The organism is Pseudoalteromonas sp. SR41-4 (assembly GCF_014163985.1).
Lineage (GTDB): Bacteria > Pseudomonadota > Gammaproteobacteria > Enterobacterales > Alteromonadaceae > Pseudoalteromonas > Pseudoalteromonas rhizosphaerae.
On the sequence record NZ_JACJEI010000035.1, the window covers coordinates 1 to 48,314 of the forward strand.

The following is a 48,314-nucleotide window of genomic DNA, read 5'->3' on the forward strand; positions in this document are numbered from 1 at the left end:
TGATTGTTCACCATCTGATTGTTCACCATCTGATTGTTCACCATCTGATTGCTCATCGTCTGATTGCTCATCACTTTCTGAATCATCGCTATCATCACCATTTTTAGGTTCTTCTTGCTCCTTTTCATCTGTACTTTTCATAAGCTCAATAACTTTCCAAGCCATATCTGCACAATCACGCGTACTACGAGTGTTTGTAATTCCATGTACTATTTCAGTTAAACTATCTATAAAGTTATTGTCATAGGTTGCTTTTAAATACGCTAAAGCTTGTTCAGCATATTGATCTAGACAAAGGTTGCCTGCACCAAGTACACGGCCTTTATATAAGCAGTATGTTAATACTAGTGATAACGGATTATCAGAACTCACAGGTTCACTAAATAAGCCTTTCTTAATTGCGATTAAAACAAGTTTTTCAAGGTTTAACTTAGCGCCTGGATACTCTGAACCAACTAACTTCTCCATTCGTGCATCTTCAAAGATATTGCATAAATTTAAATGTAACTTACTCTTAAAGTTGATTGAAAAACTGGTGTGTTTTTCATGGCCAATTTCATGATCAATATAACCATGCGTCATAGACACATAATCAGGATCAGTAAAATCGCCAAATGGAATATTAATTTTTCCACCACAACTATAAGCCGTACTACCACTAACAGTGACCTTAATACCTTCTCTGTCACTCATTAACTTTGATAATACTCTAGCTACTTTTATAACTCTGTTTTTTGATTTCATGGGTGGTTACTCTCCATAGGGGGTTTAACGGCTAAGCCGTATAGGGTTTTATTTAAGGGTTTATAGCCGGAGCTATTAAGTTCTATATCACCTGCTTTTCGTTTTACTGCTTAGAAAAACAATAAAATGAAAAATAGAGGACCAAAAAGGACTTCCCTTTTCAGTTCTCTATTTCTATATTTCCATTAGCAATTGATATACATGGCAAGATTTCATCGTTTGACATAAAGCCTAAAGGCTCAGTGACGTAAGTCACTGAACCCGACTTTAATTTGCACTTACAATAGCCACAAATTCCAGTTCTACACTGTGACTTGTGTACAACGGAGCCTTGTTCAAGACTCTGAAGTATTGTGCCTTTGCTTTGTACGCTGTGATGTTGACGCGACGAAGTGATGATTTTAATCATGAATAACAACTCCAGTATCAAGTTGAAATTCAGGCCTAAGAGCTGGTGGAAAACCATCAAAGCCCTTTGACTGATAAACATCATTCCAATCAATTTTATCAACACCTTCTGGACAATTTGGTACAAAGATTTCTGCATTTCTGCCCTCTTTTTCCAAACGTTCCTTCAAGCGATTCGCTGCAGCAAGACCGGCCCCACTAGGTTCAATATCAGCCCAAATTAGGACAAACGTAACGTCATCTGGAAACTTTACAGCTTCCATTAAACGATCCGAAATACCGACCCACATAGGAGTTCCTGTAGCTTCACGAACACTAAGTGCATTTTCAATGCCTTCAGCTATACCTATAACTTTTTCTCCAAAACCTACGTCTCTTGGTTGGTCTAATTGAATAGAACAGCCTCGAACATCAGATATAGGCGCAAAAATCATTTTGCTGCGAATAATATCTGCCTTAACCGGTAGTTTTGTGTCGAGAAAAGTACGGTGCATAGTGACAGGTTTACCGTTCACATCACGTACCATGGCAAGCATTCCGGGGAAGTGCTGCCAATTGGTTTCATCGCTTTCCTTATATGCAAGTTTTGGATGAAAACCCAAATCAGACATATTAGTAAGGTCAGAATTAATACCACGATTGCGAAGGTAATCATGCGCATGAGTGTTCAAAATTGGCTTAGCTTGAGCTTTATTGTTCCTGAGAACTTTTTTAGCTTTTGCTAAGGCCTCTTCTGACGTTTTGTATGCGCTTTGTTGGGTATACTTACGTTGTGCTTTAGCTGCATCTGATTCAGTAACTCGTGATAAGTCACCGCCACAAATACGTATAATTTCATCTAAAGCCTGTGAGACAGAACACCCAACATACCAAGACACAACAGATATACCATCTGGTAAAGGCCCTACATCGTTATGATATGCCCCACCTGTATCTCTGTAGTCTCGAAACCATCTAAACTTAGTACGGCCACCACCGGTTAAAGGACAAGGCTGCTGCCTAATACCTTTTTTAAATGATTGCGCTAACCCGTGGTAGTTTGAAAGAACACTCTCCCAGCCGCCACTTTGGTCTACTAATGCTTTTACATGGTTAATTTTGTCGAAATTGTTGTAGTTCATAATATTACTTCCTCATATATCGAAATCACGATGATCCCAATACATCCGAGTCTCAGGTGCATTGGTGATCACCGTGACCCGGTAAAAAGAAAGCTCGCCACCCAAGCGGGCAAAAGCGAGCTTGGATGGTGGTTATTCAGTAACTAATTCACTATTCTCAATTCTTCGAGAAGAATTGGTAATGACTAGTCGAACACCTACAACAATTTCTTTACCATCGTGTTCAACTGTTTTAAAAACATAATCACCACGGACTATTGTTGTTACAGTTTTACCTTCAAGCATTTTTTTTAAATCGATTTTCATGGTTACTCTCCAAAATATCTAAATTTGGGGTACAACCATGCCCAAGCGGGTAGGTGTACCCGCGTGGGTTTATATTCTTAATTTTTAAAAACACTTTCCAAAAAAAAGTATTTTTAGGAAGTAAGCCACCAGCAAAAGCGCTAGGCTTTTACTGGTGCTAACAATTGATAAAATTAATTACCAACCATCAAAAGCAAAACTATCAATGGCCACATTCTCCTGCTGAACTATGAATTCAGAGTTAAATGGATCACTACTTGATTGTTCTACTGCTTCTCCAAATGGGTTATCACTGAAAGGGTTATCTTCAGTGTTTATACTAGACTCTGCCATTGACGTATTATCCACAACGGCTACTTCTTCAACTTCCTCTATTTCTTCAACTTCGCTTAGCTCATCACCACCTTTTCCATAAGCAATTACTTTTGATCGGTCACTTACAAGTGTCAAAAAATGACAAATTTTGTGATAGTCACCACCCATTAAAGGGTAGGTCAAAGGTAATTCATTAAGCACTTCTGAAAAGCGCACAGCTACACGGGCAACAGTTGAATCCAAGAAAGATAAATTGATCAATTTATCGCGTAGAGCGAAAACTGGCTTCATCTTCTTGATTGTTGCTTTTTCTGCCATAAGAAACGACTTTTGATAGATTTCAGCTGCTTCGCTGGAAATTTCATCAAACAAAGTTTGACTAGCTTCCTCAGCAATAACATCTTCATCACCATCAAAAAGAGGTTGAATCGCCATTGGTGGGTGCACCTTGAATGTGAATCGACTAGCAAATTTGCTGGCTTCATCTGAACATTTTCTAATATAGGCCTCTACAGGCTTGTTATTTAAAATATGGTCTTCAATGGTGTTTTCATACTCACTTCTAAGGTTCTGCACTTCAGCTTTAAACTCAGTATCAATTTCATGTAACTCTGTAATCAAATCATCTAATTGACTGATTGGTACAAGGGTAGCGCCTTTTGCAAAGCTAATACCTCGTTGATTAAGAGCACGACGAGCTTGCGCTGAACACTTACTAACAAATCTAAGCTTTTCTTTCGGGAACCAGCGTAGCTTAGTACCTGAAAGCAACTCAGAGTCGAGCACTTGTCCATCTATTAACGATTTACTATCAGAGATAATACTTTCGCCACATGCTCCTTGAACTTCTACTGAAATTAAACAAGCGCCACTTTTAATATCTAAGTTGGCATTGCTTGCGGCTAGTTTAGAAGCTTCTTTTGCTGAATCGACTGTATATTTTTGGGTTGTCATGGTTACTCTCCGGGGGTTTATAAATTCGGAGCATAACAACCCTGTTCAGGGGTATTATGCCCCTGTAGGGTTTAGGTTTTGAGGTGTTAGCCTCTATTTTAATATTTTAAAATTGATTACAGGCTCGCATATTGACAAGCCTGAGTTATACCATCAATTTTCCATTCGGTATCGCAATTACAACATACTGCAAAAACGACACCTGTAAGTGGTGTTTCTTGAATTTCACCTTTATCAGAAACATTACCATTAAGATTTACATAAAAGTGAATGCATCTTTCCTGCTTCTCTTTTAAAACAATTGGTGAACACTTACATTTAGGACAATATTTATTCATATTTCGAGTCATAAATAGTTCCAATATTATTTAGAATATTCTAAGTTTCTAGTTTTGTGATCGAACACAAAGCTATTAATGGTAGTTAAATACCCATCATCCAGCTTTTCTTGAATACGATCTCTTGAAGAAACTTTACTATCTACTATTTGCGGTATCCAATAATCACCATAACGTTTGTTCTTTTTGTAAAAAACATAAAGAGCATTATTAAAGTGACCAATGGCCCAAAGTTCATCTTTGCTTTTACTTAAAGTAATAACATCGAAAGAGCCTGTTGGGTACGAAGAGGGTCTACATGGTAGAAAGCCTAATTCAACCGCTTCTTGTCCTTTGTATTCAGTGCTGTGTTTAATCGTAAAGTGTGTAACAACATCATCAAGATGCGTACTGTTATCCACCCACTCAATATCACTAACTTTTCTGTATATACTATTAAGACCAGTTAATACTCCAACGCAACTAAATGTAACCGATAATCTCTTTCCATTAGCATTAGTTCCGATAGACATTGCTTTAAATGAACCGTCTGGAAACTCATGAGCTTCAAAAACGGAACAATCTAAACTGTCTGTCATATCGTAAAAACTAGCTACCGGTTTTATGGAGGAGCGTGTTACTTTTTTGCGTGTGAGGCAAAAACTTCTCCACTTGGTTTATCAAGATCTAAACCTAATAATCGCTGCAAAACTGCATCAACTATTTCTTGGCTATCACTATCAACACCGCCTTGCATAGAGAAATCTAAGGCTTCGCGCCATTCCGCATCTTTACCAAATACCATCGTATGAAAAGCCCAATTAACCAATGTTCGTGTACTAAAAATACAACCGATTGGATCATCAATGCCTTTACCATCATCACCAACACGTAATTTTCTTAACTCGTTACCGACTAAGACCATCTTATGTGCGACAGCATATGGGATTGCAGGGAATTGCTTTTGTATTATTTTTAACTCTTGTGCTGGTTGTGGGTAATACGTTCTGTACCAACCGATACGTGAACGTAAGGCATCATCTAACTTCTGTGAAGAAGTGTAGAACTCCGAGCCACCCTCACCAGTCGTGTTACCTGTGGCAACGATACGACACAATGAGTGTTTAGTTAGTGTTTTTCCAATTTGCTCTATAGGCCAAGGTTTACCTTCCAGTAATCCATGAATCGCAGCACCAGTGTTACGATTTACCTTATCAAGTTCATCAAAAATTACTAACCCACCGCTAGCGTAAGCTTTAGCAGCTGGACCAGGATTAAAAGGTGTTTCACCATTCATAAGAACTCGTGAACCCTCTAAATCTTCTGGCATTAAGCTACCGTGACACTTAACCATGTATACAGGTTCATTTAAGTGATCTGCTACAAAAAGTAACATTTCAGTTTTACCTGTACCTGTCTCACCATGCAAACCAAAAGTTTGAAGTTGAACAGGCGCCATCCACCAAGATAATAAGCGTTTAAGCGTCTTTTCTGTCGGAATGTAATACTTGTTAGAGCCTTGACAATCAGGGTGACGATTTTTACGACGAGTAAGAGTTCTTTCACCGGGAGTGAAAAAATCAGGAAATATGCTATGTGCATCGACCTTCTCTAATTCGTTGTAGTTTACTTTTGCTGATTGAATTTCTGTTACGTTTTCTGCCGTGTTTGTGTTTGACATGGTTACTCTCCAAAAGGAATTAAGTTTTTTGGAGATAGATCTTCCCTATCAGGGAAAACTATCCCCGATTAGGGTTTTAAATTTAATCTTTAGAATTAAATTTAGGGTTTAGAACTTTATATACAGTTGTTAAATTATGAAACGTAAATGCTTGAATCAGCCATTTTATCAATTTCATAATTCTCGTTATATGTTTGAACTGCTAAAGCATATGCTTCTATATACTTCCCATTAAAATCAGTTGATAGCTCAGTTAAAGCTTTGTCTATCTCACTAATATATAATTGGGGAACTACATCACCTTGCTCTAAAGCAATCCAAACCAAAATATCAGTATTGTTAATAAATGAATTAAATTTAAGATTTTCAGATGTAACTATCGCAGTGATAATTTCAACTAAGTTATAAGCAAATGATTGCCTAAATAATAAATCTCTCATTGAATATCTCCATCTATTGCAAATACACATGTAAGTACATTGTTTAGAGAATGCTTAGTATTCACTTTTAGGAACATAAGTAACTCCAGAACGAGTATATACAGATGATATTTCTAACATTTCTAATGCAAATCGATTTACGCCGCGAAGTCTAAGTTCATGATAAATTCCTTTACGGAGTTCAACATGATCAAAGCCAAACGCTTTACAAATTAATGCAAAATAGTTAGAACTAACGAACTCAAGCTCAACAATTAAGTCTTCACTATCAACAGCAACATCACGCAGAATTTCTAAAGAACGATCAACCATCCATAAGCATAGCTTTTCGATTTCTTCATCTTGCCATTCAACATGAGATATACAGTTAACTGCATCAAGTTCAGGATCGAACAAAGAGATAATTGAGTCTTCATAAGTGGGATTTCCCCGCTTAATTGCCTGCAATATATCTAAATCCAACGGGTGTTGAATTACATTTTCTTTATTCCAACTTGGTGACCACTGAGCATGTTGCTTAATAAGTTCACCTTTTTCGTGCATCGAAAGCCAACTAATTACTTTTTTATCAGTAACACCAAAACGTTTAGCACAAGCTTTAATAGTAGAGCCGTGGTTTTGTATACGATAAACGCATTCAATTTTGTCTAGGTGGTTAACTTTATTTTTCTTTGCATGGGTTTGCATGGTTACTCTCCGGGATATAAAAAACGGGAGTACATGCACCCCAAAGGAGTGAATAAATACTCCCGTAGGGTTTAGGCTGATGCCTTGGGTTAAATTTAGTTACGATTTAAGTGGTTGGACTTAAAAAGAAAACTTTCAAAATACAAATAAACAAAACCAAACTTAAAGGACTAAACAAAACAAAAGAATAAATATTGTTAGGGTTAGTTAATAAGTGCGTAGCGATAGTGATAGTAATGAAGGGAATAAATAAATATTACAGTCAAAATTAAGATAATCAGTACAGCGAGTGATTTAATAAATATTTGCTATGAAAGTGAGTTAACTAAAATGTGTGGAAAATAAAAGTATTAGCGAAAAAATCCAACGAGGTTGAATCGGTTACTAATCGTGTTTTATTTGCCTTGGGTTTATCTAGTTACGATTTAAGGGATTAAACTTAAAAAGTGACTTTGAAATTGCAGAAATAAATTAAAACCAGAATTAAAAACTAAGCAAAACAAGGGAATTGTTAAGGATAGTTAGTAAGCATGTAGTGTTAATTGAAAAGTATGAAAGGAATAAAAAATTATTACAGTCAAAATCAATATAAGCAATACAACGAGTGGTTCAAATAAATAATTACGGTTTAAAGTACGGTTACTAGGTAGGCATTACGAACAAAAATTTGCAAATTCAACGTGGTTGAATGGGTTGCTAATGGTGTTTTATTTGCCTTGGGTTTATTTAGTTACGATTTAAGGGATTAAACTTAAAAAGAGTCTTTTCTAAATTGAATAATTAAAACGGGAACTGCACTTAAAAGACCAAACGAAACAATAAAGTTACTAAGATTGGTTAATAAGCCTGTTGTGCTTGTCATGGTAGATGAAATAAACATTAAAAATATTACATTCAAAAGCCAGATAAACAAAACTACGAGTCGCCCAAAGAAATTTTCGCTATGAAAAAGTTTTGAAACTAAATAGGTCGGCAGATAAATACATTTATTAACTAATCCAACGAGGTTGAAAAAATTACTAAAGATGTTTTTATTTGCCTTAGGGGTTAGTGCGCTTTTTTTAAGTTTTCGCATGAGTGGTTACTCTCCGTTTTTTTAATTTACAAATAGCAGGACTATTTGGTTGGGTTTGGGGTTGATGCCGTAGCATATGATTCATTGACCTAAAAAGGTTGAACCGTCGCGATACAGGGATGTAAAGCCGCTAAGGGTTATACTCCATGCAAGGAGTCGAAGTTAAAAACTTCAGTTAAAAAAACGGTAAAAATTATTAAGGACATAACTAGGCAGTTATGTTTTCAATAAATTTTAAGCATGAAAAATACCAGATAAGCTAATGCTCACTGGGGGAGGGGGATTGGTATTCTTATTTAAATTCATTTTGTTGGCTTAGCCAAACCGTTCGCAGGTGCGAAAAGAGTTATCGCCTTAGCGAAAGAGGTTTATCGCCGTAGCGATTTATTTTCGCCGTAGCGAAAGGGGGTTTATCGCCGTAGCGATTTATTTTCACCGTAGCGAAAAAGGGTTTGTCGCCGTAGCGAATTTCGAATATATAACGCATTTACTTTTTTTACAATGCTTGTACTGTTTTTTATTTAAAAAATTGAAGCAAGGCCAAATGGTTTTCTGACCTCGCTGAAAAAAGACTACTTCCGTTAAAGAAACGCCTAAGCTGGCTGCATTTCTTCAATAAATTGCGAGTGCTTACCCTGGCGATAGCTTATATGTAATAGTGACTCAGCCCTAGTGATCGCCACGTATAACAAACGCCTTTCTTCCTCTAAAAATGCTAACTTACTGTCCTCATTGTCGCTATCGCCTCTAAATTTTGTTGGCACTCTATTCTTTTCAACATCTATTACCCATACTTTTTCCCACTGGAGTCCTTTAGAGCCATTCATGGTGGCCAGTATCACCTTATCTTTATCACTATGGTCTATTTCGTCTTTCATCTGCATGAGTCGAATCAAGGCTGAAACCCTCATTCTTAGTGAACCGCTATAACCTTGTAGTCGGTCTGAAACTAACCGTAGCTTATTAACCGCGCGTTCGTGATCCTTTGATATTACTGACGCAATATTAAAAACTTTACTGATAAACTCATCTATTCCTTCTTCATCGTCATTACTGGGTATGTTTTTGGCCAAGTCCAAATAAATACTTAGGTTTTTGTTTTCTGGCAATGATAGTGAGCTAACCTTATTTATATCGCCAACTTCTACAACATGCTTATGGGTTTCACTAATAACATTATTCGGTACACCTATAAAGCTAAGTGCATCATCAATAAACACCATGCTTTTCGGGTTCGATAAGCTTCTGTATAAACTAACTAAACCAACAATCAATGGTGACTCCCATATAGATTTACCACCAATCCTCTCAACAGGAATATCTAAGTAAACTAATTCTTCCTGCATCAAATCCAATAACTTATTAGTTCGAGCTAGCACAGCCCAGCCTTTTGGGTTTTGAGCTATTTCTAGTGCTACTACGCCTTGGCATTCAAACGGTACCGAAGTTTTACTCATAATTACTTTATCAGGTTTATTGGCGTACACTTTTTGATTAATGAGGTTAAGATAATTTTCAATTGCTCTGCGGTAATGCCAAGATAATCCACTTGGTACGATTCTATTTGTAACAGTTTCCTTTTTGTATTGGTGGATACGTTCTGGATCAATTTTAAGCGCTTTTTCAATATCTAAACGTGCATAATCTTTGAAAACGACTCTGCCACCCGGATCTTTTGCAGAGTTCATGCTTTTTGGCATTCGCTCTACATTATAGTCAATAAGCTCTGCTGCATACGCCAATATCTCTGGTGCACATCTAAAGCAAATACTTAAAAGAAAAGCTTTGGCTTTAAATTCTTCTTGGAATTTAACCATGTTTTTGTAACCGAAACCGCCACGCCAAGAATAGATGGCTTGGTCATCATCTCCCACGACCGTAAAGGATCTATTCTCTTTTTTGTTCTCTTTTATCCAAGCATATTCTATTGCTGACGTATCTTGAAATTCATCCACCAGCATGTGAGTAAAGTCTAAAGGCTCAATTTTCTTAGCTCTTAGTGCAAAAATAAGCTCTATACTTAATGTTGTTAAATCTACTTTTTTGTACTGCCAAAGTGCTTGAAGATATTTTACTGAAATTTCAGAAAGCTCGCCAATATCCCCATTCGATTCTAAATATTCTACAGGGTATTGAGTATCTATAAATTGTAGATTTTTTTCATCCGTACCTACTGCACGGCGTTTAAATGAATCGTGTGTTGGTCCCATTATTAAACTACGCCCATCTAATAACGGCCGAGCATGGTCAAGTATTAATTTGGCAAACGTTCTTATATCTATTCGCATTAAGTCATTTTCACTGATCAATTTTGAAATACGATGCTCTGTTTCCTTTGTTGATGAACGAGTAAAAGTAACCATTATTAGTTTATTAATTTCATTAGCCTTTATAATCTCACTGGCCAGTTCTATTGATAAATGGGTTTTCCCACTTCCGGGTAAAGCGAGTACAAGTTTGTTTTCGTCTCTGTGTTCAACTACCGCGTTTTGATCGTTTGTTAATGCCATATGTAATCTTACAAGTGCCTAAAACATGCATTCTAATATTTCCTGTTCAGTAGCCTAAATTTTACAATAGGTAAAAATGACCTCTGTAAATTCGAAGTAGGGTAAATGTATATATGAACAAATACAGTCGCATTCTTGGTAGACGTATCAAATCACAAAGAGAGAAGCAGTTACTTTCGCCAGAAACTGTTGCCATAAAATTAGATGTACAAGTAAGCGATTACCTTAATTGGGAAAGTGGCAAGGCAAAACCGCAAGAGCGTCAACTTATTAAATTGTCTTATATATTGCGTAGTCATGTTTCTCGATTTAAGGCAGGTCTTGTATTGGATGGATTACAATCATGATACAAATTCAAACAATCGGCAAAGAGGATTTTCTTTGTTATAGCCGTGACCAGCTTTCACTAGCAATTAACAAAGTAGCTGGTTGCCATGCTTCAGTTAAGTATCGCCAGAGAAGTGGGCTTAGTAGAGTTCTGTATATAACAGTAACCGCTGGTGGCGTAATTAAAGATACCTATACTGAAAAAGTATTTGAAATAGATGAGCTATGGCGATTACATCTCATATAATCTCTAATATTGATTTCAATCGGTAGCCTATTTCTACAAATATGTTTTAATACATGCAATTAAACATTTGGATTAAAAAAATGAACTTCATAAAAAAATCAATCTTAGCACTATCAACGCTTTCACTGGCAGCTTGTATGTCTACTCAGCCACCTGTTATAACAATGGAATCAAATGAAGTTTATCAATTTGACGATGATGCTAGCTTTGCATTGAATGTGGCTAAAATGACACGTAAAACCGCAGGTTTGTCTGATGTAGCGTTACCAGAAGAAGCGCAATTCAAAGCTAATGGTGCATTAGTTGGGGCAGAGTACGCTATGTCTTTCCTAACTGGTGGCTTAATTGATTTAGCTGGGAGCATGGGTGCTCAATCAGAAGCAGACAGAGCCTTTAATTGGAAACCTATGCTTGTTTTTTTAGGTGATTTAGATAACCCTAATGTTGATGCTGATGCAGTAAAAGTTGTAGAAGCTGAATTAACAAAAACTTTTGAAAAAATCGAAAATTCTAATTACATTGGGATTATGAGGCTTAGTGCTGACGGCAGAGATAACAACTTTATGTTTATGTTTGATGGAGCGCTGTGTGATAAGACAGGGCAACCAAAATTAAAGTATGATCTTGCTAATAACTCAGGGCAATTCATTAACGTAAAACGTGAATACGAAGGCTCATGCTCTACGCCAGTAAACGTAGAAGTAACTGGAAAGGTAGACTATCAGGGTGAACAAAAAAGTGTTATTACAGTAACTTTCCATGGTGGGTATGCAGGTTTTACTGATATGGCTATTGCTACTTCAGGTTTTTCGGTAGTACCACAAACATTCGGTCGTTGGGGTAGTGGGGTTAAATACACTGTTCCAGCCCCTTACGTAATCCATAACAATACAATGCATTTATTCACTAAAGAAAATTCTTCTTTTAAATTAAACTAATATATTTCTAAATTAGTTATTCATTTTACTCTAGTTGCCAGCCTATTAAGGCTGGCATTTTTTCACCCTAACGAATATCAGCCGCCTTCCTCACTACCAAGTGTAAACCCGAACTCACAAATTTGTGGACGCGGGTACTTTGAACAATCTAATGGTTCGTTCATTTTTTCCTTAATAGCCTTTGCTCCCTCAGCTGCATTGCTTGTTCTTTGTAGAGTCCTTTCAGTGGGTGTCTCTCTGTATTCAGTGTTTTCATACCTACCACCAGCGCTTAAATCATCTTGATTCGACTCGGGTATTAAATTTGACTCAATCATTACGCCAATCCATTCACTTAGATCTATTTGATTGAAGTCTAGTGCTTGTAATTCCTCATGCGTTAACCCTGAGCACTCAGTCATATCTTTACTCAGCAATACATGAGCTTGTTCCATAACAATTCGACTTAAAATAGAGCCATAACAACAATAATCCTGCCTTTTCATATAACAAACACCCAGGCTTTTTTTAGCACAATATTTATCCTCTACAGCATAACATTGACGCATTTCAAGTTTAAGGGCTGTATCACTATCAGTTTCATCACATGCAGTTAATAGTGAACCAACGAGTTGTGCTAGTTGATACATAGAATACCAAAACATTACCGCACCTAAAAAATTAGCTGCGCTTGCCATCCCATCACTTAAACCAGTTACAACCGCGTCACTTCCCGCCTCAGTAGATGCAGCTGTTGAGAACATAAGTTTACCCAACTCTTCTGGTAAAGCATCATAAATTAGTTGGTATATATATTGTGTCATTGGACCTAAACCTGCTTCAGCTACAGTTGAAGCTGCTGCTCCTGCTGAACCGCTCGCAGCTCCCGGCACAGCCGTTGCAACATTTCCAGTAACGGTTTCAACGGCGCTGGTATAAAATGAACTTACACTTTGCCAAGCGTTTGTAGAAGTTACTGTATCCGATACAGTAGTCCATGCACCATTAATGGCCTCGGTAGCTGGTTCTGAAAATACACCACCCATTTGCTGATTTTCAAACTTCAGCATCATTTGTGTCATATTTAGGTAATCAAGAAAATCGATTCCTTCTGGCGCTTCGCAGCAATCATTACCCCAGTCTGAAGCGGTAGCCCATGAGCAATATTGCCTTTCACCTTCAAAGATTCGACATGTTGATAAATCGCCCGGTATTTCGCACGAAGCCTCACCTGGTATTTGCTCCATAACGTTTGCTATGGCCGCTGCTTTAAGGAAATTTTCATTTTCTTCTTTTTCGCCCCAGCTACATTCACCACCTGAACATGGCAACATGCCTTCACATGATGATTCAGTTGTCTCATATTCAAAGTCAACGTCATGACCGGTGTCACACTCATAGGTTACTGTTTCATTTACGCAGTAATTCCAACCGTCAATGGTAAAACCATCTGTACACTCAGTTTTGATTTCGACGCATTCATCTTTTTCTTCATAAGCTTCACACGTACCGCCTGATGATTTTATTTCATCCCATGTTCTACACTCTTTGACAACTGAACCATCTGATTGCTCTTCATTTGTGCATACCACTTCACCTTTGAATGGATCACAGTTATATCCATCCAAGTTGACTCTCCACGATATATTTTCACTATCTCCATTGTAAAATGGTCCTGCAGCATCTAAGTAATAATCATCCCACCCATCTGATCCACCTTTAATAGTCATGTATTTTTCAAACTTACAATAAGAATTGCTTGGAATTTCACTCGGATTATTGAGTATCTTATTCGGTATTCGGCCGCCAACATCTAATGGGACTTTACTCGGTAATGTTAAGCCTGTTGCGTTGTAACAGCCGCTTGGGTAATCATCAAGCAATTGCCCAAAGCCTTCGCCTGTAGTGTCTTTGAAACGTAATTTTATAGTAGCTAAATATTCACCATTGCCACCTACCAAAATGTTCCACCCTATTTTATATGTCTTCTTTACACCACTTTTAATATGCCGTTTAAATCCAAACGTTTTATCACCAGAGTAATACCACCGTCCTTTATCTATATTACGACCGGTTTCACAATTGCTATAGGTATCATCAGGCAAAGGTCGGGTGTAGGAATCAGCTCCATCAACAAAAGAGAACGCAAGTTTATTATCTACCTCAAACTCAATATGATCATCGACGTAGCCATCAACAGAAATGCTATCTAACTCTATACCATCCGTTAAGTTCATGGTTATGTTTTTAGAGAATTCAAAAACGCCACATGAACCAGGCGGATTTAGATAGTTATTTTTATGTTCACCTATTTCAAATTGAAAGCATCCAACTCCACAACTTGTTAGCTCTTGGCCTTCAACCACAACTGGAACTCTTAACTTCCTTTCAACCTCACAGTGAAATGGATTGTCTTTTTGTAATCTTTGACAAAATTTTTCTTGAATATTTGGGGCGTATAATTGTCCACTTTTAGCGACAGTAGTAGACCCGCAAGAATCAAAAAATCCTGCGCCGCCAGTTTCTAATTCATCTAAGGTTGCATAGCTTTGAGACATAATTGCATCAGGCACAGTTTGTTGTGCGCCCGATTGGGCATTACTAATTACAGTTCGATAAGCAACGGCTTCACCTGTATTATTAGCAGCTGAACTCAGTCTAGCATTAGAATCACGGCCAGCTTGATAAAAGGCATCTTCATCTTCATACGTTCCTTCACCTTCCCATTTTGTTTGTCCGTGATTTAATTCAGAAGAATATATTTCATCTGCTGATACGCTTACAGGTGAAAGTGAAGAGTCTGCCCCTGGTTTAAGCCTTACTTTGATTGCACCACTTGAATCGCGGTACGTTTCAAAAGCTCGGCTTTTGTTTAACTTAACATTTACGTCATTTGTGGTGGGGTCAACACTGGGCATTATTTGGGTAGAGCTAACGGCATTTGCATTCTTCACTGCCGTTGTCATATCCGCATTTGCGCCTGTCGTACCTTTTATATCAAGCGTGTTTGTCCTTGAGTTAGACTTGATGATCATAGTCTCAAGCTGGCTTGTCATATCCCTTGAAGCTCGCGGCGCTAAATCATAGGTTTTGCTTTCTAAATTATGGCGATACGGATTACTAATATCGTACTTATTGTCTAAGTCCTTTAGTATTTTGTCTTCATCTTGAGCGTAACTTGATGTTGAGTATGTACTTAAAAGCATACCTACCGTTAACGCACTAGAATTTACTAGCATCGTAGAAATGATAAGTGAACCATAGACTCCTATATTTTTTAACATTACTCACCACCCTCTGTGCCGCCAGAACCACCACCACCGGGTAAATCTCTTACACAACAATCACGATAGTTCCAAATTAGGTATAAAAACGTTTTATCTTTACCTGGTCGTTTCCTTCCCCCAACGGGGACACACCAACGCGCTGTAGACATTCCCATAGGATGACAACAGTTTTCATACGCCTCTATGCTTTCACCTTCACCAGCTTTTGCTTGAATAGAATCGGGACCAGTGAGTTCATCATCTACTTCAAAATTAGGTACTGGTGTAGTGCTTGACTCAGGTATTGGATACAGCATAGAGAATTTATATTGAGATCTAGGTGTCATTGGTGCCCACGTAGGCTCGCATTGAGCTTCAGGCCCCATAGTCTTTCTAGCTAAACCTTTACGATGCAGTGAAGCAATTGCTCTTTGCGATATTAATGACGTTGCTGCTACTTGGTCGGGTTGAGGATATACAAAGCCTGTTAACGGGTATAAGTTTCCATCACAACCGGCACAAGGAAATGAGGACTCAATCGGTGCATCAGCTGTTGCGCGAACACAATCTAAAGAGCAATAAGCTTGTGCAATTGGATTTGAAAATATAATTGCTTCTGGATTTAACAGAAGAGCAAGTAAATCATTGTGCCACAATGGGTCAATTTCGCTCAGGTACATTAAATCAAAGTCTACATATTCAGAGCTACATGAAGGCATAACAAACATTTGTAGCATCACCATTATTGGGTATGAATAGTAATGATATTGATAAAAGCCACTCGTAGAGCGTGTGCCATCTTTAGGCGCTTCGTTTGAATGACCAAGCCCCTCATAGCTATTTTGCAACCTAATACCTCCCAAACCACCGCTACACCAAGGGATCGTTGTAACTTCAATTACTCGTTGTGGCTGCCAAAATGCAAGCGGCCAACCAATCTGAGGAACACCGGCTCTATCTTCACACGCACAAATGGGAGAGCGGGGCGCTGCACCGTCTGGAGGATTACCAATACCAAGTAATGAAACGTTATCTAAAAAACAATCCCAGCAAATGCCTGTAAATACACTCGTAAATAAGTTTGCATCTTCACAAATCACAGATGAAGCACCTACACCGTCGGTACTTGTAGCAGTGCCACCGCCGCTAGGAATTACATCTTCAGCCTTTGCCGTACAAGCTATAAGTGCTAAAAAGAATAATGCTGTATACATTATTTTTTTGGTCATTCCACTTTTGTAACGGTTTTTAATATTAAAGAATGACATTAAGCCCCCCTTAAATCATTGAGCATTGCGAGCGCCCAGTTAACACCTACAACGATGTAAGAGTATGCTTGCTTGGCAACATCAGGGTATGTGTAAGTTATCCAAATACCGACGGCCACGAAAAATAAAGCGGGTATAATTTTCATTTTTCTTCCTCATTAATATCGAATTGTGTAACGTGTAGCATTGATTTTTGTAAATCAGTTTTAACGACTGCTGGTAAGGCGGATAGTTGGAATCGAGATGCCAGTTCTTTTGGCATTAAAAATATTTTTTGTTTAAACTGATTTTGTAGTGCTTCAATATGTGCCCAACCTTTTTGCTTACTCACTTGTGAGGTGATTAACATCAGTTGGCCAACCGTATTCATTTCATTTAACTTTTTCGACACCCATTCAACTTGCTTAATATCAGTCGCATTAAATATAACTGTCGTAAAGCCAACACCATGGCCTTTAAGTGGGTTCATTACTGAGCCTTGCTTAGCAATCAGTTCGCCACGCGGTGTGCTTATATCTTTTGATGCCGATATTGTTGGATCAATTAACCATTCTTCGGTGCTGGTGGCTCTAGGGAGTGGGGTATAATCTTGTCGTGACCAAAAACTATCTATTGTGCGCTTACGCTGAGCTTTCCAATCATAATTAGCCATGCGCTCTTTCATTTCATCAATAATGCTTTTTTCAATAACTTGGCTAACAGGGCCTGTTACACCGTAATTTACGCTTTCATTTTGATTTTTATATTCCATTTCTAACCAATCAAAGCTAGTCACACCCGAGGCAATGATATATCTATCAAGTTCACGATAAAGAATCGTAGGTACTGAATTTACATCATACTTTTTAAAGGCAGTTGGGTTAAAGCGAACAATAGGGGGCTCTTCGATGCCTTGCACAATTTCGCGCAGTAACATCATCGTTTCATTAACCATTTTATGTTGTGGGTGTAGCCCATTTACATAGACCTCAGCTCCTTCCTTTTTGGCTAAATAGATAATATTTTTTATTGTTTCTCTGTCCATTGAAAAACTAATAAATATAGCTTTTTCATTGGCTTCATTTTGGCGTGATTTTGGTGTGTCAGCACTTGCATTAAAGTGGCTAGCTTGTTCCTTTGTTAGTCCAGCATGCTCATGTAACGCACGCTCAAGAGAGCTGGTGGATTGCTCACTAAGCATATGCGCAGACGCTCGGTATTGTTCAACTTGCTTGTTCACCGTTTCTTTATCAAATGCGTCTAACCAACCCTTTGCCTTCATTTCTTCTGTTCTAGCTTTAACATTATCAACCGCTACTTTCATTTGTTCACGTTGCGCAGGTGTCATCTCTTGCATAGCACTATTACTGCTATCTGGCAGAGCAAAATCACCTTTATTCTGAGCAGCTTGTCTAAATTTTTCCTTCATACTTTCAGGAATTTCAAACGGGGAATTGTTAAGATCAATTGATTTGACTGCATTGGCTGCATCTTGTTTTACCTTTGCTGCATGTTCTTCTGCAGTTTGTGCGTGAGCGCCACATGATAAAACAACGATTAAAGTCATCAATTTAGAAAATCGCATAAGCTGTTCCTTTTATTTGTTCTTTCTTTAGAGGCCCCCAAAAGCGCCCGTCAAAACTGTTAATAGTCTCTCCAATCATGAATACTTCATCATTTTCAAGTTGAATTACTTTTGTATAATCTTCAATTTCGCCAATACTGTTATCAGCTAAATTTAATGCGGTTATGATGTGGCTTAGTGACAAAGGAAACTCTGTTAAATTGTCTACCACAACTTTATTTTCCTCGACTGATACGACGCTGTTAGGCAGTGCAGCAACTTTTTTGATCCAACGTAAACCCGTTGGGTAGAATTGATTTTCAACATTCATTTCAAAATAAGCTAAATCGCCTTGTTCAATGTCTGTATCCCACTTATCTATCAGAAAAAAAGACGCATTAAGGCACGCACTGTGCCCCGGTGGGTAAGCCAGCGTGTACCGAGAAGAAAAATATAAAAAATAAAATATGAATGAAACTGCAACAAGAATTGCTGGAACATGCTTTTTCATTTAGTTCGCCCTTGATATTTTTCACTATTATCAAGCATGAAAATTGAAAGGTTAAAAAATAGAGAGTACAAATATAGGTGCTGTAAATTTACTAAATGAAATTAAGAGGGCTTGAAATGAAAAAACCCCACCTAATATTGCATTAGATGGGGCTATTATTTTTGGCTTAACTACCAGCTAAATGAACCTTTTGTACGTCCACCAGCATCATCAATTGCTTCATAGTTTACTGTCATGCTTGGGTATTCACTCAATCGTAATTGAGTAGATGCAGCACCACGGCCTACGTATTCGCCATTAAACCACCAGTCGTAACCTATTACATAACCATCACTGTCTTTACAGTTAGCAGTAATTCGGATTGTTCCAGAACGAACAAGTTGATCACTGACACACTCAGGTAATGAATTGGCATTAACTGTATAATTTTCGATAACCTCAGTTACTTGGCCGTATTGACTCGTTGTAACTGCTTTTATCTCATAATTGCCCGGATTTTCAATTTCAAAGCGGAACATTGGACTGCGTGATTGTAGTGTTTCTTGTTCAACCCCATTAACAAACCATTTGTAATCTATTATATAGTCCTTTGGATGGCCTCCTGTCATTTGGGCTCTTGTTACAAGGCCTAATGGAGCGCGACTATATCGGTTCGACGGAAAATAGATAAAAGTCCCTTTCGTTTCATCTGGCTCAATTACATCAACAAATTTGCTTAGTATCCGACTCATACCACGGCTGTCAGTCACTTTTGCTTTAAGCTCATGCACACCTGCATCTTTAAGGGTTATCTCACTGTAAATTCTAGTTGGTGTTCTTGCTTCAATGCCATTTCCTTGTATCCATTCATAATCATATGTAATGCCAGGCATAAATTTACGCTGAACCTCGATCATACCCGTGATGGTAGCGGGTGCGACCAAAATATTACTTCTCACAGCTATATTCATTTCAGGAAAAACATATTTCCACGTTTCTAAATTACGCTGTGTTTCTCTAAATGTTTCAGACTTATATCCTTTTATCCATGCCCTTAATTTGAAGTTTAACCGGCCTTGAGCATCTAAGTCGCTCTCTACAGGTGTGTAATCAAATATGACTTCATCACTCGTTTCGCCATTTGGTTTAGTCCATTGATAAACAATTGGTAAATCAACACCCCCATTTAAATTTAAAACTTGCGCTTCTACTTTAATGGGAACGCCCAGCTCAACTAGATGTGTTGCTTTAATTTGAGCCATAACGGTTCTTGGCCCGACAGGCCTCACATAAAAACGAGAAAGCGCCCATGCTTCATCACCCGCGCCAGCTGTAGAAGAATGATATTTAAACCGTCCTAAAATTACTTCTTGCTCGCCGGTTGCTACTAATATTTGTTGTGGTGAGCCATCAACCCACGAAGCACCATTATCACGCGACCATTGAGCTATGCCGTCGTAATCGGTTAACTCTTTTACATAATCAAGCATATTTAATTTCATATCTTGTCCATCATAAACCTGCGTAGGTCCACTGATTACAAGGCTTGCTTTTTCATATCCGCTTATTTTGAGTGATTGCGTTGTCGTAGACTCATTTGTGTTTTTGTTCGTAATTTTTGCTTTAATATAGTAATCACCTGCTTCGGCCATAAAAAACGGTATTGCACTTCTGCCACTATATTCATCCATCGTCTCCCAGTTTTTATTGTCTTTGGATTTAAGCCACACTGCATCATTACCGGCAACCATATCTTCAATTGAATCATAGTCATAGCGAACTAATGTTATAAACGGCACTTTACCACGTACTTGATTACTCGCCAGCTCACCACTTACACCGGTGCCTAGCACAATACGCATAAATATCGGTGTAGACGTTAATTTTTTTGTGTATTCAGGGTGAGGCGACTTAACTTCCGCTACCGCATAAAAACCGCTACTTTTTCTAAATATATCCTCAATACTTAAATTGAAAATAACCTGTCCATTTGCTGCATTGGTTTTTATATCTGAAATACGTTGTTCTTTACCTTTATTGTCTTTGTATGCAAGGTAAACATCCCACTCACCCATCGATGACACATCATAGTCACTTTGCTTTTCTTCCCAGTTCCATGCACCTATATGAGCCGTTACTTTTACATCATCGGTACTTAAAATAACGTCGTTACTTTCCATCGTTAAATTTAAAGCCACTCTGCGTGAAGGTAAAACAATCACTTCACCGTATGTTCCCGCGTTGTGTTGAGGGGATAAGTTGTATGCAGCCTCAACTTTAAATGGGTATCTATCAAATACGTTACGCTTGTTAGCATCATCATCACGTATCACACCTAATAACTCGTATATGGTCTTATGACTACGTTGAGCCATAAATTCACTATTAGAATATTCCCCTCGCGTAACATTTATATTTACTTCACCGGATACATTTTCCAACGTATATCTAGCTAGCACTGGATTTTCAGGAATGATCCCGTAAACGCTATCGTCTAGCTTTATTATTGGTGACATTTCAAACGTCATTGTCTCTGCAGGTTTCATATCGTAAGAAAAGGTTTCATTACTTACTCTAACTTCTTGCCCATCTGGATTAACGACATAGGCGCTGTATTCTATTTCGTTATCAGTTATTTTATTGATAGAGCCAGTTACTTTAAGAGCCCAACCTTGCCAAACTGTACTCATACCATCAGGAAGTGAATCAATTTTAACGTAGCAGCCTTTACGTGCTTCTCGTGAGATCTCTCTTGCCAGCTCCTGTGAAGCGACATAGTTACAAAGGTATCTGCTTTGAGATACATACGCAGTAGCACGCTGAACATATTGGTATAACTCTGCTGTACCTGTACTAGATTTGATATTGAAAAAAGATGGTGCATAGGTCAACTCTTGGTTAAATACCCCTATATTGCCTGCTGTATCCTTAGCTTTAATGATAAGGGGATATAATTCACCGGGAGTTAAAGTGGCTAAGTCTCCAGCAAAAAATTTAACATTAGTTCGTGGATCAGCGGGGTCATCGACTAAGGTTAAGCTTTCGCCGCCAAATGTTGCTTTAATTATCGTATTTTTACTATCCCAGCCCGGATTTGTAACAGCCCCAAAATCTGTAGCAAAGTAAACGCCGTCTACCATTCTCGCCTTATCACGTAAGTAACTTAGCTGAATTTCTGGAGCGGTTCTCTGTAAAATAAAAGTATCATGAGTGTAGTCTTGTCCATTTTGATATTGATCACGTAAATCAATATCAAACGTAAACGCGCCATCTGGTAACGATTTGAAGTTATAGCGATAAACAATGTAATTACCGTAGACATTAATATCATCTGCCAAAATACTATTATCTTCATCTATATTTTTTTTGTCGTGTACAAAGAAGAAATGATTTTGATCTATGAGTACAGATTGTTCAAACGTTATATTTTCGTCAGAATGAACGAGTAAATTTGAATTATTTAGCTTCCACGTTCCATCATCTTTTATCTCTGTGAATGGGCTATACAATATTACTGCAACTTCATCTTCATTTAGTTTTATTTCGGTACCATCAACATCTTCCACTAGCACTGTGCCGTCTCTTTTGTTGTTTATCGCCACCTTAACTAGTTTAGGTGGCGTGTAATCCCAATCTAGCTTATGGTTAAATCTACCTTCATTTCTTGATAAAAAATAAGGGATGTTGGAATCAATAAGCGTATCTATAGAGATCATTCCGAAAATATTGCTTTCTTGATCCCCTAACGGCCCAATATCTATCGCTATTCGGCACTCATTAATTCCAACGGCCACAGAACATGTGAGTCCATTAAGAGTTATTACTTGTACATAGTCTCTTGGCTCTACATCAAATTGAACGCTTTTTACTTTAGCATTGCTATCTCTAAGTAAGTGTTCAACACCTTTGCTTTTTCTGCCATTACTGTAGCTTAGAGTGGTTGCCAACAAAGATGGGCTTTTTGGTATAACAACTTCGCTAACTGCCGTACCTGATGAAATCAAAAAGCTCTGATCACCGTCATGGAATATTGATAATTTCCAAGAGAATTGTTGAATGCCGATTTCTTCAGCATAGCCTTTTGCTGTAACGCTACTACCTACTTTGCTTATCCCTTGTGGTAACTGGGTCCACTCAAGATAACATTTTGTTTCGCCATTATTATCCGTTTTATCAAACGCATAATCCATGGCAATACCTTTATCGCCTGTGATACTACAGCCTTCAAATGTATCAAATTCAGCTGTAACGTCTGCTAATTCAATTTCATGCAATATAGTTGAAACATCTGTATTGAGTGTAGATACTACTAGCTCATCTGGGCTTTTAGGCTTTATTTCATAAGTGTACTCACCTAAAGTGTATTTATAGGGGCCTGAATAAGTTGTGACCCTGACAGTCATCGTTTGATAAGAAAGCGAGGCCATATAAGCACTAAAAGAAACTTTGTTATTTTTCGTGGTTTCAGTTTTGTTCACTGCTTTTATAGCATGTGTCACAAGGCATATCGGTTTTCCGTAAGCGTTACTTTTCTTCGCTGTATTTAAATCATGAGTTAAGGATTTACAAAACTGATCAGTCGAGGGCAAGCTAATATCAGAAGTCATAGACTCAATCACAGCATAAGGCTCAGTTGTCACCGCGCTTTCTATATTGAGATCTTTGAATTCATAACTAAAAACTAGAACAGGCGTATTTGGTGCCGTAGAACCTATCAGCAAACTTCCTGCAGTTTCAACTGAAGAGTCACTTGGGGAAAACCCAAAGTTATATTTACTATCATTTAACGAGAAATCATAACTTTCAGTAATTGTTTTTGTTTCGCCCGGGCTTAACGTTATACCTTGTACTTCTAAACTACCTACTGCATCGCTTCTTAGCGATGCAAATATTGGGTATGTACCAGTAACATTCTTGCCTTTAACTATTAAAGCCTCTGATTGAATTGGGCCGGCCCCGTTATTCCGTAAAATACTTTGTCTAATATTCGGCAATACAATTGAGTCACTACCATCAGTCAATGTGACTCGAGGCGGATCATAAATAAAACTCTTCGTAACAGTGGTTGAGTTACCTTGTAAATCTGTAGCAGTAACTTTTAGTGTATAGCTTCCGCTTTGATTTTCTGATGGGAAAAGAACAGGATATAATAAGCTATATTTATTTGAACCAAGTGAATTGCTAGTTAGATACACGTTTTCATCAGCGGGACCATCTACTAACTGTATGCCTGTTAGTGTTATATCTGATTCATTATCAAAAGCAGTAATCACAACATCATCAAGGCTAAGTATTGTGTTGCTGTCGCCATTAAAGTCAATTTTAACGATCGGCCGAGATTTATCCGATGTAAATTTCAACGCATATTCTTTGGTAACAGGTCCATGATTTTCACTTGCTAGTACATTTATGTCATGAGAACCCTCATTAAGCACTCTTAAATCCCATTCATAAATATAGTTACCTTTATTTTGGCTTACTTTTCTCGCTTCAGCTTGAAGAACTTTGCCATCATTGTCTTCAAGCCAGACTTTACTGAGATATAACCTATTAAAATATGAACCAAATCCCTTTTGAAATATATCTGCGCGCAGAGTTGATGTACTTTCATCGAATGTGGTCGTAATTTCGGGATAATATTCATCGTTCCAGTTTACTTCGCCCCAACTATTTGTGCCATACAATGACTTATCACTCTTATAAATACTCAGTACATCATGTAAATAACCTGTAGTACCGCGTTCAAGTTTCATTAAATTTTCTGGAAATTCCATGATACATGAGCCTGAACCCGCTGGAATAGTACATGTGTAACCAAGATGGTATGCAACCTGTTCATATTTCCTCGGAATTAAGTTCACACGCATTTTAGTGATTGTTAAAGGTAATCGTGAGTTTGGTATTGTATGCGGCTTCCAGGTTGACCAACCTATGTCAGAGTAATAGAATTCACTTACTGACGATCTTCCAGGAGTAGGTGGTGCGTCTGGATGTAACACTAAGTTGTATGCGACTGGTCCCCCGGCCCAGGTACCGAAGTTGACCCAACGAACATCGTTTTGATTAAAATTACCTATTGGTGATTTAAATGAGACATAAGCATAATGTTGATCAGAATGAACTAGTTTGCTGACTGCGTACCTACTGGATAAATTTAGGCCCGCTTCATTAAATTCATGCCAATTGTTTCGATCTAAGCGATAAATGAGTTGGATAGGGTTAGTCTTTACAGCCATGCCAGCAGTGTATGGTACATACCCAGTAGTATTAGGAACTATGCTAGTTGATACATCGGGGTCAAATACTGCATAAGGTTCAGTTGGAGCATTAACATAGTTATCGTAATATAACTGTTGTTCTAAGGTTTTAACATTACCTGCTAAATCATAGATCTTTACTTTGAGTTTTAATAATTCATCTAAATTTGAGCTTGGTAAAATTTGTTCATATTTAAAGTCCACAACTTTGGTGGTGCTGTTATAACCATACGTTTTAGAGTTATGCAAGCGCCCATCTTCCCGATATACTTCAACAACTATATTCTGAACATCAACCTCATCATTTATATTTCTCAAAAACATGTCATCAATGCCCATAGAAGAACGGCCAAGTTTCCAGATTGATGACTGCGTATCATTAGAATAACGACCGTGAGCATTTGATGTTAACTTCTCATCGCTAGTAGGTGGTTTTGTGTCGATTAAAATTTGTTTGTTGAAAGTTTCGACAACATCATCATTCGAAGAAAGTATCTCTTGTATAACGGTATAGCTTCCGTCAGAGGGAATAGTTAAATTTAATGACTTTCCATAGTAATTTTTATTACCAGCACTAAACCTATCTGATGCGGTAATTATTCCAGTCTCTGCGGTTGATATTGAAATTCCGGAATCATTAGTAACCCTTACTCTAATTTTTCTATCTAAACCAGCAGAAGAATATACGGCTAATGTACTCTTAACGCTAAGATACTCAGTAGAACTAGGTGACCCCAAAATGATGTCTGATCTACTCTGCGAATGCTTAAATGAATATTGAACAATATCGGCATTAACTGATGTTGCAGATATTAATGCACATATACCAAATAGAAACCTACATATAAACTTATTTTCTGATTTCATTATATTTCCTAAAATCCCCAAATTTACATCATGATATTTATATTTAACCAACTACAGAAATATTAGAGCACCCCAAAAGGGCATCTCTAAGTTTTGAGTTTTATTCAGTAACAGAGTAAAAAGTACATATTGATGGGTTTAGTCAGTAGCGCGATTTTTCGAATTTGATATAAATACTTACAAGATAACTAATGTATTTAGGAGTAACCAATGCAAGCAGACCCTTTTGAAAATTCACCAAGGCAGAACTCATTTAAAAATAATTATGGTAGACAGCCAAATATTAATAATAACGAACAAGCGCCTGCCGCTGGTTATACTTCTGAGCAACCTAATAACCCCCGACTAAGAACAAGGCCGCATTCGCAAGTGCAAACTCATTTGCATCCTCACAACAATACACAAGGTCAACAAAGTGCAAATATGGAGCAGACGAATAATCAACATTATCAAGAGCAAAATCAAGAAAATGACAGTGGAAACGAAAGAGATTACACAATGTTCCCCGTGTACTCTAAACGTGCGGCATTGCAATTTAAGTTAAGTGAAACTAGAAAAAGCCAAGGTAGAAATTTTAGCTTTGACACAATTATGATTGAAGGGGCTGTTCGTATTAACCCAAATGACCATAATGACAAGCGTTACGACTGGAGTAGAAAGCTTAGTGTTCAGATTATGCTTACAGAATTACCTGTTGTTATAGCTGTTTTCCTAGGTATAACGACTAGTTGCCAGTTTATGAACCACGGTCAAAATAAAGACAAAGGGTTTAATTTCGAGCGTCAAGAAGATGGTTTATTTGCTAGCGTATTCCATAAAGGAGGCTCAATGGCTGTCAAAATGGATTGGCCTACAACCTTAAATATTGGGCATTTTATGCTGGCTCAATATACTTCAAATTTCGCTGGCTTGGGATCGGATATAATTTTGAGAAATATAAATCGTATGTGTCAGGATATGACTGCTTGTAATAAACTCCCTGTTAAAACCCAGCAAAGAAAACAATAATTTCAGTGCCGCAAAAGGAATGACTATTGCGGCTTAATTTTTCTGTAAAAGGCAGATTTCAGTTTGATTCAATTCAATCATGTGTGTTCTCCACAATCACTTATATCAATTTTAAAAAACGGACAGTTCAATATTCATCAAGATTCTATATACGGTGGGATTGGCATTTATGGGTTCATTGAGGGGTATCCTGTATGCCCTAACCAAAGGATTGTAGGGCGAGGGGCGGAGTTAGTAATAGAATGGGAAGGTGATTTTATAGACCTAGGAACAAAGCCACTACCGATAAGTTTAAATCCTAATTCAATTTACAGGCAGGGCGCTTCTCGTTCAATTATCCCTGCTCTACCAAGCTTAACCAGTATTAAAGTAATTGATTTTACCATACATGATTTCGCTCTACGTAAAATTGGTATACGCGACCGAGTAAGATTGCATCGCTTAAGATCAAGATTATCTAAACATCCTATTCTTGTTAACGTTGCTGCATAAACGCTATTTCATATTCCTCTAACGATCTCTCAACCATTGGCATTAACTTTACTATTAATGCCAACTCAGGCTTTCAAGCTAATTCTTGAATTTTAACAGGGCTGGTGGATTGAAGTGTTTTTTCACCCTTAGTGTCGCCCAGCAATAAAAGCAGCTTATTTTCGTGCTCAAATCAAATAATAAAGGGGTGAAACGATCACCCCAAGGTTAGATTCTTTATTGTTCGCACACACTTAGCTTCAAAATATTCAATTGCAGAAGCTAATCTTCCTAAGTCTATACTTATATTTTTAATTAATGAGTCTGTAGAGCCATGTTGTTTTTTACCGCCACTCAATAACTCTCCAGCACCACGTATTTCGAGATCTTTTTCAGAGATATAAAAACCATCACAGCTCTGCGTTAATACATTCAATCTAAATTCAGTGGATTCAGAGGGCTTATTCGGTAAAAATAAGTCAAACTTACCCCAATTACTGCCGCTTTGCGGTTTTGTGCGCGCTAATCGGCCTCGTATTTGGTGTAGAGTAGTAAGGCCAAAGCGTTCTGCACCATAAACTATACAGTGTCGCAAATTAGGAATGGTTAACCCTACTTGTACTTTAGACGTTGAAACCATTATTGGTATATATGTCTTAAACTCATTAAGTACAATTTCGCATTCCTCATCATCAAGCGCTGAGTGATATACACGCACCAAGCCGGGAAAGTGTGAATTGAGACTGCTCGCTAACGACTCAGCATCAATCATTTTATTGCTATTTCCAGCGCTATCGCGCTTTGAGCAAACGATTAAGACTTTACTCCCATAAGATAAAGTTTCATGAATTGAGCGCATAAGGTCAGAGCCTTGCTCTTTATGTACTATTCGAGTGTAAATTTCTTTAGGTAAATGCTGCCGCTTGAGATAAAAAACATTGTCACTGCTGTATTTTGTAAGCGCCAGTGTTCTTGGTATCGGTGTAGCTGACGCTTCAAGATAGTGTGTGGACTTTATTTGGCGTCGCTGCTCTACTGATAATTGCTGTTGCTCATCTATTATGAGGAGTTCAATATCATTAAATTCTTTGAAGAGTAGGGCTGTTGTACCAAATATCAAACGCGCTTGATTAGTGTATGAGTTATTACCAGCGCATATTAATGCACTTTGAACTTCAGGTATCATCACGCAAACTTCTTTTCTTAGTTGTTCACATAATGAAACATTAGGGGCGAGGAATATCACTTTGCTGTTAGTCTGTGAAAGTAAAACCTGTCGCGCCGCCATTGCCAGTATTACAGTCTTTCCAGTACCAACATCACCTATGAGTAGTCCATCGAGCGAAGTAGGACCATTACACAGGCGCTCTATGATTTGACTTGCAACATAGAACTGTTCACCGGTTAGTGTGAACGGTATATATTTAGTAAGTAATTTATCATCAATTTTGGGGGTAACCTGAAATGGGTTAGTCGGCACACATTTGCGTTCTTTTAATATTGCCCCGGCCATTAATGCGGTACTTAGTCGCTTTAACATCTCAATCGATTTATAAAATTCATATACTACTTTTGGATTGTGAACATTATTTAATAGGTTTTCGACTGACATTGTACCTGCAAACCCTAATTCAACTAATACGCTTTCAATAGATTCGCCAAACAAACGCTCTAACTCTAAGTATATTTGGTCTTTGCCTTTTTTTATTTGGCTTTCGCCTATATTGCACAGTAGTGATTTATTTGCGACTGCCTTTATTAGCTTGCCTTTAATTCCATCGTATACAGGCACAATTCTACCAGCCTTTTCATCATCAATAATTGAGGCATTATTGATTTGGTATTTACCTTTTACAAGCTCGATTACTCCCTTGATATGCATTGGTTGATTTTCTTCTTTAACACGGGAGTTTTCATCACCAAACAATACAAAGGAGGCAGAATCATCCGAATCTGTTAAATGGTAACTAGTGTATGGCACACCTCTTTGTGATGTATGCTCGCCTTTCTTACTAGCTAAGCCAAAAACTATTATTTCATGGCCAATGCAGGCTTTTAGATTAGAAAAATTATCAATTACATAGGTGTAATCTTCTACCTTTGATGGCAAATACAAAGCAGGGCACTTGGAATAAATTTCAAACTTAGTCATGTAAATTCTCCTTCCCATTATTAAACCAAAACCCAATAATCTAGCTACCGTTCTGCAAAGCTAACTCGGCTTTACTGAGCCAGTATTTACAAAGCGGGTTACTGTAAAAGCACGAAATATTCACACTCGCACTCTGTTTTCTATTTGCAGCCTTTATTGCTTGATATAAGTTCATGCATAAAATAGACAGTGGTGTATCTTCGTGAAGAACAGGTTTTGAGTAACTACTTTTTTGCATTAATTCAGCAAGCTCACTCTCCAAGTTAAGAAAATCTTGAAATTGGATATTCCCTACAACTAATTGGTTGAGTAAATCTTTTGTCTTTTCCATTCGTTTTTTTGTTGATTGTTAATTAGGTTATTTTACCCTGCATATTTATAGCTTCAAAAATTTAGAGGACACCTATTTGCACTCTCTAACTTTTGCGGGCTTCATAAAGTATGGATAACATAGTGTTTTTAATGAAGAGGTCTCAATATGAATAAACGAATCTTCCTCGCATCCGTGTTATCGATATGTATAGCTGGCTGCGACTCCCCATTTTCTGATGAGAAAGAAGCACCTGGTCTAAGCTTTGTAAATGTTCACGATAACGACTTTGAAAAACTCAGTGGCCACTGGGTATATAACCCGGCTAAATGTGAGGGAAAAATTAAAATTCATGGATTATTAGAATATAAATTTTCTGAAAGCGGGCTGTCTGTAGGTGGTGCTCAAATGCCGCTCACAGGTACTTTAATCTCGAAACAAATAAGCGCTGAAGTTGAAGACTTATTTTCAAATATGAAAACGTGTTCCGGTAACCCAGTAACCTTGGCAAGTGAAACAAGGCATCTGCAATTTGAAAGCAAAAGCTATAAGCTTGCTTTTGTTGTAAGTGGGGAAGATGTTTGGGCTATTGAGGGCAATGGTAAGCCATACTTACTTGAACGATTTAGCGACGTAGATTTTAAAAGCTCAGAGATTATTGAGCCAACACAAAAAGAGTTGAGCAACATATGAAAGCTTATATAGATAGCGCTTTGAACGCTATAAACACTCCTTTATATAGGAATTTATGCCTTCAGATTATCAAAAAACCAACAGACTCAACAAAAGAAGTGATTGCAATGAAGAAGATGCTACTTAATAGCTATTATTCTTCAACCATGCGGCCCTTTGAAAATATAGAACTCACTGACGCAGATTATGGTGTCAGCATTTTATTGTGGTTGGCATTTTCTGATCATCCGAACAAAATAATGCAACAGGATCAGTGCTTATGGTTACAATTTGCCGAGGATGATTTAATTACTTTGACAGTAAAAATGGTTAACTCATTGAGTAAGCAATCTTCAGTCTTAGAATATACGGGTATTTGGAAGTCTTTTATAAAAGATTTAGATAAAACTACTAAGCTAGCTACTAATAAACAGTGTCGCTGTAAGCAAAGCGTGACAAACACTGGATTGAATCGCCCCGAGTTCATCGGAGACCAGTTTGTTTAAGTCAGGCCACTTTACCTGACTCGTTTAAATTATCATAGTAGTCTGTTTCATATTGAGCTGGTGAAATATACCCAATTGAAGATAATAAGCGTTGATTATTAAACCAATTGACCCACTCTAACGTTGCGTATTCAACAGCATCAACATTCTTCCACGGGCCATTTCTGCGAATAATCTCTGTTTTAAATAATCCATTTATTGTTTCAGCCAATGCATTGTCATAAGAGTCACCCACACTGCCTACAGACGCTTGAATTCCAGCTTCAGCAAGTCGCTCAGTGTATCGTATAGACAAATATTGGCTGCCTCTGTCGCTGTGGTGAATTAACCCTTCGGGGTTGCCACGATGCCAAATAGCTTGCTCTAACGCATCAAGAATAAGCTCTGTGTGCATTGTCGTTGATACACGCCAACCTACAATGTATCGTGAAAAAACATCTATCACGAAAGCGACATAAACAAACCCACTCCATGTGGCAACATAGGTGATGTCAGCTACCCAAAGTTGATTTGGCTGCTCAGCAGTAAATTGACGATTAACTAAATCAAGTGGCTTATCTTGTTGCTCGTCAGGTATCGTTGTCTTATGTGCTTTACCCCGACGAACACCTTGAATTCCCATAACTCGCATCAATCGTTCGACTGTACAGCGGGCGACTTGATGGTCGTCAAGCTGTAGCTGCTTCCATATTTTTCTTGCACCATAAACTGACATATTATCCTCCCACACTTCGCGAATGAGTATTATCAGCTCAGCATCACGCTTTTTGCGGTTAGACAGTCGCTCAGGCTCTCTTTGTATCTGTTTATGAGAATAATACGTTGATGGTGCAATCGGCAATTCCTTGCAAATTGACTCGACACCGTAATGCTCTCTGCAAGCATCAATAAAATCCACTATTACTTCTGTTTGCGGTCGAGCTCCGCTTGGGCGAAAAAAGCGGCAGCTTGCCTCAGGATATCATTCGTTCGCTTGAGCTCTTTATTCTCGCGCTCTAAGACGGCAAGGCGTTCTTCAGTTGATTGCGTATTAGAAGAGGGTTTAGACGGTTGAGCTTGAGATTTCTTGACCCATGCTCTAAGTGTTTCTGGGGTACATCCCAGTTTATCTGAAATCGATACTAGCGCAGCCCAAAGAGAAGGGTATTCATGCTGTTGTGTGGTAACAAGCCTAATTGCACGTTCACGAAATTCTGATGTATAGCGATTTGATTTTTTCATAGTTCCAGTTTCTCAAGTTATTGAGTCTCTGGCAAACACGGGGCGATTCAGATTGACATATCAGTCACTTACAGACAATCCGACACAATACAATGACATAAAATAAAACCATACAGTGACATAGCGGTTAACATTTATATATATGGACTTCACTGCTTTAGTCTGTCGTTGGTGAATAGCTATCGTCAGAACGTAAACAAAGGTATAGATAGAATTTCAATATTTACGATTGTAGAGCTGAATTTCAACCTATCCTAATACTTGGCTTTCACTCAAACCGAACTTCGTAAAAGTGCCATGAGCTGTCATTCATGATTAACTCGCTTCTAGCCCAAACTGAGTCACGCCTCTAAATACTCATCCAGATAATCAGCAATTTTAGACATGGCAAAAGACAAGGCTTTTCCTTATATTTTTACTTTTCTTGCTTTTAGTTGAACTAGTGATTCGGCTCCCAAAAAAGAAGTTGAACTGTGTTATTTTTCTGAAACCTTAGTGTTAATATTGCGTTTCATAACTCTCGTACAAAATCTAACAATATGATAAGTTATACGTAATTTGTATGACTCGGAAGCATGAAATGGCGATTCTAGATGCTGATAGCAGAACTGTTTTGCACGGAAAGTTGAAGTTTGAAAAAGTTTTTAGAACAAAATATATGAAAGGGGAAGAAGCAAATCTTCCGATAATTCCAGTGTCTACTATTATGGCAAGGTTGAAAACTATTGAGGGCTTTAGTGTTGCAAGGGACAAAGGCAAAGTCATTATTAGATTACAGCATATCCAAGCATCCAAGTGTGGTAATTGCGTTGCCATTCTGCTCAATGTCATTAACAAAAATGGGGCTGCCACTATAGTTAGAGATACTCATACTAACGACAAAAACGAGCTAGTTTTAGCAAACCCAAATCAAGGGTATGAAGCATCATGCCATGTTGTTATTAACTTGAACCAAGATCGAGTTGGAACCTATTCCACTGTTTTTGAAGCTGTACCAAAATTAGGTCACGCTCGATTAGTTGGCGTTTTAAACAAAGTACTCGCGAAAGTGTCAGATCTGGAAGAAGACCTGTATCGAGTTGATAAAGAATGTAATCCAGTGACAGAGCAGACCAAGAAAAAAGATACCTGCTCATTCAAACATAATTGTACACTTACATTAGATCCTGACGAAAGTTTCATGCAGGTACTAAGAGATGGACATGTTTCGAACATTAAACTGATCAAGTTTGCAACCGATAGGATCCAATTGCCTGATAGACAAGAGGCTATCTATACTAAAAAACATATATTAGAGGTTGAACCAAGCGCTGAACGTAAAAATTATATAGAGATCTTTCGAGGATTAGCGCAGACCGATTTGGGTGAAGAGTATGATCAAATTTCATTCTCTTTCAAGCAGGACTCAGGGCAAAGAACTGCTACGTTTGACCTTCAAGATATTAGAGTTGAGGGGTTAGAGAAGGCTATGGTGAGAAAAAGTTTGTTAGAGAATTTCAATGTACCATTAAAGGATTCATATGATGAGGTACACGATGAAATTTTCGATAAAATAATTGAGACTGAAACAGCATGATGTTATTTGAGCAAGTCAGTAGACCTTTTGGATTTCTCTTTATAAGAGGTATTAAAGGAAAGTATTTGTATGACTGGCTTTTACCAGTTCTGCTGACTGTTCTAACGATTATTTTGATTTGTAGTTCAGATATTGCTAGCTATTCGAAAACCAATGACTCTGTTATTAACGGGATCGTTGGGTTTATCTCAAATCTACCTGGTTTTTACATAGCCGCTTTAGCTGCAGTAGTAGCCTTACAAAACAATCTACTGGATGAGGGGCTTGATGGCACTTCTTCTGAACGTCCATACGTTTATATTAATATTATCAACGAGAATAGAGAAAAAGATACTAAGAAGCAGCACCTTACAAGAAGGCATTTTTTAAGTTCAATGTTTGCTTTTTTAACTGCTGAAAGCATTGTAATCACGATGTTGAATAAATTATCTCCATTGTTTGAGCAGTACAATAGCGTTATGGCTGTTTATGTAGTTGTCATGCTTTTTAGCCTCTGGCAACTTATTGTAGTTACATTGTGTGGACTATATTACTTAGGCGAGCGTTTACACGTGAAGTAATAATGACGCATTCAAGTGTCTTTTCATTCTAGCAATTTCCACCCCTCGAGGGTCAGCTGCTTTTGATTAAGATAAGCCTTCTACTTCTTTCACTTGAACCATACACAGGGGCAAGTCTTGCCTATTACTAGCTAAAACTTTTCCTAATTAAAACCACCCGAGCTAGAGCCAATAATCTAGCTCGCATCTGTCCATCGACGGGTTATGAATATAACTCGCCTTTGCCCCAAAGTGTGTTAACTAACCAGACTGAGTAGTCTTCAGCTAATTACGTTTGCCATACATGCGCTAATGAGTAGGAAAAATACAAGACCTGACCCCGAAGCCTTATCGATAGGATGAAGTAAGGGCAATAAAATGCCCTTTAGCACTTAGGTTAATCATTGATGTTATCTGGTTTGTCGTGGTTCGGATTGTTCCTTGCGTATTCAACACCATTTCTCTTATAGATATGGGCATCAAGATGCTGCCCTTGTTTCACTTCTTTGACTATTTGAGCGCTAGACACGTTTCCTTCACCTTTCATAACTTACTCATAAAATATATAGTATTTCAAGGCGTCATTGATTCCATAAAAACACATACAAATCAACAGTATTTTGTTATTCATTAGGTTAATAATAAAATTCAATTAGTAGTTTTAGCGCATAGTTTATCTATAGGTTTCATGGTACAAAACAACTATAACGATTTTGGAGTGTTTTCATGAAGTTAATAGCCAATGGTATTAATAATGAGTATTTCTTAAATATTCTTCCCCCAGTAGGTACAGAAGTTGATGGAGTCCTTGCTGCAATAGCATACGGTGATGATAAGACATCATTACTGAAGCACTGTGTTGATAACAAGTACCAATTGAATATCTGGATGCGATATGACCATACCGTTCCAGTAGCTCCTTCATTTCTCAAGAAGCTATTAAGTCATATGAAAGATGGTGTTTTTTGCCATTTAATTCCAGATAGGCTTCACGCAAAGGTCATATGGTTCAAAGGGCATGGTGCTTATATTGGTTCTGCAAACCTTACTGATAGAGCATGGTTCAATAACATAGAAGCTGGTGTTTTTTTCTCTGATGAAGATCTCTATACTTCTGGGATGCTAGAGCAGCTGGAAGACTTCTTCTCAGTTTTAGAAAACTTAGATAAAGCGTTTCCTCTGACTAAAGATATCTATGAAGAGCAACTTAAACTAGACGAGTTATATAGATCTAAACAAGCTCAACAGTTAGAAGATGCGGCTGATAAAATACGTAGTCATCCATGCTGGGAAGGATCAGCATTCCAAGAGAAAAAAGCCGCTATCGATAAGCGTAAGGAAGCATTCAAGAAAGAGTGGGATAGTGCAATTTCATACATGGAACATATTGCACAGCTTGTGAATGATTACCGTCCAAGTTGGATTAGTCATGATATCCCAGAATATTGGCAAGCTGACCAGTTCCTTCATGCTTACTATTACAATGTGGTTCGTGAAGGTACTTCATATCCATTCGAGCAAATGCACCATTCATACAAAGACGATCCACAATCGAGGTTGCTTGAAATGCTTCAGTGGTGGAAGTCTCAACCTGAGCCACCTTCATATGAAGATCATACATTTGAAATCAGTGCTCCTTTGATTAGAAGTAACTTAGCAAAAGTTAAGATCCTTACGTTAAGTACTGAAGAACTTGGTGAAGTATTTGAAAGTACTCATGCAACTAGAAACCATTATTCAAAACTAAGTCCAGCACTTCTAGGTAAACCTGATTCTGTTAGCTTAGATATGGATCAACGTGCTCCATTGTTTGCAGAGAAGATGAGCAAGCTCAAGAACAACAAAGGACAGGGAATTTCAGAGTTACTTCACTATGTTCTTTATGGTGGCAAACCTGAACAGATGTGGGAAAGAATCTATAGTGCTGCAAAGAATGATGAGCTAAGAATTGAACATTATGGCTTAAGCTCAATAGCTGAAGTTGCTGGGTGGGCTAAACCTGAATATACGCCACCAAGAAATGGCAGAACGAACAAAGCGTTGAGAGCTTTAGGATACCCCGTAAAAGTGGATATGTGATAAAACCAAGCTAAAAATAATTAAAAATAATTAAAAATAATCAAATATAAAGAGCATCGTTAATGCATATTTCAAGAGTAACATTAAGAAACTACCGAAATTTCAGAAATTCAAACTTTGTTTTGAAAGAAGGCGTTAACACTATAGTAGGTGAGAACGGGTCAGGTAAGACTAACGTGTTTAGGGCAATTAGATTGCTTCTTGACGATAACCTTAGAAGATCTGCTATGAGACTAGAAGAAACAGATTTTTTTAGAGGGCTAAATGATTGGAGAGGGCACTGGATCATAGTAAGCCTTGAATTCTCAAACTTATCGGCTGACGAAGCAATTCAGTCTCTATTCTTTCATGGGGCAGCGGGGATTAGCACCGATGAAAGTACCACTGCGACATACAATTTAGTCTATAGGCCAAAGCCAAATATTAGAAAACTACTTTCAGATTTAACTCATGGTGATCAAGCTGGTTTGCAGGTTATTTTAGATACAATAACCATAGACGACTATGAAACTCGGATTACAGGCAGGAGTACAGCAGACTTCTCAAATGATGAGGAGTACAAAGCTATAGTCGGTGATTTTGAGAATGCTATTTTCCCAAGGGAAGTTAGTAATCATCAAATTGGTACTAAGTTAGGCAGTTATTTTAGCATTTATGACGATATTTCATTTACATACATTAAAGCCCTTCGAGACGTTGTTTCTGACTTTCATAACAACAGGACAAACCCATTACTTCAGTTGTTAAAAGCTAAAAGTGGTGATATCAATCATCAAGAGTTTGAATCAATTGTAGCTACAGTAAAAAAGCTAAATGGTGATATAGAATCTCTAAGTGACGTATCTCAAGTTAGAGGCGATATTCACAGTACATTAGTTTCTGCTGCTGGACATACATATTCACCTAAAGGTATGTCAATTGAGTCAGGTCTTTCAGATAAAGCTGAAGAAATTTTTCAATCTCTGTCTTTACGTGTTGGTGAAGACGATAGTCTGTACGAAGGATCTATTCATGAAATAAGTCTTGGTGGTGCAAATCTTATTTTCTTGGCTCTTAAATTATTGTCATTCAAGTACCAACAGCGAAGAGAGACCTTCGCAAACATTCTTCTTATAGAAGAACCTGAAGCTCACATACATACACATATTCAGCGTACATTATTCCAAAACCTCGATTACCAAGATACCCAGATCATCTACTCCACGCATTCAACGCACATTTCAGATGTCAGTAATGTTGAGAGTATGAACATCATTGGCAAAACTGATAGTGGCTATAAGGCGTTCCAGCCAGCTACAGGCCTAGATCCAAAAGAAGTTAGAGCCATTCAGCGATACCTTGACGCTAAACGTAGTAACCTTCTGTTTTCTAAGAGTTGTATTCTGGTAGAAGGTGATGCTGAAGAAATACTTATTCCGATCATGATTAAAAAGATACTAGGAATAAGTGTTGATGAGATTGGCTTGAGTGTTATTAACATTGGAAGTACAGGATTTAATAACGTAGCAAAGCTATTTGATGATTCTCGCATTAACAAAAAGTGCTCTATTGTCACCGATTTAGATGCCACCTTCTTTGACGTTACTGAAGGCTCTAATGATAGTGAAAACCTAAAGGCAATGAAGAAAAAAGCAGTTGGGTCTGCTAAGTCGAGTGCGGCTAGAAAGGCTAAATTGGATGAGGACTATCTTAACAATTCATGGGTTGGTTGCTTTTATGCTGAGCATACATTTGAAGTTGATTTCGTAAAATCGGGAAATCAACAATCCGTAATCAATGTACTTAATGATGTGTATAAGAGATCGTCTCAAATTAAAGACGCCACCTCAGATCTTAGTTCGGGAGAAATTCATTTATTTGGTGTTAGAGTTTTAAAAATAGCGAATAAAGAAGGTAAAGGTTGGTTTGCAATTCAATTAGGGGATACTTTGACTCCTGATTGTGCTTTTCCTAGTTACATAGCAAAGGCAATTTCTTTTGCACATGGAAAATTCGAATCACATATTCTAAGTAAAATTTTTCATTATCGAATTCAACACTCCCATGCTAATAATGTAAGACCTAATCCACCATCACCAACTGGCACACCATTTATTGACCTCGCTATCCAACAATTTGATGAGGGTACTCTCCCGTTCAATATCTTACTCGATAGCTTTAAAGCTGCGTATCCATTAGATAGGGCGATTTCAGCTATTGAGACATTTAGATATGATTGATTACGTTAAAGAGCTTAATGATGAACAAAGAAGTGCCATAGACCATGATGGAAATGTGTACCTTGTAGCTTGCCCTGGAAGTGGTAAGACAAGGACATTAGTCTATAAGCTAGCAAAAGAGCTTGAAGCTTCCTCTTCATCAAAGAAAAAGATAGCTGCAATAACGTACACAAATGTAGCTGCCGACGAAATTAAAGAAAGAATCGTGGATTTAGGTGTAGATACTTCTGCTTTGTGGATTGGGACTATTCATTCTTTTTGTCTCGACTGGATTTTGCGGCCATTCTCCCAATATATCAAACAGTTAGAGCATGGGTTTACTGTCGTAGATAACCATACTAGTGAAGAGATCATCACCTCTTTATGTGCGAAATATTCAAACCCTCAAATAAGCTATTTTGATTGTGGTTATTTTTTAGATACTCAAGGCGTTAAGCTTAGTTGTGGACAAGGTAAGGTTGGTAGTGTTCTTTCAGTAATAACCCAATACCATATCATTTTGAGTAAAAATAAGCAGATAGATTTTGAACAGATACTTCATTATGCATATGTACTTATCACTCGATACCCCGATATTTCCAAATCCTTAAGCGGGATTTTTAAACATATTTTGTTAGATGAATTTCAAGATACTAAAGAGTTACAATATCAAATAATTTCATCCATTATTCGTGCGGGAGAAGGTCATAGTAATATCTTTATTGTTGGAGATCCAAACCAATCTATCTTTGGTTCTCTAGGTGGTTATGCGATTACAATAGATGATCTTAGAAGACTAACTGAACAAAAAATTGAGCAATTTGAACTCGAAAAGAACTATAGAAGCTCAACCCGAATAGTAGAGTACTGTAAAAACTTCCGTGTATACGAATCAAATATGGTGTCTGATTCCAAGTACAAAGATCATGCAGGGATTATTAGCTACAGTACAAGTATTCATAAAGACCATCTTGTGGAAGAGATATCTAGATTAATAAGGCATCACATCGAGGCCTTAGAAGTATCCCCAAATGAGATTTGTGTTGTTGCTCCTTGGTGGATTCACCTTGCGAGTTTAACAAGGGGGCTCGTTAATCGTTTACCTGAGTACTCTTTTGATGGTCCCGGACTTACGCCCATTTATAGAGATCGAGAGAATTTTTGGTATCGATTATCTAGACTTTTATTGACGACTCCATCACCTAACATTTATTTCAAAAGACTGTTTTGGGCTAGAGATCTTCTTCAAGCAATGTCAGAACTAGACTTATGTGAGCACTCCTTAAGAGATAAAGATCTACTTAGAATCGTGAATTCAATTGATTTAAATGAACAGGATGGTCTTCAATATTTGTGCCATGCGTTTGAGGTATTTTCATTAAAAGTCGGGTTCTCGATAAATGATACTCCTTCCCTTCAAGAACAGCTTGATGCATTTGTAACTAGCTCGACACGAAGGATTGAGAGAATTCGAAGCGAAGGTATTGATTATGCTGGTTCAATTAAAGACTTTAGAAAAGCATTTATACCTAAAAGTGGTGTTAAAATTTCATCAATCCATGGGGTTAAAGGAGAGGAGTATGAAACGGTTATTACTTTTGGCTTACTTGATGGGATGGTGCCACATTTTACTGATACCGATAAAAGTAATACAGCGAAAAAGCTGCTCTATGTTATAGCATCAAGAGCAAAGAGGCACCTTCATCTTATTGCGGAAACAGGAAGAAGAAACTCACCAACACCTTCTTTACATAATCTAAATTATTTAACTTACGATCAGGTTTAAGATTGTTGTTGAAGCATCCATAAAAATATATCTCGGAATGAAAAGGACGTAGAGTCACATTGTGGTGGCAAAGTGAGTTTGGCCGTTGATTTGTAGTTGAACGCACTATTGGCATAGAAAAAGTTATCTGAAAGCTTTCAGCATTACACAAATTCGTAACTCGGAATTGTCCAAAAACGAGTTGACCCGACAGTCCGGTTATCGCTCAAAGCCGACCTTTAGAGTAACTGCTTTAACTCGTTTTGGGGCAGAAATGAGTTAAACCGGAAAGACAGCTTCACGCCCTGAGGCATTCAACAAGTTTTTTCTACCACTAAAAGAGGAGAACCTTTCTCTTTTAGTGCTTTTAAATATTTTGATTCATCATAAGCTTTTCCTGTTTTCCAGCACCTAAATAAGATCCTTACCCATTTATAGGCCAACGCTCTTATTGCCATCACGGTTCCTTAAGAACACTTAATACACATTGGTAATACTGACTTAAAACAGGTGCTAACCAATAAGAAAATAGTAGTGATTTAAATTCGTGCGGAATATAACACAATGCTCAGAATAACCCTCTATAAGTAGTGTGTAAGAAAATATAATTAATGATTAAGCATGAATAAATAAAATCTTAAACGTTTCACTTACCTGACAAATGAAGCCCCACAGAGTGGGGTTCGCAGGCACAGTGCAATTAATAGCTTAAGTGAACTGTACGCGCGTATGGCTTTAAGTGGCTATTTGCTTTTGAAACAGAGCTTACTTTTATTTGCGATTGTAAAACCCCGCGCTCGAGTAAATAGTTTTCTATGAATGTAGCGCGTGACATTCCAAGCTTGAAATTGTAATTAAAGGACCCCGAATCATCACCGGCGCCTTGCAATAAAACAAAATGACTAGGATTAGCGGTTAAGTGGGCAATGTGTGGCGCGAGTTGTTTAGCCATAGTCTTAACATTGATTGGTTCCGCAGCATCGAATTCGAATTCGACAAAATGAAAGGTGGGTTTATAAGGTTTGGTTGCTACTTTAACCACACTTTTTTGTTCTTCAACGACAATCGTGTTTGAACAGGCTGAGGCTAATAGAGCCAAAGATATAATAGAAAGACTTTTAAACATGTTCAGGTGTCCTATAAGTTAATTTCAACAGTAACGGGTGGGTAACACAGGCCTGCTTCAGCACAACCGCGATAAGAAACACTAAACGTAGTCTGTTTAAGGGCTGATTTAGCGAAGTGTGCTGCAGCATGCGTTTTAACAATCATAGTGGTTCCGAAATATTCATCATGGGTTGAAACGGGCGTACTGGTAAATTGAAGTGCGTCTTTAGAGATTTCATTTACTTTAATGGTGTCTTGATAAAGATAATAACCAGGAGCAACATCCCACGTAAGTTCTACATCAGTATCGGTTAGGTCATACGAGAGAATGAACGCTTGTTCATGGTGTAAGAAGGTTGGTTTGTCAGTGGGTAAAGCCGTATCTATATTGAGGTTGCCGCTGGTGGCCAATGCCATAATCGATGCGGAGATAATAGAGATGAGCATGTAGACTCCAATGAGTGTTTGATTAGTGTATAGGTGCATAGTAAAGGGAATAGCAAAGAAGCTAAAAAATTAGAGATACCAAAAAGGGGTGTTGTAAAAATTAAAGTCGTTGAGTTTGAGTAGTAAACTAGCTTTATAAATTAAGGGAATGAAATTGAATTAAGCCATGTATATGACTACAACATACATATTAATTAAAGACATGATTAAACAGCTTAACCCTTCGGGTAGCTGTTTTATTGATATATCTTTACTCTTCCTGCTGCGCCGCTTGTACCGTACTCCTAATAAAGATGAAAAAGTAATAATAAATAAAAAGGAAATAAGACAGGCTATCAGGGTAAAACAAGCTAAATATTATACAAAAATGTGTCAGAGCGCGTATTAGGTGGTATATAATATGTGCATGTTGTAGTCATTATTGGGCAGTAAGAGGCATTATGGATCAACTAATCAAAACAACACGGGGCGATTTTAAATTTCAATACAATGAAGTGCTTAATGCTGTCAATGCTTTAACCTGCGCACTTAAAGAAAATACCGACTCAATTGGTGCAGATATATTCGTCCTGCCTACCATTACTGAAGACATAGCCAAAAGTCGAAGCTTGGTACAGTCTCGCATTCGTTTGAAATTCAATGATGAACATCAACAAGCTCTTTTAGATGCGCCGTTTGATGTTATTCACCAAACCGGTAATGAAGCAATTCAAAAGACGATTTCGCACATCAGTAAATTTCGCGCACAAAATAATGAATCAACCCGCTATTCAATTAAATTACCGGGCCTCGTCAATGTTCAATGCGACTTTACGTATATGCAAAGGTTGGCCACCTTATTTGATAACCTCAATGCAGAAAAGGTTAAACTCAAAGATGTTATTCATCGCTTGGCTAAATCAGTTGATCAACGATTTGAGATTGTGCACGACGCTGAACCAGGGCTCATATTTCCAATGGCAACACGAACACACCCAGTCTTTATTCAAAAGGATATTTTGAGTGCTCGCTTTTCATGGGAACATAAGTCACAAATTAAAACACTGAGTAAGCAGCAGGTCATTGAGAAAATAGACCGCTCTTTGGCGTATGCACCTAACCATGGCAATAATTCGGATTCACAAGCAGGCTTTGCGCTTCATATTCAAAAAGAGCGTAAGCTTATCAGTCATTTTTCAAGTAACGCGCTATTTAACATAATTAGAAAAGCGCCAGCGACACCGATTTTGAAATTGCGCTTCAACGAACCAAAAAACCCGAATAATAACGGTACCGAAATGACCCTCAGAAAAGATTTACACGCGCATTCGCCTGTTTTCTTAATTAACTGTGTTGATACGTTTAAGTTTAAACCATTGGGGGATTATGCTGGTAGAAAAGAGGTGGTTAGCAAAGTAGAGCCATTAATACCGCGTCTACATATTTACTTGAAAGAAAAAAATAAGCAGTAAAGCAATTGAGCTTTACTGCTATTACAAATATGTTTACTCCAGTCCATAAAAATCTTTCCATGTTGTGAACTGAGTATAATAATAATCAGGCGCACTCGGTAACTCTGCTGGTCTATGGCCTTGCCTTGAAAGCCAGCGCCAATCATAAGCGTTTTTTAAACCATGTTCTATACGGACGCTTTTTGCCAAGGCTTTTGCTTCATCCCATTCTAAAAAACGGGACGCTTTAGGCGCAAGAAACAAATCCCAGCCTTCAAAATCCTCGTAATAAGCCTGTGGAGAGCTAGGGAACGAACCCGGTAATTTATCTTCCTTCACAACCTTTTTCCACTGGCGTATCGAGGTTACGTTGTATTTTCGCACCAATTGCTTTAGATCTTCATAAGAAATTACATCACGTTCATCTGTGTTTATTTCTTCGGGCTGTTCTTCAGCCTGTATTTCTTCACTTAGTCTTTGACCGAGTTTAAGAAACTCTTTAAAGTTGCTGATCTCTTTAAAATACATCATTGGATTAGAGGGAATATCTGCTGGACGACCTTGCAATCCATTAAACTGCCCGTTACACAACTTTTGGAAATCTGTTGCAGAACGAATACCCATCTGAAAAAGCTTTACTGCAGCTTCCTCTAACCCTAGTTTAGATATTGAGTTTGTAGATGGCATCATTTGTATACCTTAAATTATATTAATTTACGTCTAGTCATGCATTTTCGCAATTTTTTTTATGCACTCAAACTTAATAATAAGCGATTTAACGGATAAAATCTAACAAGCACTGTAATGTTTTTTCATGCAATCAAATTAACCCACTGAAAACTAATAATAGTTCTCATTACATTGAACCATCAAATCTTAAATTTTTTGAATCCAAAAATTAAAGATTAAGTTTAGAATTGGACTTATAGAACTTCTCTCTTAGATCAACCAAAGCTATCTTAAAGAAAAAATAACTCTTAGCCGAAACTTACAGAGCCTATTTTACCCATGTGTAAAATTTCAATACTCAAATACCCCGCTTTATAATATTGAAAATTTATGGAGTAATTATGAATAGAACTTATTATTTATTTTCAATATCACCACCTTTTAGAGCTTTCCTTATCATTTTAATGAGTATCGGCATATTGTGGCCATTAATGATGCTTCATTACTTTACTGGTTATCAAAGCACCCCCCCTAATGACCTTGCTATACCTACTTTTCTTTCGGTGATTGTGTTGCTAGTGCGAATAAAGCTATCTAATACATCATTATCACTGACAATTTTAGGTCTAACATTCCATCATATTGACGCGTTTATTGTCACAACCAGGCAAGAGGGTAAGTTGCATCGTATCTTTATAAAGAACAAAGAAAATGCCCCCCTAAAATCTACATTCTTTTTACTTTATCAAATTCCTGTTGAGCTGGTGGAATACATTAATGAATAATGTAAATTACTATTCTCAGTCAATCGTGGGCTTACAGTCAGGTAAAGTGCTTGCGTGTGAATTATTAATACGTCGCCAAATGACTATCGTTCAGAATAGCAAACCATTTTCATCAGATTTCTTTATTGATAACTTGGTAGAATTAACAAATTTGAAAATAACTGCCGTAAAAAAAATAGCTGAACAGCGTAATGTATGGGTTTTCATTAATTTTTCTCGTTGTGAGATTGCTAACATTTCTTTTAATCTTTGCAGTAACCGGCTATCAAAGTTATTAGCTCACACACAAATAGTCATAGAAGTTACTGAGTGTGAAGCCAAACACAATGAAGTTATATTTGAAAAGAATTTAGCTAATTTGAAAAAGCATGGTTTTCAAATTGCTATTGATGATTACGGGGTAGGGTTATCTAATATTGAATCGTTAAATTCTATTAACCCAGATTTTGTAAAATTGGATATATCGTTAATACAAAAGGCGACAAAATCAAAAGCTAACGCGATTAAATTCTATCGCTTAGTCGATTTAATTAGAAACAGGGGCCATAAAGTAGTTATTGAAGGGATTGAAACAAAGGAGCAGTTATTGATTGCAAAGAAAACTAGGGCTGAACTTGCTCAAGGTTACTTATATCATTATCCCGAAAGAATAGAGTAGATCAGTATTTTACTAACATGTTATTTGAATTCAAATACATACCGGTTTAGCCTGTTAAACGTACATTAAACAGGCTAAACTTCTTCAAATAGGTATTTTTATAAGCAAACCAGATCATAAATTTACCAACGAACCTTGTTATCTTCCTTGTAACTAATGACAACTATTTTTCTTAGCTCGTTAACAGGATCATTCATTATTCTCGTTAATTCTTGTGAACCATAGTATTTCCTTGGATATATAATTACAATTTCGCCATCCTTGTAGTCCGAAGCATATGCATACCATTTTTTCTTATATGAAAGATCTAATTGGTTAAATATGGGCTCATCTATGCAGGTATCACTAGAAACTTTGTTAGTTGAACTTGTATTTTGAAAGAAGAATGCATTTACAAGTGACATACAGCTCTTTGAGAGCTTTTCATAAAAGTTACTCCCATACTTAATAACCAACCCTTTTTCGTCAACATCAATCGATATAGGCTCCAATGAATTAAAATACGGGGTGATGTACTTATTTAAAACATAACTTTCATAATCATTCTGTAATAATGATTTCACCCGCATTGAGTCTTCGTAACTATTTCGCATATACAAAACGTTATAAACCGTATCCAGCATACCCATATCACTACTCGCAGTGGTAAAATCATATTCTGAGTTCACCTTCAAAACTTTATCTAAGTTTTCATATGCTTTACGTAACTGTTTTTTTAAAGTGTCATTCTTCAGTAAGCTACCAAATACATGTTCACTTATATCTGTATTTTGAGTGACTTCTAACTTACTTGTTAAAGTCCCAGCTTCGTTATCCCAATATTCGTTTAATATCGTAATATTTAACGCGGCTGCTGATAAAGCGGTTACTTCTCTGCTGTATTCACCAGTCGAGTTTATTTTTTCACTGCCGGAAATCAATACTGGTAAATTCTTGGCCGAATACCAGCGAGCTTCCAGCTTTACCTTTTCTCTAACCTGATGTTCAGTAAGGCCGATAGTTGAAACACTTACTTCAATTTGCTTTGCTGGTGCATTGAAATGAATTAACCCCAGTAGAGCAACTGCAAACGTATATTTATTCATAATCAAAGCCTATCTGTATAATTTTTACCATAATAACAATTTTGAAAATTCGCGCGACCGTTCAGAAAAAAAGCCCTTTCGGGCTTTTTTTATTTCTGTTTCACATAGTCAATACCGGATATATCACCATAGTCCTGTAATTTTGAACTAAACCCATCATTGAAAAATGCATTACCATCGGAATTAACGTATACATTACCAATTGGATCATCTGCAGAACCTAACGAGCCCACGCGGGTATATTTTTCACCTGAGTCTGTTTCAAACTCTTTAGGACCAACTTCATTATCAGTTAGAAATTGCATAGCATCTATTGGTAATTCCTCTACATCTGATTCAGAAGTTATTGCTGCTTTAGATGAGCTTTGTGCATCAACACCTTGAAGTGTTGTTTCTATTTTTTCGCTAATAGGTGCATTGTTTTTACTATCATTTACACCATGACTACCAGTGTCCACGCCACCTGCATTTTCACTCATCATTGAATGTGGTGCAGGATGCGCATCAAAACTAGTTTCTTTTTGTGTATCTGTACCGCTAACTGCGTCACTTTCATCTAACATTTCAGATTGTTGCTCTGCATTGCCAATAACTTCATTGTTTGTCGCTGGTGGCTCTGCGGTTACATCGCTAGTCATAGACTGAGTACCTGGCCCTACGTTAGCGTTATTAGCGCTATCTACTTGTGGCTTACTTTCATTACTGCTTTGCAGAACTTCATTTCTTTCACCATTTGATGCTAATTCCTTTTTTTGTACATCATTAACTTGTTGGGGGGCGTCAGCTTGAGCAGTTGAAGCCGTAGCCGCCGTATTCAGCGGCGTATTGCCTGTACCAACACCAGTAGCTTTCACATTTTGTGCATTATCAGCTTTTGGCTTTGGTGCATCAGTCACTTGTTGAGTAGCGTTAGCTTGCGCAGTTGAAGCTGTAGCCGCCGTATTCAACGGTGCATTGCCTGTACCAACATCGGTAGCTTTCACGTTTTGGCTATTATCAGCTTGATCTGCATTTAGTGAGCTTTCACTGCCAGCCTGAGCACTATCTGCCTTTGGTTGAGTAGGTTCATTCACTTGTTGAGTAGCGTCAGCTTGAGCCGTTGAAGCTGTAGCCGCCGTATTCAACGGTGTATTGCCTGTATTAACCTCGGCATCATTCACGTTTTGAGCGTTATCAGCTTGAACATCATTTAATGAGTTATCAATGTCAGCCTGAGCATTATCTGCTTTTGGCTGAGTAGGTTCATTCACTTGCTGAGTAGCATTGGCTTCAGCTGTTGAAGCAGCACCCGTATTCAGCGGGGCATTGCCTGTACCAACATCGGTAGCTTTCACGTTTTGGCTATTATCAGCTTGTTCACCATTTAGTGAGCTTTCACTGCCAGCCTGAGTATTGTCAGCTTTTGGTTGAGTAGGCTCAGTCACTTGCTGAGTAGCATTGGCTTGAGCTGTTGAAGCAGCACCCGTATTCAGCAGGGTATTGCCTGTACCAACATCGGTAGCTTTCACGTTTTGGCTATTATCAGCTTGTTCTGCATTTAGTGAGCTTTCACTGCCAGCCTGAGCACTATCTGCCTTTGGTTGAGTAGGCTCAGTCACTTGCTGAGTCGCGTTAGCTTGAGCCGTTGAAGCCGTAGCCGCCGTATTCAGCGGGGCATTGCCTGTACCAACATCGGTAGCTTTCACGTTTTGGCTATTATCAGCTTGATCTGCATTTAGTGAGCTTTCACTGCCAGCCTGAGCACTATCTGCCTTTGGTTGAGTAGGCTCAGTCACTTGTTGAGTAGCGTCAGCTTGAGCCGTTGAAGCTGTAGCCGCCGTATTCAACGGTGTATTGCCTGTATTAACCTCGGCATCATTCACGTTTTGAGCGTTATCAGCTTGAACATCATTTAAT

The 48,314-nt window shown here is 37.8% G+C and carries 40 protein-coding genes, 1 pseudogene and 1 other annotated feature; of the genes and pseudogenes, 14 read left to right on the forward strand and 27 right to left on the reverse strand.

What is annotated here, in order from left to right:
- The 11 genes from H5180_RS20125 to H5180_RS20175 all read right to left on the reverse strand — a co-directional run.
- Positions 1-744, reverse strand: a 744-nt coding sequence (locus H5180_RS20125; RefSeq protein ID WP_182758943.1) for a hypothetical protein, incomplete at its 3' end; no start/stop codon positions are given.
- A 160-nt stretch (positions 745-904) separates the two neighbouring features.
- Positions 905-1,237: a 2Fe-2S iron-sulfur cluster-binding protein gene (locus H5180_RS23840; protein WP_404936218.1), complete on the reverse strand. Its 333-nt coding sequence runs from the start codon at positions 1,235-1,237 to the stop codon at positions 905-907.
- Positions 1,146-2,273, reverse strand: a complete 1,128-nt coding sequence (locus H5180_RS20135; RefSeq protein WP_182758945.1) for a toprim domain-containing protein — start codon at positions 2,271-2,273, stop codon at positions 1,146-1,148. Before H5180_RS20135 ends, H5180_RS23840 begins: the two co-directional genes overlap by 92 nt.
- Before the next feature lie 132 nt (positions 2,274-2,405).
- A complete protein-coding gene (locus H5180_RS20140; protein ID WP_182758946.1) occupies positions 2,406-2,579 on the reverse strand; it encodes a hypothetical protein in 174 nt (57 codons plus the stop codon).
- Between the two features lie 177 nt (positions 2,580-2,756).
- Positions 2,757-3,848, reverse strand: coding sequence for a DUF3150 domain-containing protein (locus H5180_RS20145; RefSeq protein WP_182758947.1), 1,092 nt, complete (start codon positions 3,846-3,848; stop codon positions 2,757-2,759).
- A 116-nt stretch (positions 3,849-3,964) separates the two neighbouring features.
- Positions 3,965-4,198 (reverse strand): hypothetical protein, encoded by a 234-nt coding sequence (locus H5180_RS20150; protein ID WP_182758948.1) that lies wholly within the window; start codon positions 4,196-4,198, stop codon positions 3,965-3,967.
- A 14-nt stretch (positions 4,199-4,212) separates the two neighbouring features.
- The gene (locus H5180_RS20155; RefSeq protein ID WP_182758949.1) at positions 4,213-4,764 is read right to left on the reverse strand and encodes a hypothetical protein; all 552 of its coding nucleotides are present in this window, start codon (positions 4,762-4,764) and stop codon (positions 4,213-4,215) included.
- A 38-nt stretch (positions 4,765-4,802) separates the two neighbouring features.
- Positions 4,803-5,846, reverse strand: a complete 1,044-nt coding sequence (locus tag H5180_RS20160) for an AAA family ATPase (RefSeq protein WP_024590307.1) — start codon at positions 5,844-5,846, stop codon at positions 4,803-4,805.
- Between the two features lie 134 nt (positions 5,847-5,980).
- Complete coding sequence (locus H5180_RS20165; RefSeq protein WP_182758950.1) at positions 5,981-6,286, reverse strand: hypothetical protein; 306 nt, start codon at positions 6,284-6,286, stop codon at positions 5,981-5,983.
- A gap of 54 nt (positions 6,287-6,340) precedes the next feature.
- A complete protein-coding gene (locus H5180_RS20170; RefSeq protein ID WP_182758951.1) occupies positions 6,341-6,973 on the reverse strand; it encodes a hypothetical protein in 633 nt (210 codons plus the stop codon).
- Positions 6,974-8,641: 1,668 nt separating this feature from the next.
- Positions 8,642-10,558: a UvrD-helicase domain-containing protein gene (locus H5180_RS20175; RefSeq protein ID WP_182758952.1), complete on the reverse strand. Its 1,917-nt coding sequence runs from the start codon at positions 10,556-10,558 to the stop codon at positions 8,642-8,644.
- Between the two features lie 113 nt (positions 10,559-10,671).
- Between H5180_RS20175 and H5180_RS20180 the strand changes: the two genes are divergently transcribed.
- From H5180_RS20180 to H5180_RS20190, 3 genes are read left to right on the forward strand one after another with little or no spacing between them, the layout of a single operon-like run.
- Positions 10,672-10,905 (forward strand): hypothetical protein, encoded by a 234-nt coding sequence (locus H5180_RS20180; RefSeq protein WP_182758953.1) that lies wholly within the window; start codon positions 10,672-10,674, stop codon positions 10,903-10,905.
- On the forward strand, positions 10,902-11,132 hold the full coding sequence (locus H5180_RS20185; protein WP_182758954.1) for a hypothetical protein: 231 nt from the start codon (positions 10,902-10,904) through the stop codon (positions 11,130-11,132). Before H5180_RS20180 ends, H5180_RS20185 begins: the two co-directional genes overlap by 4 nt.
- 53 nt (positions 11,133-11,185) lie before the next feature.
- On the forward strand, positions 11,186-12,070 hold the full coding sequence (locus H5180_RS20190) for a hypothetical protein (protein ID WP_259398310.1): 885 nt from the start codon (positions 11,186-11,188) through the stop codon (positions 12,068-12,070).
- 77 nt (positions 12,071-12,147) lie between these two features.
- Here the strand turns inward: H5180_RS20190 and traN are convergent, their stop codons facing one another.
- The 6 genes from traN to H5180_RS20220 all read right to left on the reverse strand — a co-directional run bounded on the left by traN (position 12,148) and on the right by H5180_RS20220 (position 25,740).
- Positions 12,148-15,255: a conjugal transfer protein TraN gene (gene traN, locus H5180_RS20195; RefSeq protein WP_182758955.1), complete on the reverse strand. Its 3,108-nt coding sequence runs from the start codon at positions 15,253-15,255 to the stop codon at positions 12,148-12,150.
- Positions 15,256-15,332: 77 nt separating this feature from the next.
- Positions 15,333-16,583, reverse strand: coding sequence for a TraU family protein (locus tag H5180_RS20200; protein ID WP_182758956.1), 1,251 nt, complete (start codon positions 16,581-16,583; stop codon positions 15,333-15,335).
- Complete coding sequence (locus H5180_RS20205) at positions 16,583-16,729, reverse strand: hypothetical protein (protein ID WP_158000904.1); 147 nt, start codon at positions 16,727-16,729, stop codon at positions 16,583-16,585. Before H5180_RS20205 ends, H5180_RS20200 begins: the two co-directional genes overlap by 1 nt.
- Positions 16,726-18,147, reverse strand: coding sequence for a TrbC family F-type conjugative pilus assembly protein (locus H5180_RS20210; RefSeq protein ID WP_182758957.1), 1,422 nt, complete (start codon positions 18,145-18,147; stop codon positions 16,726-16,728). The genes H5180_RS20205 and H5180_RS20210 overlap by 4 nt, the downstream gene beginning before the upstream one ends.
- The gene (locus H5180_RS20215) at positions 18,134-18,637 is read right to left on the reverse strand and encodes a S26 family signal peptidase (protein WP_024597522.1); all 504 of its coding nucleotides are present in this window, start codon (positions 18,635-18,637) and stop codon (positions 18,134-18,136) included. Before H5180_RS20215 ends, H5180_RS20210 begins: the two co-directional genes overlap by 14 nt.
- Positions 18,638-18,807: 170 nt before the next feature.
- A complete protein-coding gene (locus H5180_RS20220; protein ID WP_182758958.1) occupies positions 18,808-25,740 on the reverse strand; it encodes an Ig-like domain-containing protein in 6,933 nt (2,310 codons plus the stop codon).
- Positions 25,741-25,950: 210 nt separating this feature from the next.
- On the opposite strand from H5180_RS20220, the gene H5180_RS20225 reads away from it, so the two are divergent.
- The gene (locus tag H5180_RS20225) at positions 25,951-26,748 is read left to right on the forward strand and encodes a hypothetical protein (RefSeq protein WP_182758959.1); all 798 of its coding nucleotides are present in this window, start codon (positions 25,951-25,953) and stop codon (positions 26,746-26,748) included.
- A gap of 688 nt (positions 26,749-27,436) precedes the next feature.
- Here H5180_RS20225 and H5180_RS20230 read toward each other — a convergent pair.
- Entirely contained in the window at positions 27,437-29,371 is a 1,935-nt protein-coding gene (locus tag H5180_RS20230; RefSeq protein WP_182758960.1) for a helicase-related protein, read from the reverse strand.
- 40 nt (positions 29,372-29,411) lie between these two features.
- Positions 29,412-29,702: a hypothetical protein gene (locus H5180_RS20235; protein WP_182758961.1), complete on the reverse strand. Its 291-nt coding sequence runs from the start codon at positions 29,700-29,702 to the stop codon at positions 29,412-29,414.
- A 147-nt stretch (positions 29,703-29,849) separates the two neighbouring features.
- On the opposite strand from H5180_RS20235, the gene H5180_RS20240 reads away from it, so the two are divergent.
- Together H5180_RS20240 and H5180_RS20245 are read left to right on the forward strand one after the other, a co-directional pair.
- Complete coding sequence (locus tag H5180_RS20240) at positions 29,850-30,374, forward strand: hypothetical protein (RefSeq protein ID WP_182758962.1); 525 nt, start codon at positions 29,850-29,852, stop codon at positions 30,372-30,374.
- Positions 30,371-30,859, forward strand: a complete 489-nt coding sequence (locus tag H5180_RS20245) for a hypothetical protein (protein WP_182758963.1) — start codon at positions 30,371-30,373, stop codon at positions 30,857-30,859. The genes H5180_RS20240 and H5180_RS20245 overlap by 4 nt, the downstream gene beginning before the upstream one ends.
- Before the next feature lies 1 nt (position 30,860).
- On the opposite strand, the gene H5180_RS20250 is transcribed toward H5180_RS20245, so the two are convergent.
- Positions 30,861-32,080 (reverse strand): IS3 family transposase gene (locus H5180_RS20250; protein WP_223230517.1). Its coding sequence is split into 2 segments (ribosomal slippage): positions 30,861-31,792 and positions 31,792-32,080, totalling 1,221 coding nucleotides; the frame shifts between segments, so codons are not numbered across the junction.
- Positions 31,686-31,802 (reverse strand) — a sequence feature (AL1L pseudoknot). Its footprint overlaps the gene before it by 117 nt.
- A 580-nt stretch (positions 32,081-32,660) precedes the next feature.
- Here H5180_RS20250 and H5180_RS20255 point away from each other — a divergent pair.
- Complete coding sequence (locus H5180_RS20255) at positions 32,661-33,656, forward strand: hypothetical protein (RefSeq protein WP_182758964.1); 996 nt, start codon at positions 32,661-32,663, stop codon at positions 33,654-33,656.
- A complete protein-coding gene (locus H5180_RS20260; protein ID WP_182758965.1) occupies positions 33,653-34,216 on the forward strand; it encodes a hypothetical protein in 564 nt (187 codons plus the stop codon). The genes H5180_RS20255 and H5180_RS20260 overlap by 4 nt, the downstream gene beginning before the upstream one ends.
- Before the next feature lie 376 nt (positions 34,217-34,592).
- On the opposite strand, the gene H5180_RS20265 is transcribed toward H5180_RS20260, so the two are convergent.
- Positions 34,593-34,724 (reverse strand): hypothetical protein, encoded by a 132-nt coding sequence (locus tag H5180_RS20265; protein WP_259399600.1) that lies wholly within the window; start codon positions 34,722-34,724, stop codon positions 34,593-34,595.
- Between the two features lie 197 nt (positions 34,725-34,921).
- Here H5180_RS20265 and H5180_RS20270 point away from each other — a divergent pair, with 197 nt between their 5' ends.
- From H5180_RS20270 to H5180_RS20280, 3 genes are all read left to right on the forward strand, one after another.
- The gene (locus H5180_RS20270) at positions 34,922-36,274 is read left to right on the forward strand and encodes a phospholipase D-like domain-containing protein (protein WP_182758966.1); all 1,353 of its coding nucleotides are present in this window, start codon (positions 34,922-34,924) and stop codon (positions 36,272-36,274) included.
- Between the two features lie 62 nt (positions 36,275-36,336).
- Positions 36,337-38,493 (forward strand): ATP-dependent endonuclease, encoded by a 2,157-nt coding sequence (locus H5180_RS20275; RefSeq protein ID WP_182758967.1) that lies wholly within the window; start codon positions 36,337-36,339, stop codon positions 38,491-38,493.
- Positions 38,486-40,258 carry a UvrD-helicase domain-containing protein gene (locus tag H5180_RS20280; RefSeq protein ID WP_182758968.1) on the forward strand — a complete coding sequence of 591 codons (1,773 nt, stop codon included), beginning with the start codon at positions 38,486-38,488 and terminating at the stop codon, positions 40,256-40,258. The genes H5180_RS20275 and H5180_RS20280 overlap by 8 nt, the downstream gene beginning before the upstream one ends.
- A 293-nt stretch (positions 40,259-40,551) precedes the next feature.
- Here the strand turns inward: H5180_RS20280 and H5180_RS20285 are convergent.
- The 3 genes and pseudogenes from H5180_RS20285 to H5180_RS20295 all read right to left on the reverse strand — a co-directional run.
- Positions 40,552-40,692 (reverse strand): annotated as a pseudogene (locus H5180_RS20285) (IS110 family transposase); the annotation flags it as partial.
- Between the two features lie 245 nt (positions 40,693-40,937).
- A complete protein-coding gene (locus tag H5180_RS20290) occupies positions 40,938-41,363 on the reverse strand; it encodes an OmpA family protein (RefSeq protein WP_182758969.1) in 426 nt (141 codons plus the stop codon).
- An 11-nt stretch (positions 41,364-41,374) separates the two neighbouring features.
- Positions 41,375-41,791 (reverse strand): protein-disulfide reductase DsbD domain-containing protein, encoded by a 417-nt coding sequence (locus tag H5180_RS20295; protein ID WP_182758970.1) that lies wholly within the window; start codon positions 41,789-41,791, stop codon positions 41,375-41,377.
- 440 nt (positions 41,792-42,231) lie between these two features.
- Between H5180_RS20295 and H5180_RS20300 the strand changes: the two genes are divergently transcribed.
- Positions 42,232-43,242, forward strand: a complete 1,011-nt coding sequence (locus tag H5180_RS20300; RefSeq protein ID WP_182758971.1) for a DNA replication terminus site-binding protein — start codon at positions 42,232-42,234, stop codon at positions 43,240-43,242.
- Positions 43,243-43,275: 33 nt separating this feature from the next.
- Here H5180_RS20300 and H5180_RS20305 read toward each other — a convergent pair whose 3' ends face one another.
- Positions 43,276-43,911, reverse strand: coding sequence for a hypothetical protein (locus tag H5180_RS20305; protein ID WP_182758972.1), 636 nt, complete (start codon positions 43,909-43,911; stop codon positions 43,276-43,278).
- 380 nt (positions 43,912-44,291) lie between these two features.
- On the opposite strand from H5180_RS20305, the gene H5180_RS20310 reads away from it, so the two are divergent.
- Positions 44,292-44,675 carry a hypothetical protein gene (locus H5180_RS20310; RefSeq protein ID WP_182758973.1) on the forward strand — a complete coding sequence of 128 codons (384 nt, stop codon included), beginning with the start codon at positions 44,292-44,294 and terminating at the stop codon, positions 44,673-44,675.
- Entirely contained in the window at positions 44,668-45,333 is a 666-nt protein-coding gene (locus H5180_RS20315; RefSeq protein ID WP_182758974.1) for an EAL domain-containing protein, read from the forward strand. The genes H5180_RS20310 and H5180_RS20315 overlap by 8 nt, the downstream gene beginning before the upstream one ends.
- Positions 45,334-45,455: 122 nt before the next feature.
- Here H5180_RS20315 and H5180_RS20320 read toward each other — a convergent pair whose 3' ends face one another.
- Entirely contained in the window at positions 45,456-46,418 is a 963-nt protein-coding gene (locus H5180_RS20320) for a hypothetical protein (protein ID WP_182758975.1), read from the reverse strand.
- Positions 46,419-46,507: 89 nt separating this feature from the next.
- On the reverse strand, positions 46,508-48,314 hold a 1,807-nt coding region (locus H5180_RS20325), incomplete at its 5' end, for a hypothetical protein (RefSeq protein WP_182758976.1).

Bases quoted from the DNA above. Each gene is read 5' to 3' on its own strand.
- H5180_RS20280 (WP_182758968.1), top strand. From the start codon at position 38,486: ATGATTGATTACGTTAAAGAGCTTAATGATGAACAAAGAAGTGCCATA.
- H5180_RS20290 (WP_182758969.1), bottom strand. From the start codon at position 41,363: ATGTTTAAAAGTCTTTCTATTATATCTTTGGCTCTATTAGCCTCAGCC.
- H5180_RS20135 (WP_182758945.1), bottom strand. From the start codon at position 2,273: ATGAACTACAACAATTTCGACAAAATTAACCATGTAAAAGCATTAGTA.
- H5180_RS20270 (WP_182758966.1), top strand. From the start codon at position 34,922: ATGAAGTTAATAGCCAATGGTATTAATAATGAGTATTTCTTAAATATT.
- H5180_RS20160 (WP_024590307.1), bottom strand. From the start codon at position 5,846: ATGTCAAACACAAACACGGCAGAAAACGTAACAGAAATTCAATCAGCA.
- H5180_RS20235 (WP_182758961.1), bottom strand. From the start codon at position 29,702: ATGGAAAAGACAAAAGATTTACTCAACCAATTAGTTGTAGGGAATATC.
- H5180_RS20230 (WP_182758960.1), bottom strand. From the start codon at position 29,371: ATGACTAAGTTTGAAATTTATTCCAAGTGCCCTGCTTTGTATTTGCCA.
- H5180_RS20205 (WP_158000904.1), bottom strand. From the start codon at position 16,729: ATGAAAATTATACCCGCTTTATTTTTCGTGGCCGTCGGTATTTGGATA.
- H5180_RS20320 (WP_182758975.1), bottom strand. From the start codon at position 46,418: ATGAATAAATATACGTTTGCAGTTGCTCTACTGGGGTTAATTCATTTC.
- H5180_RS20260 (WP_182758965.1), top strand. From the start codon at position 33,653: ATGATGTTATTTGAGCAAGTCAGTAGACCTTTTGGATTTCTCTTTATA.
- H5180_RS20165 (WP_182758950.1), bottom strand. From the start codon at position 6,286: ATGAGAGATTTATTATTTAGGCAATCATTTGCTTATAACTTAGTTGAA.
- H5180_RS20220 (WP_182758958.1), bottom strand. From the start codon at position 25,740: ATGAAATCAGAAAATAAGTTTATATGTAGGTTTCTATTTGGTATATGT.
- H5180_RS20175 (WP_182758952.1), bottom strand. From the start codon at position 10,558: ATGGCATTAACAAACGATCAAAACGCGGTAGTTGAACACAGAGACGAA.
- H5180_RS20210 (WP_182758957.1), bottom strand. From the start codon at position 18,147: ATGCGATTTTCTAAATTGATGACTTTAATCGTTGTTTTATCATGTGGC.
- H5180_RS20170 (WP_182758951.1), bottom strand. From the start codon at position 6,973: ATGCAAACCCATGCAAAGAAAAATAAAGTTAACCACCTAGACAAAATT.
- H5180_RS20245 (WP_182758963.1), top strand. From the start codon at position 30,371: ATGAAAGCTTATATAGATAGCGCTTTGAACGCTATAAACACTCCTTTA.
- traN (WP_182758955.1), bottom strand. From the start codon at position 15,255: ATGCTTTTAAGTACATACTCAACATCAAGTTACGCTCAAGATGAAGAC.
- H5180_RS20255 (WP_182758964.1), top strand. From the start codon at position 32,661: ATGGCGATTCTAGATGCTGATAGCAGAACTGTTTTGCACGGAAAGTTG.
- H5180_RS20295 (WP_182758970.1), bottom strand. From the start codon at position 41,791: ATGCTCATCTCTATTATCTCCGCATCGATTATGGCATTGGCCACCAGC.
- H5180_RS20140 (WP_182758946.1), bottom strand. From the start codon at position 2,579: ATGAAAATCGATTTAAAAAAAATGCTTGAAGGTAAAACTGTAACAACA.
- H5180_RS20155 (WP_182758949.1), bottom strand. From the start codon at position 4,764: ATGACAGACAGTTTAGATTGTTCCGTTTTTGAAGCTCATGAGTTTCCA.
- H5180_RS20150 (WP_182758948.1), bottom strand. From the start codon at position 4,198: ATGACTCGAAATATGAATAAATATTGTCCTAAATGTAAGTGTTCACCA.
- H5180_RS20315 (WP_182758974.1), top strand. From the start codon at position 44,668: ATGAATAATGTAAATTACTATTCTCAGTCAATCGTGGGCTTACAGTCA.
- H5180_RS20305 (WP_182758972.1), bottom strand. From the start codon at position 43,911: ATGATGCCATCTACAAACTCAATATCTAAACTAGGGTTAGAGGAAGCT.
- H5180_RS23840 (WP_404936218.1), bottom strand. From the start codon at position 1,237: ATGATGTTTATCAGTCAAAGGGCTTTGATGGTTTTCCACCAGCTCTTA.
- H5180_RS20215 (WP_024597522.1), bottom strand. From the start codon at position 18,637: ATGAAAAAGCATGTTCCAGCAATTCTTGTTGCAGTTTCATTCATATTT.
- H5180_RS20200 (WP_182758956.1), bottom strand. From the start codon at position 16,583: ATGTCATTCTTTAATATTAAAAACCGTTACAAAAGTGGAATGACCAAA.
- H5180_RS20275 (WP_182758967.1), top strand. From the start codon at position 36,337: ATGCATATTTCAAGAGTAACATTAAGAAACTACCGAAATTTCAGAAAT.
- H5180_RS20240 (WP_182758962.1), top strand. From the start codon at position 29,850: ATGAATAAACGAATCTTCCTCGCATCCGTGTTATCGATATGTATAGCT.
- H5180_RS20300 (WP_182758971.1), top strand. From the start codon at position 42,232: ATGGATCAACTAATCAAAACAACACGGGGCGATTTTAAATTTCAATAC.
- H5180_RS20225 (WP_182758959.1), top strand. From the start codon at position 25,951: ATGCAAGCAGACCCTTTTGAAAATTCACCAAGGCAGAACTCATTTAAA.
- H5180_RS20185 (WP_182758954.1), top strand. From the start codon at position 10,902: ATGATACAAATTCAAACAATCGGCAAAGAGGATTTTCTTTGTTATAGC.
- H5180_RS20180 (WP_182758953.1), top strand. From the start codon at position 10,672: ATGAACAAATACAGTCGCATTCTTGGTAGACGTATCAAATCACAAAGA.
- H5180_RS20145 (WP_182758947.1), bottom strand. From the start codon at position 3,848: ATGACAACCCAAAAATATACAGTCGATTCAGCAAAAGAAGCTTCTAAA.
- H5180_RS20310 (WP_182758973.1), top strand. From the start codon at position 44,292: ATGAATAGAACTTATTATTTATTTTCAATATCACCACCTTTTAGAGCT.
- H5180_RS20190 (WP_259398310.1), top strand. From the start codon at position 11,186: ATGCAATTAAACATTTGGATTAAAAAAATGAACTTCATAAAAAAATCA.